We start from the raw sequence: 57499 nt of genomic DNA, 5'->3' as shown, positions 1-57499 counted from the left end.
CCGTCGTCGCGTTGACCGATTGCGACCGCGACGCCGTCATCGCCTTCATCCGCCGGCTCTATCTCGCCGGCGTCACGGATCCCAAGCGCCTGACCTTCAAGGGTCTCCAGGCGCTGTCCCGGGCGTGATTCAGCTCGTTTCGGCCAGTTTCAACCCAGGTTCCGCACCGCCGTTCTCCCCAGCGTGATTGCAACCCAGCGGTGAATATCTTGCCGCTCGGGCCGGGCCGAGGTAAATCACGTTCCCGGCTGGGTCAGTTGGGAGCTGGGGAAATGGTGAAACAGCTTTTTGCGCCGCAACTTGTCATTTTGTATGTGCTGGCGGCCTCCACGATTTACGTTCACTTCCGCGGCAAGCAGCGGCTGCGCTTTGCGCGCCAGCTCGGCGATCACTCGACCTACCTCGCCCCCTACAATGTGCTGATGTACGCCGGCTCTGCCGTTCCGAACAAACCGGTGATCCCGGTCGAGCAGTTTCCCGAGCTGAAACCCCTCAGCGAGAACTGGGAAACGATCCGCGACGAGGCCGTGCGTCTGTTCGACGAAGGTTTCATCCGCGCGGCCGCGAAGAACAACGACTGGGGCTTCTACTCGTTCTTCAAGAGCGGCTGGAAGCGGTTTTACCTGAAATGGTACGACGACTTCCTGCCGTCGGCGAACACGCTGTGCCCGAAGACGGTGGAGCTGCTCAAGTCGATCCCGAGCGTGCATGGGGCGATGTTCGCGATGCTGCCGCCGGGCGGCAAGCTCGGCGCGCACCGCGATCCCTTTGCCGGCTCGCTGCGCTATCACCTCGGCCTGGTCACGCCGAACTCGAACAAGTGCCGCATCCTGGTCGACGGCGTCGAATGCGTCTGGCGCGACGGCGAGGCCTTCATGTTCGACGAGACCTTCATCCACAGCGCCGAGAACGCCACCGACGTCAACCGCATCATCCTGTTCTGCGACGTCGAGCGCCCGATGAAGTATGGCTTCATGACCGCGATCAACCGCTGGGTCAGCCATCACATCGTCAAGGCGTCGGCGACCCAGAACGTCGAGGGCGAGAATGTCGGCTTACTCAACAAGGTGTTCGGCAAGCTCTACGAGATCCATCTCGCCAGCCGCAAGGTCAAGGCGTGGAACCGCAACGTCTACTACACGCTGAAGTACTCGCTGACGGCGCTGATCCTCGGCCTCATTGTGTTTTCGGCGTTGAGGTAGTCGGCGCACAATGGCTTCCTTGCCGCTTGCGGACACCGAGATCGTGCAGTTCTTCCGCCGGTGGCTGGAAACCTTCGCAGGCTATGTCCGCGAGGTCGACTATGCGTCGGCGCGGCCGCTATTCCATTCCGACGTGCTGGCCTTCGGCACGCATAACGATGTCATCCCCGGCCTCGACCAATGGGTCACTTCGCAATGGGATAACGTCTGGCCCAAGACGAGTGACTTCCGTTTCGTGCTCGAGCAAGTTTCGATCCTGGCATCCCCCGACGGCATGATGGCGACGGTCATCGCGCCGTGGACGAGCACGGGCTATCATGCCGATGGCAGCGCGTTTCCGCGCCCTGGTCGCGCGACGATGGTGTTTTCGAGAGAAGGTGATGGCTGGCTGTGCGTGCATTCGCACATGTCACTCAATCGTGGTGTGCCGCAGGCCAGCCACGCCAATCGACCGGTAAAAGCCTGGTAGATGTGATCGGAATCAAAAAGGCCCCGGATATGTCCGGGGCCTTTTGATTTTCGAGATGTCGTGCAGCCTATTCCGGCTGGCCGATGCTGACCTTCAGCGTGCCGACGCCGTCGACGCCGCATTCGAGCTTGTCGCCGGGCTGGAGCTGCGACACTCCGGCGGGCGTGCCGGTCATGATGATGTCGCCGGCGGCGAGCTTCACCTGCTGCGAGAGCTGCCAGATGATCTCGGGCACGTTCCAGATCAGCTCGGTCAGGTCGCCCTTCTGAGCCTCCTTGCCGTTGACCGTGAGCCAGATCTTGCCCTTGGCGGGATGGCCGATCTTGGAGGCCGGCTGGATCGCGGAGCACGGAGCGGAGCCGTCGAACGACTTGCCGATCTCCCAGGGACGCTCCTTCTTGCGCGAGGCGATCTGGAGGTCGCGGCGGGTGAGGTCGATGCCGACGGCATAGCCGTAGACGTGATCCAGCGCCTTGTCGGCGGGGATGTTGAGTCCGCCGCTCTTCATCGCGACGATCAGCTCGACCTCGTGATGCAAATCCTTGGTCAGTGGTGGATAGGGAATGGTGGCGCCATCGGGCACCAGCATATCGGCGTGCTTGGCGAAGAAGAACGGCGGGGCACGCTCGTCATTGCCCATCTCGCGGATGTGCTCGAGATAGTTGCGGCCGACGCACCAGATGCGGCGCACCGGATAACGGCCGCTTTCGCCGACGACGGGAAGCGAAGCCTGGGGTGGAAGCGGGATGACGTAGGAGGCGGCGTTCATGCGGGTCTCGCGGCTCTTGAGGTTGACAGGGAACTCTATGCGGTTGCGCTGATCGGCGCCAGAGCGCCGGCATCGTGATGTTGCAGGCGGAAGAATGAGGCATAGCGCCCGCCGCGGCGGAGCAGCTCGTCGTGCCGGCCCTGCTCGACGATTTCGCCGCCTTCGATCACAAGGATGCTGTCTGCGTGCATGATGGTGTGCAGGCGATGCGCGATCACGATGGTGGTGCGGTTCTGGCAGAGATGCTCGATCGCCTCCTGCACCTGCCGTTCGGATTCGGAATCGAGTGCGGCGGTGGCCTCATCAAGCAGGATGATCGGTGCGTTCTTGAGCAGCGCGCGCGCCACGGCGATGCGCTGGCGCTGTCCGCCTGACAGCTGGGTGCCGTGCTCGCCGACCGGCGTGTCGTAGCCGAGCGGGAAGCCCATGATGAAATCATGCGCGCAGGCTGCCTTGGCGGCGTCGACGATTTCGTTCTCGGTCGCGCCCGGCTTGCCGAACGCGATGTTGTTGCGGATGGTGTCGCGGAACAGATAGACGTCCTGCCCGACATAGGCGGTCTGCGCCCGCAGCGATTTGCGAGAGATCGCACCGATCGACTGGCCGTCGATCGCGATGTCGCCCTGCGTCACCTCGTAGAAGCGCAGCAACAGCGCCAGCACAGTGGACTTGCCGCCGCCGGACGGGCCGACCAGCGCGGTGACCTTGCCGGGCTCCGCTACGAAGCTCATGCGGTTGAGCACGGTCTCGCCCGAGCGATAGGAGAAGCTGACGTCGCGCAGCTCGATCCGCGCGTCGGTGAGCTTCAGCGCCGGCTTGTCGTCGTCGGAGTGCTCGCTCGCCGGGCTGTCGATGATCTCGAGCAGCATGCGGGCGCCGACGAGCTGGCTGTTGAGGTCGATGTTCAGCCGCGCCAGCCGCTTGGCCGGCTCGGTCGCCATCAGGAAGGCGGTCATGAAGGAGAAGAAGGCGCCGGGCGTGGCGTTGAGTGCGACCACGGCATAGCCGCCGTACATCAGGCAGCCGGCGACCGCGAAGCCGCCGAGCATCTCCATCAGCGGGTTGGAGCGGTTGGCGACGCGCGCCATCTTGTTGGCGTTGCGCTCGACGATCGCGATGTTCTCGTCGATGCGCTTCTGCATGGTGTCTTCGAGCGTGAACGCCTTGACGGTGCGGATGCCCTGCAGCGATTCCTGCATCGTCTCCATGATGTCGGCGGTGCCGGTGAACTGGTTGAAAGCGAGACCCTTGATGCGCTTGACCAGCTTGCGCAGCACCAGCATCGCCGGCGGCACCACGACGAGGCCGATGAACGACATCACCGGGTCCTGCCACACCATCACGCCGATCATGGCGAGAAGCATCATGAGGTCGCGGCCGACCGCGTTGACCAGCATGTTGAGGACGTCGGTGATGGATTTCGCGCCGGCCGTCAGCCGCGCCAGAAATTCGGACGAATGCCGTTCGGAGAAGAAACCGACGCTCTCGCGCATCAACTTGGCGAACAATTGCCGCTGGTTGGTGGCGAGGATGGCGTTACTGATCTTGGTCAGGATCACCATGTGGCCGTAGGTCGCCACGCCCTTGATGAAGAGCAGGATCACCGTGATGCCCGAGAACATCGCGATGCCCGGGATGTTCTTGTCGACATAAGCCTGGTTGATGACCTGGCCCAGCACGTAGGTCGCGCCCGCGGTCGATCCGGCGGCAAGCGCCATCAACGCGAAGGCGACGAGGTAGCGCCGCCAATAGACGACCCCCTGTTCCGTGACCAGGCGGCGAACCAGAACCATTGCCGCATAGGGATCGTCGGTGATTTTCTTTGGAAACTGGGCCATCCGCAGTCCATTGACGGCACGGGACAAAGCCTGCCCGCGCGTCAGGGATCGAACGGCCTCTGTGCCCGCTCAAGCGGAGTTTTTCAAGCCCAATTAAGGGCTTGCGCTCAGAGGGAATCTAGGCCGAGGCGGCGTGGCGGAGCTCGCCATGGCGCTCGTGGAACAACTTGTCCTCCCACGCCAAGGCGTGCGCGGCGATGGTCTCGAGGTCGTCGTATTGCGGCTTCCACTCGAGCAGGCCGCGGATGCGGCTGGTGTCGGCGACCATGGTCATGATGTCGCCGGGCCGGCGCGGGGCGTATTGCACGGCGAAGCTGCGGCCCGACACCCGCCGCACGGCGTCGATGGTCTCCAGCACCGAATAGCCGCGGCCGTAGCCGCAATTAAGCGTCGTCGAGGCGCCGCCGTTGCGCAGGTACGCCAGCGCCGAGCGATGCGCCTGCGAGAGGTCCGTGACGTGGATGAAGTCGCGGATGCAACTGCCGTCGGGGGTCGGATAGTCGGTGCCGAACACGTCGATCTTGGCGCGCTGGCCGGTCGCAGCTTCCACCGCGATCTTGAGCAGATGCGTGGCGCCGGCGGTGGCAAGGCCGATGCGGGCCTGCGGGTCGGCGCCGGCGACGTTGAAATAGCGCAGGGTGACGTACTGCATGCCGTAGGCGGCGGCGACGTCGTGCAGCATGATCTCGGTCATCAGCTTCGACGAGCCGTAGGGCGACAGCGGCCGCGTCGGCGCGTGTTCGGGGACCGGCACCTGGTCCGGATTGCCGTAGACGGCGGCGGTCGACGAGAAGATGAAGCGGTTGATGCCGCGCTTGACCGCGACGTTGAGCAGATTGCGCGCGGTCGTGAAATTGTTGCGATAGTAGCCGAGCGGATCGCGCATCGAATCCGGCACGACGACGGAGCCGGCGAAATGGATGATGCTCTCGATGTTGTGCTGCGCGATCACGCCTTCGAGCAGGTTCTCGTCGCCGGCATCGCCAATGAACAGCGGCACGCCCTCGGGCAGATAGGCGGAGAAACCGGTAGAGAGATCGTCGATCACGACGACGTCCTCGCCGGCTTCCGCCAGCGCGAGGACCGTATGACTTCCGATATAGCCGGCGCCGCCGGTGACTAGCACAGTCATGATCTCACCCGTCTTCGATCAACGCGCCAAGTTAACGTTTGCGCGGTGAAGAGGGGTTTCGGCGTGGCTGAACTGGTCACTATGCTTAATGTTGCGTATAGGGGGTTTCCGAAACGGAGCGTGACGTGGCGAATCCCCTGGGCGATCTCGAAGTGATCGTGCCAAATCTGCACAGGCGCTATTCCGGGGTCACCGCGACCAACCGGATGGTGGCGCTGCGGCTGGCGAAACTGTACCGCGCCGCCTGGTTCGGCTCGCACGCGCCGGCCGGGATCGCGCGCCTGAGTGTTGCCGATTTTCTGAAGCTGTGGCGCCGCAAGGCGCCATTGATCTGGCACGCGCGGCGCAACAACGAGATGATCGCGGGCGTCGTGCTGCGTGCGCTCGGCTGGCGGTTGAAGCTCGTGTTCACCTCGGCGGCGCAGCGGCATCACAGCTGGATCACGCGCTGGCTGATCCGGCGCATGGACGCGATCATCGCGACGTCGGACATCTCGGCCTCGTTCCTGAAGGTGAAGGCGACGGTCATCCCACACGGCGTCGACACCGATGTCTATGCGCCCCCGCACGATCGCGCCGCGGCCTTCGCGGAAGCCGCGTTGCCGGGCCGCTACGCCATCGGCTGCTTCGGCCGCGTGCGCGCGCAGAAGGGCACCGATGTGTTCGTCGATGCGATGTGCCGGCTGCTGCCGCGCTATCCCGATTTCACCGCCGTGATCGTTGGTCAGGTCACGGCCGAGCAGACCTCCTTTGCCAATGACCTGAAAAAGCGGATCGAAGCAGCCGGCCTGCAATCGCGCATCGTCATCACCGGCGAGCTGCCGATCGAAGCGGTGCAGCGCTGGTATCAGCGACTGACGATCTACGCCTTCACCTCGCGCAACGAAGGTTTTGGCCTGACGCTGATCGAGGCGATGGCGGCCGGCAGCGCGCTCGTCGCCGCACGCGCCGGCGCGGCCGAGCTGGTGGTCGAGGATGGCGTGAGCGGCGTGCTGATCCCCTCGGGTGATGCGGATGCGCTTGTAGCAGCGCTGGAGCCCCTGATGCGCGATGTCGACGCCGCGACGGCGATGGGCGAGCGGGGCCGGGCCCGGGTGCTCGAAAAATTCAGCCTCGATGCGGAAGCGGCGCGGATCGGCGAGGTCTATCGGCCGCTGCTGTGAGGGTTGGCGCCGCGGACCTACGCAAATTTAGCGAAAACAACCCCATGCACAGTAGATGGTCGTAGTGAAATCAACGGCTTGGATGCCGGCGCGGCGGCTCGAATCTTGGCGCCCGTCGATACGTTTGGAAAACACCGGCGGAAATCGATAGTCTCAAGAGACCAGCATCTCATGTCGCCGCGCGCGATGTCTCCAACACCCGCTGCGCGATCCCCACCACCTCGCTCGCCGCGATATTCCGCATGCAGCGGTGGTCGTTCATCTTGCAGATCGTGCTCTGGCAGGGCTGGCAGGACAGCTTTTCCTTGTCCTGCACCACGGTGGCGGCGAGGCCGTTGAGCGGGGCCCAGAGATAGGGGCTGGTCGGGCCGAAGATGCCCATGGTGGGCGTGCCCAGCGCAGCTGCAATGTGCATCAGGCCGGAATCGTTGGAGATGGCGACACCGGCGGCGGCCATGGCCAGCACGCCGTTGCGCAAATCGTTGCCGGTGAGGTCGCGGACCCCCGGGCTGCCAGCGGTCCCCGGGCCGCCAGCGGTCCCGGAGCCGCCCGCCGCGACGATCTCCTGGGCCAGCCCCTTTTCCGCGGGGCCGCCGACCACCCAGACCTCGAGGCCGCGCTCGACCAGCAGCCGAGCGGCCTCCGGATAGTAGGTCCAGCGCTTTGAGACGCCGACCGAGCCGGGCGCCAGCGCCACCGCGGCGCCGGCGCTGAGGCCGTTGGCCTGCCGCCAACGGACGATGTCCTCGACCGGGACCCGCAATTGCGGCACCGGCCATTCCGGAGGCAGGGGCGCGCCATCAGGCTGGGCGAGGGCGGCATTCTTGTCGATGAAGCGGGGCAGCTTCTTCTCGCCCCAGCGCCAGCGGTTGAGCAGGCCGAACCGGAATTCGCCGACGAAGCCGACCCGTTCAGGGATACCGGCCAGCGCCGGCGCAATGGCCGCCTTCCAGGTCCGCGGCAGCACCAAGGCGGTGCCGTAGTTCCGTTCGCGCAGCAGTTTCCCCAAGGCGAACTGGCGGGCGATGGCGAGGCGGCCGCGGGGCAGGTCCCACACGATCCCCGCGCGCACGCCGGGCATGTAATCGACCAGCGGGGCGCACAGGGATGTGGTGAGCAGATCGACCGGCCGGTTGGGCCAGCGCTCCTTCAGGACGCGGACCACGGTGTGATTCCGCACGAAATCACCGATCCACATGTAGGGAATGATCAGGATCGGGCGTGTGTCGTCCCGATCGGCATCTCCACTAAATTCCGAATCTTTATTCATTTGTTGATAGGGCCGATGCGATCCGATTATGGCGGTTCGGTAGCCGCTCCGGGCCGGCAGGTAAAGCCGGCAGACCGTTCAATCCCAAAACCGCTTACACTTTGGCGGCTCATGCGCTACGGCAGGACCGGGCCGCAAAGATCGGGCAGGGATTTCTGAATGTTGCTGGTGACCGGCGGGGCCGGTTTTATCGGGTCGAATGCCGTGGCCGCGCTCAATGACGCCGGCCGCAGTGACGTCGTGGTCTGCGATTTCCTCGGTAACGAGGGGAAGTGGCGGAACCTCGCCAAGCGCCAGCTTGTGGATATCGTCCCGCCGGCCGAGCTGATGGACTGGCTGAAGGGCCGCAAGCTGGACGCCGTGATCCATCTCGGAGCGATTTCCGCGACCACTGCGACCGACGGCGACCTCGTGTTCGAGACCAATTTCCGCCTGTCGATGCGCCTTCTCGATTGGTGCGCGGCGAGCGCGGTGCCCTTCATCTATGCTTCCTCGGCGGCGACCTATGGCGACGGCGAGGCGGGTTTTGACGACGACGGCTCGCTGCCGGCACTGAAGAAACTGCGGCCGATGAATCTCTACGGCTGGAGCAAGCACATGTTCGATCTCGCGGTCGCCGAACGTGCCGCGCGTGGCGAGAAGCTCCCGCCGCAATGGGCTGGCCTGAAATTCTTCAACGTGTTCGGCCCCAACGAATATCACAAGGGCTCGATGATGAGCGTGCTGGCGCGGCGCTTCGACGACGTCAAGGCAGGCCGCGTCGTGCAATTGTTCAAGTCGCACCGTGAGGGCATCGCCGACGGCGATCAGCGCCGCGATTTCATCTATGTCGACGACGTCGTGCGCGTCGTGATGTGGCTGCTTGCGACACCATCGGTGTCCGGACTCTTCAACGTCGGAACCGGCAAGGCGCGCAGCTTCAGGGATCTGATGTTGGCGGCCTATGCGGCGCTCGGCACCAGGCCAAACATCGAATATATCGACATGCCCGAGCAGATCCGCGGGGCCTACCAGTACTTCACCCAGAGCGAGGTCGATCGCCTCCACCGCGCCGGCTATAACGGCGGCTTCACGACGCTCGAGGATGCGGTGAAGGCCTATGTCGGGGATTACCTCGACCGGCCCGACCGCTTCCGCTGAGGCCATTTCACCATGCCGACGCCCATTCTCGATTTCGACGCCCTCGCGAAGGCCATCTCAGGCCGCACGGTGCTGTGCATCGGCGACATCATGCTGGACGAGTTCGTGTACGGCGAGGTCTCGCGGATCTCGCCGGAAGCGCCGACGCCCGTCATCACAGCCCAGCGCAGCGAGATCCATATCGGCGGCGCCGGCAATGTCGCGCGCAACGTCGCCTCGCTGGGCGCACGCTGTATCTTCGTCGGCCTCGTCGGCGAGGACGATGCCGGTGCACGGCTCAAGGCGGCGCTGGATGAGCTTACCGGCGTCGAGAACGTGCTGGTGCGCGACCCCACGCGGCCCACCACGCGAAAAGTCCGCTTCGTCTCCGAACATTTTTCCACGCATATGCTGCGCGCGGATTGGGAGCAGGCGGCGCCTGCGTCCGATGACATCGAGACGAAGCTGATCGAGGCGATCCTGCCGCAGATCGCGCGCGCCGACATCGTGCTGCTCTCGGACTACGCCAAGGGCGTGCTGACGGCGCGCGTCATCCGCCACACGATCGACGCCGCGCGTAAGCTCGGCAAGCCCGTGATCGTGGATCCCAAGAGCCTGAACTGGGCGATCTATCGCGGCGCCACGCTGCTCACGCCCAACCGCAAGGAATTCTCGGAAGCAACGCGCAGCCGCGCCGACACGCCACAGAGCATCGTCGATGCCAGCGAGGACGTGATGCGGCTCGCCGATTGCGAGGCGATCCTGGTTACGCAAGGCGAGCACGGCATGACGCTGGTGCCGCGCAATGGCGCAGCGGTTCACGTTCCGGCTTTCCCGGTCAAGGTGCGCGACGTCTCCGGCGCCGGTGACACCGTCGCCGCCGCGCTCGCGGTCGCGCTTGCGACAGGCGCGGATTGGGATACGGCGTTGCGCATGGCCAATGCCGCTGCAGCCGTTGCCGTCGGCAAGCAGGGCACCGCAAGCGTGAGTGCGGCCGAGTTGCGCCGAAAGATCCTGCCGCATGCCACGCTGGCGGCCGAAGAGAAGATCGTGCTCGAGCCGGCCGCCCTCGATGCGCAGCTCGCCGAATGGCAAAAGCAAGGGCAGCGCGTCGGCTTCACTAATGGCTGCTTCGACATCCTGCATCCCGGCCACGTCAAGGTGCTGACTGCGGCGCGCGCCGCTTGCGACCGCTTGATCGTCGGGCTCAACAGCGACGCTTCGGTGCGGCGGCTCAAGGGCGCCGAGCGGCCGGTCCAGGACGAGCGCGCGCGTGCCGAGGTGCTCGCCGCGCTGGAGGCTGTCGATCTCGTCGTCATCTTCGAGGAGGACACGCCGATCGACCTGATCACGCGGATCAAGCCCGGGGTGCTGGTGAAGGGGGGCGATTACACCCGGGAGCAGGTGGTCGGCCACGAGGTCGTCGAGCAAGCGGGTGGAACGGTCGTGCTCGTCGACATCCTCCAGGGCTTCAGCACGACGGCGCTGGTCGATCGCGCCCGGGGAGGGGGCAAGTGACGGCACTGGCACGCGAGACGACCGGCGAGATGATGCTTCGCCGCCTGCGCAGCCCGGCGGCCTGGCGCGAGACCGTCGATATATTTGCGATCCTGACCGCGGCCTCGCTGCCCTGGTCGACCTCGCTGGCGGGCATCTTCAACGTGCTGATGCTGCTCTGCATGGTGCCGTTCCTCGACGTCCGCACGTTCCTGCAATCCCTGAAGCGTCCGATCTGTCTTGCTCCGATTGCGCTGGTGCTCCTCGCGCTGGTGGGGACGCTGTGGTCGGACGCGGCCTGGGGCGCGCGCCTCCATGCGGTCAATCCGACCATGAAGCTGCTGGTGCTGCCGGTGCTGCTCTATCATTTCGAGCGTTCGCCGCGCGGCCGCTGGATATTCGTCGCCTTCCTGGTGTCCTGCGCCCTGTTGTCGGTGATGTCCTGGCTGGTCGCCTTCTATCCGAACCTCGCGCTTAAGACCGATCCGGCCGAGCGCGGCATCTTCGTCAAGAATTACATCGACCAGAGCCAGGAATTCGCGCTGTGCGCGGTCGCGCTCGCCTATCCGATCGTGATGCTGCTGCGTGAGAAGCGATACTGGCTCGCCGGGCTGCTGACGGCACTGGCACTGGGATTCTTCGTCAACATGACCTTCGTGGTGGTGTCACGTACCGCGCTCGTCACCATCCCGATCATGTTCGGCGTGTTCGCGCTGCTGCATCTCAAAGGGCGCAGCATCGCACTCATCTCCGCAGGTTTGCTCGCCGTTGCCGTCCTCGCCTGGCAGGCCTCGCCGTATTTGCGCCATACGGCCGAGAGGTTTTCCGACGACTACACGCGCTATGTCGAAAAGGGCGAGCCGACCTCGCTCGGCCTGCGGCTCGAATTCTGGCGGAAGTCGCTCGGCTTCTTCGCGGAGGCGCCGATCAAGGGACACGGCACCGGCTCGACGCGCGGATTGTTCGAACGGGTCGCGACGCCCGGCGGTCTGTACCAGGCCTCCGCCGAGGTGATCGGCAACCCGCATAACCAGACGCTCAACGTTGCCGTGCAATGGGGCTTGATCGGCATCGCCGTTCTCTACGCGATCTGGATCCTGCACCTGCGGTTGTTTCGCGGCGACGGGCTCGCGAACTGGATCGGGCTCCTGGTGGTGGTGCAGAACGTCTTCACCTCGCTGTTCAACTCCCATCTGTTCGACTTCCACGAGGGCTGGATGTACGTCATCGGGGTCGGCGTTGCCGGCGGCATGGTGCTCCGGGCACAACAGCCCCAGGCGAAGATGGGGGAAGCCGGTTCCTGAGCGGCCGCGCGGCTGGCAAGTCCTGTCCAGATGGGCTATCAGCGCGGTCAGGTTGCACCTAACTGGGTTTTCATCGGTCGGCGGATGACGCGTCTTTCGCATCTCACCTTGCGCAATTTCCTGATCGCGCTCCACGACCTGCTGGCGACCGCGGCGGCGCTTTTTGCCGCCTTCTATCTGCGATTCGAGGGTGGCGACGGCTTCTACGACCGGCTGCCGCTGCTGTTCCAGATCCTGCCCTACTTCCTCGCCTTCAGCGTGGTCGTGTTCTTCATCTTCAACCTGACCACGACGAAATGGCGCTTCATCTCGCTGCCTGACGCGCTGAACATCATCCGCGTCGCGACCGTGCTGACGGTCGCCCTGCTCATACTCGACTACATCTTCGTCGCCCCCAACGTCCGCGGCGCCTTCTTCCTCGGCAAGGTGACGATCGTCCTCTATTGGTTCCTCGAGATCTCCTTCCTCAGCGCGTTGCGCATGACCTACCGCTACTTCCGCTACACGCGGGTGCGGCGTCACGCCAGGGGCGAGGAGGCCGCGCCGACGCTGCTGATCGGTCGCGCCGCGGATGCGGAGGTGCTCCTGCGCGGCATCGAGAGCGGCGCGATCAAGCGCATCTGGCCGGTCGGCGTGCTGTCGCCGTCGATCTCGGATCGAGGTCAGTTCATCCGCAACGTGCCGGTGCTCGGCGGCTTCGACGACGTCGAGGACGTCGTCGCCGACTTCGCCAAGCGCAACAAGCCGATCGCGCGCCTCGTCATGACGCCGTCGGCATTCGAGCCGGAAGCGCGTCCGGAATCGATCCTGATGCGGGCGCGCAAGCTGGGTGTGATCGTCAACCGGATGCCCTCGCTCGAGAGTGGCGATGCGCCGCGGCTCACCGCCGTCGCGGTCGAGGACCTCCTGCTGCGGCCGAGCGAGACGATCGACTATGCGCGCCTGGAAGCGCTGATCAACGGCAAGGCGGTGATCGTCACCGGCGGCGGCGGCTCGATCGGGTCGGAGATCTGCGAGCGCGTCGTCGCCTTCGGCGCCGCGCGGCTCCTGATCGTGGAAAACTCCGAGCCCGCGCTCTATGCCATCACGGAGGCGCTTGCCGCGCGAGGCGCCGCCGCCGAGGTCGAGGGGCGAATCGCCGACATCCGCGACCGTGAGCGCATCATGCGCCTGATGGCCGGGTTCAAGCCGGACATCGTGTTCCACGCCGCTGCGCTCAAGCACGTGCCGATCCTCGAGCGTGACTGGAGCGAGGGCGTCAAGACCAACATTTTCGGCTCGATCAACGTCGCGGATGCCGCCGTTGCCGCCGGCGCCGAAGCCATGGTGATGATTTCGACCGACAAGGCGATCGAGCCGGTGTCGATGCTCGGCCTGACCAAGCGCTTCGCGGAGATGTACTGCCAGGCGCTGGATCACGACCTTGCGGCAGATAGCGGCGGCGCCAGGTCTCCGATGCGGCTGATCTCGGTCCGGTTCGGCAACGTGCTGGCCTCGAACGGCTCGGTGGTTCCGAAATTCAAGGCCCAGATCGAGGCCGGCGGCCCGGTGACGGTGACGCATCCCGACATGGTCCGCTACTTCATGACCATCCGCGAAGCCTGCGATCTCGTCATCACCGCGGCCACGCATGCGCTCGGAACGCACCGTCCCGACGTCTCGGTCTACGTGCTCAACATGGGCCAGCCGGTGAAGATCGTCGATCTCGCCGAGCGCATGATCCGCCTTTCCGGACTGCAGCCCGGCTACGACATCGAGATCGTGTTCACCGGCATGCGGCCGGGCGAGCGCCTGCACGAGATCCTGTTCGCCACCGAGGAGCCGACCCGCGAGATCGGCGTCGCCGGCATCATGGCCGCGCAGCCGAACGAGCCGCCGATGCAGACGCTGCGCAAATGGATCGTGGCGCTGGAGCAGGCGATCGCGCGCGACGATCGCGCCACCATCAGGACCATCCTGAAGGATGCGGTGCCCGAATTCGGGTCGACCGCGGCCTGACCATGCAGCCTCGAGGCAAGATCGTCGTCGCGAGCCAGCATTATCCGCCGGATACGAGCACGACGGCGGCGATCATGGCCGAGATCGCCTGCCGTCTCGCCATCGAGCACGAGGTCGTCGTGCTCTCGGGCTGGCCGGGCGCATCGCCGGCCTCGCAGACCGGACCGGGCAAGCCGCGCGTGGTCGCAATCAAGAACCGCATGGCGGGCAAGGCGGCGCTGGTGCGGCGCGGGCTGTCGGAACTGCTGTTCGCGGCGCGCACGTTCGTCGCGTTGATGCGGGAGCTGAGGCGAGGTGACGTCGTGCTCACGGTCACCGCCCCGTTCATGCTGCCTTACGCGGTGGCGGCGGCAGCCAGGTTCAAGGGCGCGCGCTCGGCGCTGATCATGCACGATCTGTTTCCCGACGTGCTGGTGATGGCGGGCCTGCTGAAGCCGGGCTCGCTCGTGACGCGAACGATGCGCGCTGTCAACAGCCTGATGTTCCGCGCGCTCAATGCCGTCATCACCATCGGCCGCGATGCGGAGCGGCCGTTGCTGAGCTATGCCGGAATGACGCGGAACAAGATCCGCTTCATCCCGAACTGGGCGACGCTCGTGCCCGCGCCGCGGCCGGTCAATTCGGACAACCCGTTCCGCAAAGGATTTTCCGCGCGCTTCATCGTCGGCCTGTCGGGCAATCTCGGTTTCACCCATGATCCGGAGATCGTGTTCGAGGCGGCGCGGCTTCTAAAGGACGAGGCCGACATTCACTTCCTGCTGTCCGGCTGGGGCATCGGATTCGAGCGGCTGAAGCAGTTGCAGGCCGAAGCAAACCTCTCCAATGTCTCCTTTGTGGCGCGCGTCGCGGATACCGAGCTCGAGGCGTTCCTGGCGGCGGCCAATCTCTGGATCATTCCGTACCGGAAGGACGTGGCGGGGGTGTCGGTGCCGAGCCGGTTCTACAATCTGCTGGCGGTCGGCCGTCCCGTGCTGCTGGTCTCCGAGCCGGAGGCCGAGGCGGCCCTGACGGTGGTGGAGAACGGGCTTGGCTGGGTCGTGACGCCGGGCCGCCCGGACCAGCTCGCCGCGGCGATCCGCACCGCGTCCCGTTCCGACGACGATGCGATTGCGGCGCGCGCGGTGAAGACGGCGGCGCGATTCGACCGGGCGACGGCGATGAACGCCTATGCCGGCGTGATCGACGAATTGCTGCGCACCCCGCACCTTTCGGAGCAACGATGAACGAGAAGAAGCCGGTCGTGCTGGTGACGGGGGCGAGTGGTTTCGTCGGCCGTCACGTCGCGCCTGCGCTGGCGCGCGAGGGATGGTCGGTCTGCCGCGCGGTCCGCAGCCCGCAAGGTGTCGACGACGAGGTCGTGATCGAGACGATCGGTCCGGAGACCGATTGGCAGGCCGCGCTGGAAGGCGTCGACGTCGTCGTCCATCTCGCCGCGCGCGTGCATCACAAGAACGAGGAGCACGCGGTCCAGCTCTACCGCAACGTCAATATCGCCGGCACGCTGCATCTGGCGCGTTGCGCGGCGACGGCCGGCGTGCGCCAGTTCATCTTCGTAAGTACCGTTCTGGTGCACGGCCGCAGCAATGAGGGCCGCCCGCCGTTCAGCGAGGACGACATCCTGACGCCGCGCGGCCTCTACGGCATGTCCAAGGCTGCGGCCGAGGCGGGCTTGAGGACGCTGGCGCGCGACAACGACATGAATATCTCGGTGATCCGGCCGCCGCTGGTCTATGGCGCGGGCGCCAAGGGCAATTTCGCGCTGCTGACGCGCGCGGTCCATCTCGGGGTGCCGCTGCCCTTTGCCGCGATCCGCAACCAGCGCGCCTTCCTTGCCGTGCAGAACCTGTCGTCGTTCATCCTGCACCGGCTCGGCCATCCCGATCCCGTCAGCAATTTCGAGATCTTCCTCGTCGCCGACAGGGAGCAGGTCTCGACGCCCGAATTCATCACACGGCTGGCCGAAGCGTCCGGCAAGGGGCGGCGGCTGTTCGGCGTGCCGTCGGGCGTGCTCAGCACGCTGCTCAGCGTGATGGGCCGGCAGGATACGCATGACAGCCTGATCGGCTCGCTCGAGCTCAACATCTCCAAGGCGCTCGCGACCGGCTGGCAGCCGGAGGTCTCCCTCGACGAGGGGCTGCGGCTGGCGCTGGCGGCTCAGGACGCCTGAGGGCGCGCGAACCGCCGCAGCACGAAGGCGACTGCGGCCGCGCCTGCGAACAGGGAGACGATCGTGACCGGCATCGAGCCGGCGCGAACACTGACGACGGCAAGCAAGGCCAACACGAGATTGAGCGCGAACACCTCGGCGGTCACCTGCTTGACCGTGAAGCCGTTGTCGGTGGCGCGCTGATAGAAGTGCGTGCGGTGCGCCCACCAGAATGGTTCGCGCCGCGCGATGCGCCGAAACAGCGTGATGGTGGAATCCGCAAGATAATAAGCCGGCAGCAGCAGCGCCGCGGCGGGCTGTCCGTGCCAGGCGAGTTCCAGCAGGCACCAGCCGAGCAAAAGGCCGATCGGCAGGCTGCCGACATCGCCCAGGAACACTTTTGCGACCGGCTTGTTGAACGGCACAAAGCCGAGCATGGCCCCGCACAGCGCGGTGGCGAGCAGCGCCGCTGACGGCGAGAGGTCGCCGAAGAGCCCGAGCAGCAACAGCGCGGCTGTGACCGGCACCACTTCCGCCACCGTCATCAGGTCGAGCCCGTCCATGAAATTGACGAGGTTCACGAACCAGACACCGGCGAGCACGATGAGGCCGCGCTCCAGTGCCAGCGGCACCGCCGGCACGATGCGCGCATCGTCAGGCGCGGTGAAGACGACAGCGCTGACGCAGGCGGCCTGCAGCACGAGCCGCACCAGCACCGGCAGCGAGACGATGTCGTCGGCGAACCCGACCAGCGCAATGACGACGGTGGCAATGACCAGCGCCGGCGGAATCGCGACGTTAATCCAGGCCGCCAACACCAATGCAACGACGAGCGTCGCCGCGATCACGGCGATGCCCGCGCCTTGCGGGGTGGGGATACGATGCGAGGAACGCGCATTCGGGCGTGCCAGTGCGTAGCGCTGCAGCAGGGGGCGGCTGATCCAGGTGATGAGCGCCGAGATCAGTGCGGCGATCGTAACGGCTAGCAGCGAGGCTACGATCGTCGGCACGGTCACTCCGGCACTCCGATCGGCGCCGACCCCTGCGCGGCTTTCTCCGCGCTGAGGATCCAGACCAGGCCGCCGAACGCGCCGACGATGAAGGACACGGCGCCGAACAGCAGCGATACGTTGACGCCCTCGTTGGCGGCAAGTCCGGCGAAGCCGAACGCCAGGCCCATCGTGGCTTCACGCACGCCCCAGCCGGCGATCGAGATCGGCATCATCGTGATCAGCATCACGGGCGGCACCAGCAGGAAGACGTCGCTGAAGCGGACCGGGGCCGCGATCGACTGTACGACGCACCAGGCGATGACGACGGCGAGCACGTGAACGAGCACCGACAGGATTGCGATGATCGGTCCGCGGCTGCGGCTGAAGATCACGCGGTTTGCGATCACGGCACAGGCGTGAATGTGATGCGTGGCCCACCAAGTCTTCAGCCAGCGCCATTTCAGCGCGCCGAAAACCAGGAAGCCCAGGCCGCCGGCGAGCGCCAGGAGATCGATGAGCAGCAGCGCCGAGCGCCCGTGCGGATCGGTGATGAGGGTGTAGCTCCAGGGCAGGCTCGCGACGATGAGAATCGCAAGCGCGATCAAGCCGATCGCGCGGTCGACGAAGATCGAGTAGGTCGCCGCACGCCAGCCGGCGCCGGCGCGCGCGACCAGCCACAGCCGGACCGCGTCGCCGCCGATCGCCGACGGCAGGGTCTGGTTGAAGAAAGAGCCGATCACGTTGTAGCGCATGGCGCGGCCGAGCTCGAGCGGCGCGCCGCAGACGGCGCTGATCTCGCGCCAGCGCAGCACGCCGACGAAGATCTGCAGGAAAGTGATGGCGATCGCGGCTCCGATCCAGAACAGGCTGGTCACGGTGAAGCGCGAAAACAATTCGGACAGATCGACCTTGCGCAGCGCCAGATAGAGCAGCGCCACGGAAATCAGGATTTTGGCCGTCGACAGCAGGATTCGGCGCATCTCGCCCGCATGAACTGGGTTTGCGAAGATTTGAGGCAACCCGACGCGAGCGCCGAATTCGGCCGCTTTGGTATGGTTTTGGCGCCGATCTTGCAATAGCCGTCGTGAGAGGTCCTCGTGAGCCCTCGTGGGGGGCGTTATGGAGCGCTCGAGACGCGGGCCCTATTGCGACCCCCTCGAACGGACGGCTAAACAGGATCGGGCGAGGGGATCTCCGGGGAACAGGATGACGGATCAGGCGATTTTGGTCACCGGGGCCGCCGGCTTCATCGGCTTTCACGTCGCCCGGCAGCTCCTGGGCGAAGGCCGATCCGTCGTCGGGCTCGACAATCTCAACGCCTATTACGATCCGGCGCTGAAGCGGGCGCGCCTGGCGCTGTTGCAGGGCGACCCTCGTTTCTCCTTCGTCGAGGCCGATCTTGCCGACCGCGAGACGATGGCGGCGTTGTTTGCGCGGCATCGTTTCACCGAGGTCGTGCATCTGGCGGCGCAGGCCGGCGTGCGCTACTCGATCGAGCAGCCGCACGCCTATGTCGATTCCAACCTGGTAGGCTTTCTCAACGTGCTCGAGGGCTGCCGCAACAGCGGCTGTCGTCATCTCGTCTACGCCTCGTCATCCTCCGTTTACGGCGCCAACACAAAAATGCCATTTGCGGTTGCGGACCGCACCGATCATCCCGTGAGCTTCTACGCCGCGACCAAGAAGGCGAACGAGGTGATGGCGCAGTCCTACAGCCATCTCTATCGCCTGCCGGTCACGGGCCTGCGCTTCTTTACCATTTACGGGCCATGGGGACGGCCCGACATGGCCATGTTTCTGTTCGTAAACGCCATCATGGCGGGCAAGCCGATCCGGCTGTTTAACCATGGGCGAATGCGCCGCGACTTCACCTATGTCGATGATGTCACGCGTGTAGTATCCAAGCTGATCGATCTTGTGCCTGCGGACGATCCGGCTGCCGCAAATGCGCCGTTTAAGCTCTACAATGTCGGCAATCACCATCCGGAGGAACTGATGCACGTCGTCGGTCTTCTGGAGCGGGAGCTGGGCCGGACGGCGATCAAAGAATTGCTGCCGATGCAGCCGGGAGATGTGCTGGAAACGTTCGCGGATGTCGAGGACCTGATGCGCGACACCGGCTTTGCACCGTCAACGCCGATCGAGCATGGGATCCACAATTTTGTCACCTGGTATCGGGACTACTTCAAGGTTTGAGATGACGATGGACAAACGCATTATCCCCCTGATCATGTGCGGCGGCGCCGGCACGCGGCTATGGCCGGCTTCGCGCGAGGTGCGGCCAAAACAGTTCCTGCCGCTGTTCGGCACGCGCTCGACGTTCCAGGACACGCTGCTGCGCGTCTCCGATCCCTCCCTGTTCGACCGGCCCATCGTCATCACCAACGCGTCCTATCGCTTCATGGTGCTGGAGCAGCTCGCCGAGATCGGCATCGAGGCCGACGTGATCCTGGAGCCGATGCGGCGCGATTCCGGACCGGCGATCGCGGCCGGTGCGGTGTTCGCGCAGAACCGCGCCAGCGACGCCATCGTGCTTGCGCTCGCCGCCGATCACGTCGTGCAGGACAATGCCGCCTTTGTCGCCGCGTGCCGCGAAGGCCTCGTTGCTGCGAATGCGGGGCGCATCGTCACCTTCGGCGTCAAGCCGGAGCGGCCGGCGACCGAATACGGCTATATCAACCCGGGTGAGGTGATCTCCGGCGAGGTGCACGCGGTCGCGCGCTTCGTCGAGAAGCCGGACGCGGTGAAGGCGGCCGACTACGTCAATTCGGGCTATCTCTGGAACAGCGGCAACTTCATGTTCCCGGCGAGCGTGCTGCTCGACGAATATCGCAAGGTCGATGCAGCGAGCGTCGAGACTATCACCAGCGCGGTCAACAATGCCGGTCGCGATCTCGGCTTCCTCACGCTGGAGCCCGAGGCATTCGGCGCCGCGAAGGCGATCTCGATCGACTATGCGGTGATGGAGAAGACCTCGCGCGCAGCGGTCGTACCGGTGTCGTGCGGCTGGTCCGACGTCGGCTCCTGGCACGCGGTGTGGGAATTGTCGGACAAGGACGCGCAGGGCAACGCGTCGCACGGTAGCGCCGTGTTCGAGGATTCCCGCAATTGTAACGTCACCACCGATTCCGCGCTGGTCGCGCTCGAAGGCGTCGATGATCTCGTCGTGGTCGCGACCGCGGATGCGGTGTTGGTCTCGCGCCAGAAAGATGCCAACGGCCTGAAGCGTCTCGTGACGAAGCTGAAGGCGGTCGCGCCGAAGGTCACCGAGGAGCATCTGAAGGTGCACCGCCCCTGGGGCAGCTACCAGTCGGTCGACAATGGCGAGCGCCACCAGGTCAAGCGCATCGTGGTGAAGCCGGGCGGGCGGCTGTCGCTGCAGAAGCACCATCATCGCGCCGAGCACTGGATCGTCGTCCGCGGCACGGCTCGCGTCACCGTCAACGAGACGGTGAAGGCCGTGCACGAGAACGAATCGATCTACATCCCGATGGGCGCCGTCCATCGGATGGAGAACCCCGGTAAAATCATGCTGGAACTCATCGAGGTCCAGACTGGAAGTTATCTCGGGGAAGACGACATCATCCGGATTGAAGACGACTATCAAAGGTCGTAACCAGCAAACTCCGAATCACGCGACCCGGGCCGAACAGGCGATATTTTTCGGCTTAAGGCCCGGGGAACGTGTAACTTTTTGAATCAAATCGTGTCCGGGCCGCCAAGGCGGCATTCGCCACAAATGTGGCGCCCGTGCTAGAAGCGCGCCGGGGATTTGCGTTGAATCGGGGTTTGCTCAGATGAGTTCCAAAGGGTCTGCACCGGCAAAGGCCGGCTTGCGCGTCGGCGTCATTGGCGCTGGCGTGATGGGGAGCAACCACGCGCGCGTGCTTGCGGGTCTCCCCGGCGTCAGCCTCGTCGGCGTCGTCGATCCTTCGCCGGCACATCGCACGCGTGCGACGGAACTGGCCAATTGCGCAAGCTTCGAGACGCTCGACCAGCTGCTCGCCGAAGGCGTCGACGCCGTCACCATCGCAGCTCCGACCCATCTCCATCACGAAGTCGCGCTCGCCTGCATCGCCAAGAACATCCATGTTCTGGTCGAGAAGCCGATCGCGTCCACCGTGGAGGAGGGCCGCGAGATCGTCGCTGCCGCGCACGAGGCCGGCGTCACGCTGATGGTCGGCCATGTCGAGCGCTTCAATCCGGCGGTCGTCGCCGTCAAGCAGGCGATCGCGGGTGAGGACATTCTCTCCATCGCGATCACGCGTGTCGGCCCGTTCCCGCCGCGCATGTCCAATGTCGGCGTCGTCATCGACCTCGCCGTGCACGACATCGATCTGATCCGCTGGTTCACCGAATCCGACATCGTCGAGGTGCAGCCGCAATTGTCGAGCGCGGTCGCCGAGCGCGAGGACATCGCGCTGTTGCAGTTCCGCACCGCCAACGGCGTGCTCGCGCACATCAACACCAACTGGCTGACGCCGTTCAAGGCGCGCAGCGTCACGGTCGCGACCCGCGGCAAATACGTGATGGGCGATCTCTTGACGCGCCAGGTCACCGAATGCTTCGGCTTCAAGCCTGACGGCAGCTATTCGATGCGGCATCTGCCGGTCGGCCATGACGAGCCGCTCCGCGCCGAGCTGATCGCGTTCCTCAAGGCGGTGCGCAACGGCGAAACGCCGGCAGTCACGGGCGACGAAGGCGTTGCCAGCCTCGAGATCGCGACGCAGTGCCTGGAGACGCCGTCACGGCCCGCGGCCAAATCGCCCGCCCTCAAGGGCCCGCGCCGCGTCGCCGGCTGATCCCTTTCCATGTCGACCGTTCAAAACCAGCAAGGCGCCAAGAACCAGACTATGAACCAGCATCTGCGTTCCGAACCCATTCCCTTCATCGACGTCGCCTCGCAGCGCCGCCGGCTCGGCGCTTCGCTGGATGCCGCGGTCAAGCGCGTGATGGACCATTGCCAGTTCGTCAATGGTCCTGAAGTCGCCGAGCTCGAGAAGCAGCTCGCGGCCTATAGCGGTGCCAAGCACGTGATCGGCTGCGCCAGCGGCACCGATGCGATCCTGATGGTGATGATGGCGAAGAACGTCGGGCCCGGCGATGCCGTGCTGTGTCCGTCCTTCACCTTCATCGCGACGGCCTCGCCGGTGGCGCGGACCGGCGCGACGCCGGTTTACGTGGACGTCGACGAGACCACCTTCAACATGAGTCCGGAGTCGCTCAAGCGCGGCATCGCAACGGCGCGCAAGGCCGGCCTCAAGCCGGTCGCGGTCATTCCGGTCGACCTGTTCGGCCAGCCCGCCGATCACGATGCGATCGCGGAGATCGCCAGGGCCGAGGGCCTGTTCGTGCTCGATGACGCTGCGCAGGGCTTTGGCGCGAGCTACAAGGGCCGCAAGCTCGGTACCTTCGGGCTCGCCACCGCGACCAGCTTCTTCCCGGCCAAGCCGCTTGGCTGCTTCGGCGACGGCGGCGCGATCTTCACCGATGACGACGAACTCGCGGCGACACTGCGCAGCATCCGCGTGCACGGGCAGGGCGTCGACAAATACGACAACGTCCGCCTCGGCCTCACCGGCCGGCTCGACACCATGCAGGCCGCGATCCTGCTCGAGAAGCTGAAAATCTTCGACGACGAGATCGCCGCCCGCAACAAGGTTGCGGAACGCTATGCCCGCGGCCTGTCCAATGTCGTCGCCGTGCCGCGCCTGGCGCCCGGCAATACCTCGGTCTGGGCGCAATACACCATCCGTCTGCCTGAGGGCACCGACCGCGACGGCTTCGCTGCCGCGCTGAAGGCCCAGGGCGTGCCGACCGCGATCTATTACGGCAAGTCGATGCATCAGCAGACCGCCTACAAGCAATATCCGGTCGCCGAGGGCGGCCTGCCGGGTTGCGAGAGCCTGTCGCAGGACGTCATCAGCCTGCCGATGCACGCCTATCTGACCGAAGCCGATCAGGAGCGAATCATCGCCGCCGTGCAAGGTGCGCTGGCGGGGTGATTTCATCGTTCTTGCTGCGCTAGTCGTCATGCCCGGGCTTGTCCCGGGCATCCACGTTCTTTGAGTGTGCGGCCAGGCGTGGATGGCCGGGACAAGCCCGGCCACGACGCTGTGGAGACTGCCGGCGCTCCTGGCGCGCACTTCCGCCGCCGCTTTCACCTAGACCTAATCGCGCCATGCTCTAAAACAGACGCATGCTCGGACGCATCTTCACGGTCGGTGGTTACACGCTGCTCTCGCGGCTGACGGGGTTTGCCCGCGACATCATGCTCGCGGCGATCCTCGGCGCCGGCCCCGTGGCCGACGCCTTCTTCGTGGCGCTGCGGCTGCCCAATCATTTCCGCGCGATCTTCGCCGAGGGCGCCTTCAACGCCGCCTGGGTGCCGGCCTATGCCCACGTCCATGGCGAAAAGGGGGAGGCGGCGGCACATCTGTTCGCCGACCGCATCTTCACGCTGCTGCTGGCCTCGCAGGTGGTGTTGCTGATCGTTGCCTGGCTGTTCATGCCGCAGGCCATGAGCATTCTGGCCCCCGGCTTCGGTGACGAACCCGAGCAGCGCAAGCTCGCGATCGAACTGACCCGGATCACCTTTCCCTATCTGCTCCTGATCACGCTGGTGACGCTCTATGGCGGCATGCTCAACGTGATGCAGCGCTTTGCCAGCGCCGCGGCTGCGTCGATCTTCCTCAACGTCGCGATGATGATGACGCTGGCGGTTGCCGTCTGGTTTCCGACCGCGGGCCACGCCGCCGCCTGGGGCGTGCTGATCTCGGGCTTCCTGCAATATTTCCTGTTGGCCGGCGATCTCGCCCGCCATGGCGGCTTGCCGCGCTTTGCGCCGCTGAAGCTCGACGAAGACGTCCGCGGTTTCTTCAAGGCACTCGGCCCCGCGACGCTGGGTTCGATGGGCACGCAGGTCGCGCTGTTCGCCGACACCATCATTGCGACCTTCCTTCCCGCTGGCGCGCTCTCGGCGCTGTATTATGCCGACCGCCTCAACCAGCTCCCGATCGGCGTCATCGGCATCGCGATCGGCACGGTGTTGCTGCCGGAGATGTCGAAACGGATCACGGCGAACGACCATGACGGCGCGATGAAGGCGCAGCGCCGCGCCTTCGATTTCACGCTGCTGTTCTCGATCCCGTTCGTCGCGGCTTTTCTCACCGTGCCCGACGAGATCATGCGCGCGCTGTTCGCCCGCGGCGCGTTCTCCAAGGCCGATGCCGCCGCCGCCGGCGGCACGCTCGCGGCCTATGCGATCGGCCTGATCCCCTTCGTGCTGATCCGCAGCGCGGTCGCGACTTTCTATGCCCGCAAGGATACGGCAACGCCGGTGCGGGCGTCGCTGACCGGCATCGCCGTCAACGTCGCGCTGAAGATCGCCCTGATGGGATCGCTCGCCCAGATCGGCCTCGCGCTCGCAACCGCCGTCGGCGTCTGGACCAATCTGCTGCTGGTGCTGTTCTTCGCGGTGCGCCGCGACTTTCTCGTGCTGGACCGCGCCTGGCTGATGTCGCTCGCCAAATTCCTGCTGACCGGGATCATTCTGGCGGTGACGTTCTGGCTGATCGCGCGCTTCAGTGGCTCTTGGCTGGGTGCGATGCACTTCCGGGACGAAGTGATGTTGGGGCTGCTGGCGCTTGGCGGCACCATCGTCTACGCGCTCGCGATCCTCGTGTTGTTTGGGCGAAAGTGGCTTGTCTCGCTGGTGCGTGGCTAACCGAGCGGGGGCGTTCGCCTCAAGGCTGCACCCGACATTCGCACATCTCTTGATTTTGCGCGATCGCCGTGTTACCGAGGCGGCATGATTAAATGCTCGCGCAAACTCAACCGCAACCACATGACCCGCTTCGGCTGGGCCGTGGGAGGAGTCGTGCGCTAGGATTTCGACGACATCTTTTCCACCAGGCCCCGCCGGCATCGGACGGGGCCTTTTGTTTGGCCACGCTCCCTGCCGGCTCAACAGCAGGAGCGTCCGATGCCACCCCAACAGACCGACATCACAGCTGCGATGGAGCGTGATGCCGCGAGACTTCGCGTCGACCTTTCCATCGTCCTGAGCCTGCTTAGGCGATACTGGCGTGCGTTTCAGGAGTGGCGCCCGCGCTCGCGGGTGACCTTGCAGGGTCTCAGCGACAGGGAGCTGATGGATATCGGCCTGACGCGCGGCGAGATCGACTGCATCGCGCCTGAACGTGCCATCGATAGGCTGCGAGATCGCACGCGGTATCTTTTGAACCGCGGTGGAATGTAGACGATCAACCACGCGCGATGGAGATGCGCTTTGACGCAAGCGGCGTCGGCGAGGCCGCTTGTCTCAGGCTTCTCTTTGGCCCAGCCTGCTACTCGAGAAACGTCTCGGACTTCTCGTCTTGATTGGTGCTGTCGTTCTTCAATTCGCGTTCGGCTTCGTGCCAGAACTCGTCCTCGCGGCCCTCGGGGTGTCCGGCGGCCTCCCACAATTCATGTGCGCGAATACTGATCTGCTCTTGGGTCGGGCTCGGCATGGGTCCACTCGTTGATTGAAAGGGTAACGCGGCCGCACGGGCATTACGCCGTATGGCCGCGCTGGCGACTGTCCCGCTCCGGATTCTGTCTCCGCAACACAAAGCTTGGCCTGGAGGATTGTTCCTGCGCGGCGGTCTCGGGAAGGAGCCACGCCCAAGGGGCATGTCCGGCACCGACAAACCCGTTTGCGTTGCCAGTTTTTCCACGGCAATATGCCCACAAAACAACCATGAGAACGGGACAATCAAATGGCGGCTCCCATCAAGTTCGGCGTTGGCCAAAGCGTGCTGCGCAAGGAGGATGACGCGCTCATCCGCGGCAAGGGCCGCTATACCGACGATTATGCGCCGCAGGCTGCGCTCCGCTGCCTGATGCTGCGCTCGCCGCACGCGCATGCCAAATATACCATCGATGTGAGCCGCGCCCGCGGGCTTCCCGGGGTCGCGCTGATCCTGACCGCCGACGACGTCAAGGACCTCGGCAATCTGCCCTGCCTGTTCAACCTCGAGACCGATCCCTTCACCGGCCCGCCATACCCGATCCTGGCCAAGGACGAGGTGCGCCATGTCGGCGATGCCGTCGCCTTCGTCGTCGCCGAGACCATCGACCAGGCCCGTGACGCGATCGAGGCAATCGAGGTCAAATGGAGCCCGCTGCCGGCCGTGACCGGCCTCGTCAACGCCGTGAAGAAGGGCGCAGCCTTGGTCTGGCCGGACAAACCCGGCAATGTGCTGTTTGATGTCTCGATCGGCGACAAGAAAGCGACCGAGGCCGCGTTCGCCAAGGCGCATACCGTCGCCGAAATCGCCATCGTCAATCCGCGCGTGGTCGCAAGCTTCATGGAGACCCGCGCCGCGGTCTGCGAATACGATGCCAAAAACGATCACCTGACGCTGACGATCGGCAGCCAGGGCAGCCATCGGCTGCGCGACATCCTGTGCCAGAACGTGCTCAAGATCCCGACCGAGAAGATGCGGGTGATCTGCCCCGATGTCGGCGGCGGGTTCGGCACGAAGTTGTTTCCCTATCGGGAATACGCCTTGGTGGCGGTCGCTGCGAAGCAACTGAAGAAAACGGTGAAATGGGCCGCCGACCGCACCGAGCATTTCATGGGCGACGCGCAGGGCCGCGACAACGTCACCACCGCGAAGATGGCGCTCGCCGAGGACGGCAAATTCCTCGCGATGGATTGCGACCTGATGGGCGACATGGGCGCGTATCTGTCGACCTTCGGGCCCTACATTCCCCATGGCGGCGCCGGCATGCTGCCGGGCCTCTACGACATCCAGGCGTTCCACTGCCGGGTCCGCACCGTCTTCACCAACAGTGTGCCGGTCGACGCCTATCGCGGCGCAGGCCGTCCTGAAGCGGCCTACGTCATCGAGCGCCTCGTCGACGCCTGCGCGCGCAAGCTCGATATGACGCCGGATGCCGTCCGCCGTAAGAACTTCATTCCGCCGAAGGCGCTGCCGTACAAGACGGCTACTGGCAAGGTCTACGATTCCGGCGATTTCGCCGCGCATCTGAAGCGCGCGATGGAGATCGCCGAGTGGAAGGAATTTGCTAAGCGCGCCAAGGCGGCCAAGAAGCACGGCCTGATCCGCGGCATTGGCCTCGCAAGCTATGTCGAGGTGTGCGGCACCATGGGTGAGGAGACCGCCAATGTGCGGATGGACCCCAATGGTGACATCACCGTCCTGATCGGCACGCAGTCGAGCGGGCAGGGCCATCAGACCGCCTATGCACAGATCGTCGCCGAGCAGTTCGGCGTGGCGCCGGAGCGCGTCCACGTCCACCAGGGCGACACCGACGAGATCAAGACCGGCCTCGGCACCGGCGGCTCGGCCTCGATTCCCTCAGGCGGCGTCAGCGTCGAGCGCGCCACGCGCGAGCTCGGCCAGAAGCTGAAGGAGATCGCGGCGCAGGCGCTGGAAGCCGGCGCAGGCGACCTCGAGATCTCGGAAGGCGTGGTGCGGATCGCCGGCACCGACCGTTCGATCTCGTTCGCCGATCTCGCCAAGCGGCCGGGCGCGGATCCGTCGAAGCTCAATGCCAGCGCGACCTTTGCCAGCGCTGACGGCACCTATCCGAACGGCACCCATGTCGCGGAGGTCGAGATCGATCCGGCCACCGGCATCATCAAGATCGTCAACTACGTGATCGTCGACGATTTCGGCAAGACGCTCAATCCGCTGCTTCTCGCCGGCCAGGTGCATGGCGGTGCCATGCAGGGCATCGGCCAGGCCCTGATGGAGCAGGTGGTCTACGGGCCCAATGACGGCCAGCTGATCACCGCGACCTTCATGGACTACGCGTTGCCGCGGGCGGCGGACGGGCCGGCCTTCGTGTTCGAGACCGCCAACGTCCCCTGCAAGACCAATCCGATGGGCGTGAAGGGGGCAGGCGAGGCCGGCGCGATCGGCTCCTGTCCGGCCATCGTCAACGCCATCGTTGACGCGCTCTGGCGCGAGTACAAGATCGACCACATCGACATGCCGGCAACGCCTGAGCGGGTGTGGATCGCCATCAACGAGCACCACCGCCGTCACAGCCTGTAATATCAAGCCAATTTGGAATGGAGGCAAACGCCGGACACGTTTGCCCAAACCATTACCGGAGTGCGACGATTTATCGTCGCGCTCGGAATGGAATGAAATCTGTCAAACGGTGTTGGCCCATGAGGGGTCGGCACGATCCTGCATCAGGAAAGGGATTTTGCGAATGAAGCGAGTATTGGTTGTTGGGGGCGCACTGCTGCTCGGGATGGGCGCCGTTTGGGCACAACAAGACTCCGTCAAGGAGGTTCAGGCCCTCATGAAGGGCAACGGCAAGAACGCCGGCGCGGTGTCGGCGATGATCAAGGGCGAGAAGCCTTACGACCAGGCCACGGTGGACAGCGCGCTGGCGCAGTTCGAGGACACCGCCAAGAAGCTGCCGAACCTGTTTCCGGCCAGCGCCAAGGGCGTGAAGCTCGACGGCGACTACAGCGCCTCGCCGAAGGTCTGGGAGGACAAGGCCGGCTTCGACGCCAAGGTCGCAAGCTTCGCCAAGGTCGTCAGCGAGTCCAAGGGCAAGATCAAGGACCTGGATTCGCTCAAGGCGAATTTCCCCGCCGTCGGCAAGGAGTGCGGCGGCTGCCACGAGACCTATCGCGTCAAGAACGGCTGAGGCGGGATTCGTAGCCCGGATGAGCGCAGCGATATCCGGGGAGTCCAGCCGATAGTCTGTCCCGGATGTCGCTGCGCTCATCCGGGCTACTGGAATCAAAAGGGGCGGTTGCGAAAGCAGCCGCCCTTTTTCTATCCGCAAGGTCTGACGGATCGCTGTCGGAACGGTTATCTTTGCACCAACGGCCGTGACGTTGATGCGAGTCGGCGCATCTCATTCCCGACTGCGCCATGACATCAGGAGTTCCAGCGCGCGGCGAGGATCCCAATCAACAGCGAGACAGGCCATGGTCAAACCGTTCCCGTCGAAAACGCATATCGGCAATCACATGCTGCATCCGGAAACGCTGATGCTGACCTATGGCTATGATCCGCAGCTGTCGGAAGGCGCCATCAAGCCGCCGGTGTTCCTGACGTCCACCTTCGTGTTCAAGACGGCTGATGACGGCCAGGACTTCTTCGATTTCGTCGCCGGCCGGCGCGAGCCGCCGGAAGGTATGGGCGCGGGGCTGGTCTATTCGCGCTTCAATCACCCCAACAGCGAGATCGTCGAGGACAGGCTCGCGATCTACGAGCGTACCGAGAGCTGCGGGCTGTTCTCATCCGGCATGGCGGCGATCGCGACCACGATCCTGGCTTTTGTCCGCCCCGGCGACGTCATCCTGCATTCACAGCCGCTCTATGGCGGGACGGAAACGCTGCTGACCAACACCCTGGCGCGTCTGTCGATCGGCGCCGTCGGCTTCGCTGACGGGATTGACGAAGCGGCCGTCAAGCAGGCGGCGGACGAGGCCATGGCCAAGGGCCGTGTTTCGATGATCCTGATCGAAACCCCGGCCAACCCGACCAACGGCCTGGTCGATGTCGCCATGATCCGCCGCATCGCCGATTCCATCGGAAAGGCGCAAGGCGACACGCCGATCATCGCCTGCGACAATACGCTACTCGGGCCGGTGTTTCAGCGGCCGATCGAGCACGGCGCGGACCTGTCGCTGTATTCGCTGACGAAATATGTCGGAGGCCACTCCGACCTGATCGCGGGTGCAGCGCTCGGCTCGAAGGCGATCATGAAAGGCATCAAGGCGCTGCGCGGCGCCATCGGCACCCAGCTCGATCCGCATTCCTGCTGGATGATCAGCCGCTCGCTCGAGACACTGAGCCTGCGCATGGAGAAGGCCAACAGCAATGCGCGCCTCGTTGCGGACTTCCTGCGCGATCATCCCAAGGTCGCCAAGGTCCATTATCTCGGTCATCACGAGGGGGCATCACCCGCGGGCCGTGTGTTCGCGCGGCAATGCCAGGGGGCGGGATCGACCTTCTCGTTCGACATCGTCGGCGGCAAGGACGCTGCGGTCAAATTCCTCAATGCGCTGCAGATCATCAAGCTGGCGGTAAGCCTCGGTGGCACCGAGTCGCTCGCGAGCCTGCCCGCGACCATGACGCATTCCGGCGTTCCCGCCGACATCCGCCGAAAAATCGGCGTGCTCGATTCCACGATCCGGCTGTCGATCGGCATCGAGAACCCCTCCGATCTGATCGCCGATCTCGCGCAGGCGCTGAACGCGGCTTAGGCGCGATCGAATCGAAAAGGCCGGACGCCCCCTCCTGCGCCGGGCCTTACACGCAAGGAAGCAGCGTTGCGGCTTACTTCGTCACCTGACCGCGGATCTCGCCGCCCGGATTGGCCGCGGTGTGGATGTTGATGTAGTACTTGCCTCCGAGCAGGTCCGCGGCCTGCGCATCGGTGAGGGTCGCCTCGCCCTTGACCGGGCTTGCGGCCGCATTCGGGATCGCAACGGCCACGCCGGCGTTCTTGCCAACCTCGGCAGGCCCGTGGAAATGCGCGGCGGTGGCGGGTCCGGAGAGCCCGGAATAGGTGACGGTCCAGGACAGCTTCTTGCTGGCGGCATCATAGTTCAGATCGGCGGTTCCGGTGCCGCTGCTGGTCGTTGCCGGCACTTCGGACTTGCCGTCGAGCGTTGCTTTCAGCTTTTCGGCGCTGGCCGGGCTCACAAAAGCAACGGCACCGAGCGCTACGGCGGCAATGACGGTCTTGTTCATGGCATTCTCCCTGTTGAACCCGTTCGGGCTGCCAAACTTCCAACAGCCGGCATTTCAGTTTATTCCCGTTTTCGGCCAGGGCGGGCTAAATTCTTCGTGGCTGGAGCCGCGACGACATCGGTCTTAGGTTAGCCGCGACGAGTGAATGGATCGGCATGTTGCAACGAACAATTCTCGCAGGGCTGCTCGCCGCGGCCATTGCTGCCGGCGTCTATTGGTGGCTCAGCGCGCCGGTGGTGGCAGCCGTGGGCAAAGCGCCGGCCCATGTGGCAAACCTTGCCAACGGTGAGGCGATGTTCAACGCCGGGGGCTGCGCGTCCTGCCATGCCACGCCCAACCAGCCCGATCGTGTCAGGCTCGGCGGCGGCGTCGCGATCAAGTCGCCGTTCGGAACGTTCTACGCGCCGAACATCTCCCCCGATCCGAACGACGGCATCGGCGAATGGACCGACGCCGACTTCGTCAACGCGGTGATGCGCGGGGTTTCGCCGGGCGGGCAGCATTATTTTCCCGCGTTTCCCTATACATCGTACCAGCATGCCAGGCGCGAGGACGTGCTCGATCTCTTCGCTTATCTGAAGACGCTTCCGCCCGTGACCGGCAAGGTACGTGACCACGACGTCGGCTTTCCCTTCAACATCCGCCGCAACATCGGCATCTGGAAATTGCTGTTTATGGACGACAAGCCTTTTGTCGCCGACGGCACCAGGTCGCCGCAATTCAATCGTGGCGCCTATCTCGTCAACAGTTTTGGCCATTGCGCCGAATGCCACAGCCCGCGCAATGCACTCGGCGGCATCATCTCGAGCCAGCGCTTTGCCGGCGGGCCGAATCCGGAAGGCGAGGGCTGGGTGCCCAACATCACGCAGAAGCGCCTCGGCGAGTGGAGCGCGAAGGATATCGCCTATTTCCTCAAGACCGGCGAATTGCCCGACGGCGACAGCGTCGGCGGCGCGATGACGCGTGTGATCAAGAACACCTCGCAATTGTCCGACGCGGATCTTGCGGCGATGGCGGACTACCTCAAATCGCTGCCGCCGGTGGACGGTCCGCCGCGGCCAAAGCGCAAGGACGCCGGCTAGCTGCGGGCTAGCTGGCGCCGAACGCCTTGAAGGTGATGATGGTGAGGGTGTCCTGGATGCCCGGCAGCACCTGCACCTTCTCGTTGACGAAATGGCCGATGTCGGTGTCCTTGTCGACGTAGAACTTCACGAGAAGGTCGTATTGGCCGGCCGTGGAGTAGATTTCGGACGCGATCTCGGCTTCGGCAAGCGCGTTGGCGACCGTATAGGACTGGCCGAGCTTGCATTTGATCTGGACGAAAAAAGGAACCATCGCGGGCACTCCGAAAGCGTATTCTTCCGGCTAATAGGCCAAAACCGGCCGGAATTAGCAAGCGAACTTGCTTGTCACCCGGCGCGCGCGGTAGGACGGACCATGGTCCCGAAAACGCTGAAAATCTGCCCATGACGACCCCGGTCGCACTCACCATCGCCGGCTCCGATTCGAGCGGCGGGGCCGGCATCCAGGCCGACCTGAAGACCTTTGCCGCGCTGGGCGTCTATGGCGCCTCCGCCATCACGGCGTTGACGGCGCAGAACACGCGCGGCGTCACCGGCATTCAGGCGGTGCCGGCCGAATTCGTCACCGCGCAGATCGATGCGGTGTTCTCCGATCTCGACGTCGGCGCGGTGAAAATCGGCATGGTCGCCCAGGTCGCCAGCATCGATGCGATCGCGGCCGCGCTGTCGCGCTGGAAGCCGAAGCATGTCGTGCTCGATCCCGTGATGGTGGCGACCTCCGGCGACCGCTTGCTCGCATCCGAGGCCGTCGATGCCCTGCGCACAAGGCTGATACCGATGGCCTCAGTGATCACGCCGAATCTGCCGGAGGCCGCAGCTTTGCTCGACGAGGAGATCGCGGTGAGCGAGGCCGAGATCGAAAGCCAGGGGCATCGCCTGCTGGCGCTCGGCTGCCGCGCGGTCCTGATCAAGGGTGGCCACGGCGAGGGCGGAGAGAGCACCGACTATCTCGTCACGTCCGAAGGCACGATCGCGCTCGCGGCGCCGCGTGTTGCCACGCGCAACACCCACGGCACCGGTTGCTCGCTGTCCTCGGCGGTCGCGGCGGGGCTGGCCAAGGGCGAGGGTCTGGAGCCTGCCGTACGCAACGCGAAGGCCTGGATCAGCGCGGCCATCGCAGCCGCCGACCGCTTCAGCGTCGGCCACGGCCACGGCCCGATCCATCATTTCCACAAGTTTTACTGACGCGGATTTTACTGACGCGGAGCTTCCGCGGAAGCAATTTCGCCAGCTGTCATCCTTCGAGACGCCCGCCGTTGGCGGGCCCTCAGGATGAGGACGGAATGTGCGGCCGCAGTTTCACAGAAACCGGTGCTGCTTAGCTTCATCCTGAGGAGACCGCGAAGCGGTCGTCTCGAAGGACGCGGCGTGCGCTCAGCTGTGCAAAGCGACATTCGTGAAAAGGTGCGCCCTGGAGCCCCCCTGCGGCGCCATGTCGCCTGATTGTCGCATGCGACTGATATTCGCGGGGAGGGCGAGGCAAGGTTTGATTCGTATCTGAAGGTGCCTCAAGGGTTCAATCTGTCATCCCCCTGTCACGGGACATTTGTTACAGGCTGGCGCATGGGAAGTTACGATGTGAGTGACGAGAGCCCGGAGCGGCGCTTTCGCACGTTGTTCATCTCCGACGTTCATCTCGGAGCCCGCGGTTCTCAAGCCGATCTTCTGCTCGACTTCCTGCGCTACCATGATGCCGACACGATCTATCTGGTCGGCGACATCGTCGATGGCTGGGCGCTGAAATCGAGCTGGAACTGGCCGCAATCCCACAACGACCTGGTGCAGAAGCTGCTGCGCAAGGCGCGCAAGGGCGCCAAGATCGTCTACATCCCCGGCAATCACGACGAGTTCCTGCGCAACTATTACGGCACGCATTTCGGCGGCATCGACGTGGTCGAGAACACCGTCCACACCGGCGTGGACGGCAAGCGCTATCTCGTCATCCACGGCGACATCTTCGATCTCGTAGTGCAGAACGCGCGCTGGCTCGCCCATCTCGGCGACAAGGCCTACGACTTCGCGATCCAGATGAATCGCTTCGTCAACTTTTTCCGCCGCCTGTTCAAGGTGCCCTATTGGTCGCTGTCGCAATGGGCCAAGCAGAAGGTCAAGAACGCCGTCAATTACATCGGCGCGTTCGAGCAGGCGCTCGCCGCAGAGGCGCGACGCTACGACGCCGACGGCGTGATCTGCGGCCACATCCACTACGCCGTGATCCGCGACGAGGGCGGCATCCGCTACATGAATTGCGGCGACTGGGTCGAGAGCTGCACGGCGCTGGTCGAGCACGACGACGGTCATTTCGAGATTATCACCTGGGCGGATCATTTGCAGAAGCCGGCAGCCGTCCCGCAGGTCGCAGCCAGAGCTGCATGACGGAGACCGCCTGATGCGCATCCTGGTCGCGACCGACGCCTGGCACCCGCAAGTGAACGGTGTGGTTCGGACGCTGACCAAGCTTGCCGACGCCGGCAAAAGCCTCGGCGTCGAATTCGAGTTCCTGACGCCGCAATCGTTCCGAACCTTTGCGATGCCGAGCTATCGCGACGTGCGCCTAGCGATGCCCCGCCCGGCGCGAATTGCGAAGCTGATCGCGGAGGCGCAACCGGACAGCATCCATATCGCGACCGAAGGGCCGATCGGCCTGATGGTCCGCCGCTATTGCCGCCAGCGCAAGCTGCCGTTCACGACCAGCTTCCACACCCGCTTTCCCGAATATGTCCGCGCCCGCGTGCCGGTGCCGGGCTCGCTGATCTGGCACGCGCTGCGCCGCTTCCATGCGCCCAGCCGCGCCGTGATGGCGGCGACGCCTGCGCTCGCCAGCGAGCTGACCGAGCGCGGTTTCGACAATGTCGTGCTGTGGCCGCGCGGCGTCGACACCCATCTATTCCACCCCCGCGCCATCGACCTCTGCCTGCCGGCGCCGGTGTTCCTGTCGGTCGGCCGCGTCGCCGTGGAAAAGAATCTCGAGGCCTTCCTCGATCTGGATCTGCCCGGGACCAAGGTGATCGTCGGCGACGGCCCCGCGCGCGCCTCGCTCGAAGAGGCCTATCCCGACGCGATCTTCCTCGGCGAGAAGCACGGTGAGGAATTGGCCGACATCTATGCGGCGGCCGACGTGTTCGTGTTTCCCAGCAAGACCGACACGTTCGGCCTGGTGCTGCTCGAAGCGCTCGCGAGCGGCCTGCCGGTCGCGGCCTTTCCGGTGAAGGGCCCCCGCGACGTGATCGGCGATGCGCCGGTCGGCGCGCTGGATCACGACCTCCGCACCGCCTGCTTTGCGGCGCTCGACGTCCCCCGGCAGGACTGCGTCGAATTCGCCGCCAGTTACACCTGGGAGGCCTCGGCCCGGGTTTTCGTGGACAGCATTCTGGCGGTTGGCGCGGTGCTGCCGGGCCGGAATGGGACGGAACAGCCACGCTTCGTCGCCTGATCTCGCGGAGGTGTCTTGCCCGGGCCTCACCGGCCGCGATAAGGTCTGACATGACCGAACAGCTCCTCCCGATCGGCCCCGCCGACATCGACGCCGCAGCGCGCGTGATCGCGCCCTACGCCATCCGCACCCCGCTGTTGTCCTTTCCTGTGCTCAATGAGCGCGTCGGTGCAAAAGTGTTCCTGAAGCCGGAGATGCTCCAGCGCACCGGCTCCTTCAAGTTCCGCGGCGCCTTCAACAAGGTGTTCTCGATCCCGCAGGACAAGCGCGCCGGCGGCGTCGTCGCGTTCTCCTCCGGCAACCACGCCCAGGGCGTGGCGGCAGCGGCAAAGATCCTCGACATGCAGGCAACCATCGTGATGCCTGCGGATGCGCCGTTGTCGAAGCGCGAGCGCACCAAATCCTACGGCGCCGAGGTCGTACTCTATGATCGCGACAAGGACGATCGCGAGGCGATCTCGCGTGGCATCGCCGAGAAGCGCGGCGCGACGCTGGTGAGGCCCTACGACGATCCCTTCGTGATCGCAGGCCAGGGCACCGCCGGCCGCGAGATCGCGGAGGACATGGCAACGCTCGGCCTCAGTCCTGACATCGTGGTGGCTCCGGCCTCGGGCGGCGGCCTGATTGCGGGCGTGGCGACGGCGGTGAAGGCGCGCTTTCCGCTGGCCGAGATCGTGGTGGCCGAACCCGAGGCGTTCGACGATCACGGCATTTCGCTATCCGCCGGCCATCGCGAGCCGCACGGCCCCGCGGGCCGCACCATCTGCGATGCGCTGATGGCTCTGATCCCCGGCGAGATGACCTTTGCGATCAACAGCAAGCTGCTCGCGCGCGGCGTCACGGCGTCGGACAAGGAAGTCGGCGCCGCCGTCGCGTTCGCCTATCGCGAGCTGAAGCTCGTGGTGGAGCCGGGCGGCGCGGTGGGGCTTGCCGCGCTGCTTGCGGGCCGCCTCGATGTCGCCGGGAAGAACGTCGTGATCGTGCTCTCCGGCGGCAATGTCGACGCGGATCTGTTCTCTGAGCTGGTGGCCTGAGAGCGGTTTCCCCGTGGCGCATCCTTCGAGACGCCCGCTTTGGCGGGCTCCTCAGGATGAGGGCGGAGTGCGCGGCGACAGTTTCAACGGGCACCGATGCTGATTAGCCTCATCCTGAGGAGACCGCGCAGCGGTCGTCTCGAAGGACGAGGCGTGCGCTCCAGCGGTTCCAATGGTGAAGGCTGGCTGCGATCGAGCTGATCGTATCTATCCTCGATATGAAGAAGGGGCAGAGCGTTTCCGCTCTGCCCCTTTGTCGTTGTGTGGCCGACCGCGATCAGTGCATGAAGCCGCGATGGTTGTTGCCACCGCCCATGGAGGGCGCCTGGTTCATCGACTGACGGAAGTTGTTGCCGCCATTGTTGACGTTGCGGTTCGTGGTGTTGAACTGCGGGCGGTTGTTGTTCTGCACCTGCACCTTGTTCACCGGGTTGTTGTTGATCTTCGCGCCGTTGTTGACACGGATCGGGTTGTTCTGCGTCTGAACGTTGATCGGCTTCGTCCCGACCTTCGTGCCGCCCTTGCCGATATTAACCGGCATGCTCACGATCTTGCCCGGCTTGCCGTTGGCGTTGCCGCCGTCCGTCTTGTTGTTAGTCGCCGGCAGCGTCACGATCTTGCCGATGCCGCCATTGTTGGTGGTCGTGTTGGTCGGCGCAGGCAGCGTGACGATCTTGCCCGGGATCTGCGACGGCGTGCCGTTCTGCTGGTTCGGCTGGTTGTTGTTGCCAGAGGGCAGGTTGACGATTTTGCCGCCAGTGCCGAGCTTGCCGATGACGTTGCCATCGACCGGCTTCTGCACGATCGGCAGATTGCCGCCCATCTGCGAACCACCGTTACCCTGCTGCAGCGGCATGTACTTCGGTTGGCCGAGATTGCCGATCTTGAAGGTCGGAGCAATGTTCTGCGGGGCCAGGAACTTGGTCGCCTGCATCAGGGGGATCTGCTTCGGCTGCACCTGGAGCTTCAGCGCCGTCTGCGCATAGGGGCTGTTGCCGTAGCTGTCATAGAAGCTCTTGTAGCCGAGCGGCGAGTTCACGAGCACCGCCTTGTGCCAGGCCTGCGAGAGCACGATGTTGTTGAGCAGCCAGCGAACGTGGTCGCACAGCGGGTCGTGCGGATACATCCGGATGAACTCCTGATAATATTCCGGCCGGCCTTCGGACACGACGTAGTCATAGGCCTGACGCGTCGAGCGGCTCGGCAGGTTGGAGGCCATCTGCACCACAGGCGTATTCACCGGCGCGCGGTTGGCAGCGACAGCAGTGTCGCCGAAGAAGGTGAAGTCCGAGGTGAGCGAGGAGCTCTCCCACGGGATCTGCGCGCCGCTGGTGGACTGGTTTACCTGCAGGCGGATGCGCTTGAACAGCTGCTCGATCGGCACGTTGGGCTCGCGCGCGACGTTCAGGAAGGCTTGCGTGTAAGGGCTGTGGCCGCCGGTGCCGTCGAGCGCTTCAGCGCCCGGCGCGGTCGAGTAACCGACGATCGAGCCGTTCGGCGCATCGACGATGGCGAGGCCGCGGCCGGCGTCATTGACTTCAGGGAACGGGTTGTTGCGGCACGCATCGAGAACGACGATGCGCATGCGGCTCGGGATCGTCTCCAGCGTCGACATCACGTCGACCAGGCGCACCGAATTGTTGACGAGCTCGGTCTGGCTCGACACCTTGGCGTCGACGGGAACGAGATAGTTCTCGCCGGCGAGCTGCACGCCGTGACCGGCATAATAGACCATCGCCACCGTATTCGGACCGCGCGCGGAGACTTTTGCGGAGAAGTCCTGCACCACGCGCAGCATGTCGTTCTGGGTCAGGTCGGTTGCGGCAACCACCTCGAAACCGGCGGAGTTCAGGAACTTCGCCATCGACTCGGCATCATTGTCGGGATTGGCGAGCTGCGGTGCGTTCTGGTAGTTCGAATTGCCGATCACCAGCGCCACCCGCTGCTCCGGGCCTTGCAACGCGGTGGGGGCCGGCTGGACCGGGGCGACTTGCGCGGAAACAGGGCCGCAGGCGAAGCCGAACAGGCTTCCCACGAGGCCGGCTGTCATCAGCAAAGGCTTTAGGCGGAACATGGCGTGCTCCTTTGGCACTGATCTCGGATACGAGATTGGTTGCCGAGGAGCTTCGCCGCGTTCGAGCTCGAAGTCCGTGATCCCTCTCACCCTGGTGTCTTGCGTGATCTGAATCACGCCCGGAACCTGCTATGGTTAGCGATCGATAAGGGGAACTGCCGTCACATGCTGAAATTGATCGATCCGATCCTGACGCCCGACCTGCTCTGGCTGTTGGCCTCCATGGGTCACGGCGATGATCTCGTGGTCGTCGACGCCAACCACCCGGCCACGCACATCGCCCGCTCGACGTCGTCGCAGCGCCTGATCCAGCTGCCGGGCCTGACGATGGAGACGGCAGTCCGCGCCATCATGTCGGTCTACCCGCTCGACGATTTCGATCCGGACCCGGTGCGCGTGATGGCGCCGGTCGACGATCCCGACCGCGTGCCCGACGTGCAGCGCGCGGTGCTCGCCGAGATCGAACGCGCCAGCGGCAGCCCGGTCAGTCCCGGCAAGCTCGCGCGGGCGGATTTCTATCGCGCGGCGGCGGCGGGCTTTGGCGTGGTCCAGGTCGGCGACAGCCGAGGCTATGGCTGCTTCCTGATCAGGAAGGGCGTGATCAGCTAGCCGGATTGGCGCATCAGCTCCGAGGGCCAGCCAACCCGGACGAGAAGGCCGTCGGGGCCGTTGATGCCGACTTCATACATGCCCCATTCGCGGTGACGCAGCACGCCGCCGGGACGGATGACGAGGTCATCCACGCGCGCCGCAATGGCCTCGACCTCGGGCGTGCGAATGAAAATGCCAAAGGGATTGTGCTCCGGCACGCGCCATGGGCCATCGCCGGCCTGCGTGAGATGCACCTCGCATCCCCAGCCCCTCACGATGACGTAGCCGTCATCACCGCCGGTACGCGCGAAGCCGAGCCGTGCCCAGAATGGGATCGCAGCGGAAAGATCGTTGCAGGGAACGATGGCGAAGGCGCCGACACGTGGCGTTTCAGGCATTCGTTGACTCCGGAACATGCGGGCGGTTCGCGTAGCGCTCACGCTGCGTCTTGCGAGCATAGCGAGAGCGGCTGCTCGGCAGAAGCGGCGAAACGTGCTGCACTCGAATTTGAATGGCGCGGCGGGAACTGACTGTCTATGGTCTCTCCATGTCGCGCTTCATGTGTCTATTCGTTGCTGTCATCCTGTCGCTGCTGCCGGCCGTCGCATCCGCTGACCCCGCTCAAAAGCGTCACAAGCCGGTCTGGAAGGGCTACGGCTTCCTGCCGGGCTATCGTCAGCCGCTGAGCAACAGCATTCCGCTCTACAAGCAGAAGGACGCGATGCGGCGCCTGGCGCGCAACGATCGCCGCCATTGGTACATCGATCCGGTTCCGCAATATTACCGCTGGGACGGCGAGTGGCACTATTTCGGCCGCCCCGGCTTCAACGGCGGCCGCTACAACGGCGGCAGCTTCGGTCCGTGCTGGACACGGACGCCGATCGGAGCGGTGTGGAATTGCGGGTGATAGGGCGCTGACCGCGCCACACGTCGCTGCGCTCGCAATGACGATTGAGTGTGCGCCTCTTCCCCGCTCTCGTGCCCCCCTTACGAGAAGAACGCGATCTTCTCGGCCTGGGTCATGCGGCGGATCGGGGCGAGGGGATCGTTGGCCGGCGCGCGGGGCTTTTGCAGGATACCGCTGGCCAGGATGGTGGCGCCGAGCGAGGTCTCGGGCAGGGAAGCAGACAAGGGCGAGGGCATCGGCAGCGTCGCGGTCGGGCCTGCGCCGAACGATGCTGCGGCCGCCATGGCCGGGGCCGGCTGCTCCATCACTTCGGCCGCGGCTTCCGCGATGGCGTTGGTGAGGCGCGCCAGCGATTCCATCGCGATCGGCGCTTCCTCGACCGGCTCCTCCATCACCGATGCGGCGGCCGGCTCTGGTGCGATCGGTTCCGGCATCTCGGCTGCAATGGGTGCTGCGGCCTCCACAACCATCGGCTCCGGAACGGCTGCTTCCATTTCGACCGGCTCGGTGATCTCGTCGAACTCGGGGTCGGGCGCGGCCATCTCCAGCGCGATGGCCTCGAGTATGGCTTCGTCCTCGGCTTCCGCGGTGGCATCGAGCGCAAATTCGTCGGTCGCTTGCGCAAGCGCGGCGGGTTCGGCGATCTCCGTTTCGAGCGCGACAGTCTCGGAAGCGATGTGGCTCTCGGCAACGACCTCCGACGCGATGGCCGCGTTCATTGCCTGCTCGACAATTGCGAACGTCTGGGCGCTGCCAACCGTCTCGCTGGCTGCTTCGGCCTCGGCAGCCTCCGCGATGTCCTGCGACGGCTCCGTAAAAGCCACGGGTGCTTCGCTCGCCGTCGCCACGGACACGGTTTCGGCAGGCGGAGCTTCGGCGGCTGTTGACGGCGCCTCCTGCACCGGAGCCGGGGCGGGAGACGCCGCCTGCGGCGTTGCGCCGCCGTCGGTCTGCTCCACCCGATCCCTCAAGAGATCGAATGCGGCCTTGAGCTCGACGCGGGGGTCGATGATCGAAATCTGTCCGCAGGCGGCCTCGATCGAGGCGAGCTGCGAATCAATGAGGTCGCAGATCCGCCCGTCGGCGCCGATCTCGCGCCAGCGCCAGGAGATCTCCTTGATGATGCGCACGCCGCGCGGGATCGCGGCGAGGCTCGCCTCGATCGCGGTGGGATCGAAGGCGGCGATGGCGCTCGTCTCGGCCTGGTGGATCGCGCGGCGGATCTCGACCAGGGCTTCGGGCAGACGATCTTCGACGACGGGTTGTCGCTGCGCCGCAAGGGTTTCTTCGATTTTCGCGACCGCGTCGAGCACCATGCTCGTGTCGGCGTTGCGGTTGCGCCTGGCGTATTCGCCGAGGAACCAGCGGCCGCGCGCCGTCTCCATGAAGGCTTCGCGGATCGCGTCGTAATCCTGCTCGTTCGGCTCGGCCGCGCGGGCAGACATGGGCGAAAGGGCGAATGCTTCGTTGGCCATTGCAATCTCGTCGCGCAAATCACCGCGCGTTACAGTAACGATCATCACGATATCGACCGAATCGCAATTGGTTTGATGGCACCCGAATCACAAATCCCCACGCCAGCATCGGCGAAACGGCGATTCGCCGTGAGCCTCGCCCTGTTCTACTCGGCCGTCTTCGCGGTCTCGGGCACGCATCTGCCGTTCTTCCCGGTGTGGCTGAAGGCGATCGGCGTCGACGCGGCATGGATCGGCCTCATCAACGCGCTGCCGGCGATCACGCGCTTCACCACGCTGCCGCAAGTGACCGCCTTTGCCGAAAGGCGCCATGCGATTCGCGCCGGCATGATGGTGTCGGCGCTGGCGACCGCGATCGGCTTTACCGCGGTCGGCTTGCAGCAGCAGCCGCTGGCGCTGTTCCTGATCTACGCGGTGACCTGCATGATGTGGACGCCGACGATGCCGCTGACCGACGCCTATGCGCTGCGCGGCGTCGCCCGCTACGGGCTCGATTACGGACCCTTGCGGCTGTGGGGCTCGGCGGCCTTCGCCGCCGGCTCGCTCGCCTGCGGCTATCTCGTCGACCACATCGCCGCGCGCGATCTGATCTGGGTCATCGTCGCATGGGCCGTCGTTGCGGTCGCAGCCGGCCTGCTGCTTCGGCCGCTGGACGATGTCAGGCGCAAGACGACGGAGAGGCAGGCCGGCGAGGCGCTGCTGCGCGATGCCGGCTTCTGGGCCGTCATCGTCTCGGCGGCGCTGATTCAGGGCAGCCACGTCGCCTATTACACCTTCTCGGCCATCAACTGGCAGCTCCATGGGATCGGTGGGTTGACGATCGCGGGCCTGTGGACGCTGGGCGTGATCGCCGAGATCGTGGTGTTCGCGCTGTCGCCGCGCTTCTCGCTGCATCCGTCCACCATGATCGCGATCGGGGGGCTCAGCGCCGTGCTGCGCTGGATCGTCACCGCCAATGAGCCACCGCTCGCGCTGCTCGCGATCGTGCAGCTCGGCCACGGCCTCAGCTTCGGCATGACCGTCGTCGGCACCATGAATCTCCTGGTGCAGCGCGTGCCCTCGCATCAGATCGCGCGGGGGCAGGGCTACCTCGCCGCGTGCAGCGGACTGCTCAGCGCTGCGACCTCGATCGCGTCAGGCGCGATCTACGCCCGCGTCGGCGATGACGTGTATTACGTGATGGCTGCGATGGCCGCGGCCGGCGCGCTTCTGATCTGGTCGGCGCGGCACCGGCTCATGCCTCAGCCCCAGAGCGAAGCGTCCGGCGGATAGACCAGGCTGTCGTCATAACGCAGGGCGTGATCGCGGTCGCGCGCCAGCAGCAAGGGGCCGTCGAGATCGACGAAGCGCGCCTGCGGCGTCACCAGCATCGCAGGCGCCATCGACAGCGAGGTCGCGACCATGCAACCGATCATGATCTCGAAGCCGAGCGCCTGCGCGGCGTCCGCCATGGCCAGCGCCTCGGTGAGGCCGCCGGTCTTGTCGAGCTTGATGTTCACGGCATCGTAGCGCGCGCGCAGCGGCGCCAGCGAGTTGCGGTCGTGCACGCTCTCGTCGGCGCAGACCGCGAGCGGCCGCCTGATCCGCGCCAGCGCCTCGTCCTGACCTGCAGGCAGCGGCTGCTCGACCAGCGTGACGCCGACGGCGGCGCAGGCGGCGAGATTTTGCGCCAGATTGGCCTCGGTCCAGGCCTCGTTGGCATCCACGATCAGCTCGGATTCGGACGCGGCCTTGCGCACTGCCATGATCCGCTCCGGATCGCCGTCGCCGCCGAGCTTGATCTTGAGAAGGGGGCGGTGCGCCGCCCTGGCGGTCGCGGCGGCCATCGCCTCGGGGGTCCCTAACGAGATCGTGTACGCCGTGGTGCGCTCGCCCGGTACCGGCCGGTCCAGCAGGTTCCAGGCCCGCAGGCCCGTCGCCTTGGCCTCCAGATCGATCAGGGCGCAATCGAGGGCATTGCGGGCCGCCCCGGGCGGCATGGCGGCCTGGAGGGCTTGCCGCGTCAGGCCGTCCGCCACGGCCTGCTGCATGGCCTGGATGGCGGCAAGCGTCGCCTCGGGCGTCTCGCCATAGCGGGGGTAGGGCACGCATTCGCCGCGGCCGGTAAGCCCGTCCCGGCTGACCTCGGCCACGACGGTCACGGCCTCGGTTTTGGCCCCCCGGCTGATGGTGAAGCTGCCTGCGATCGGGAAGCGCTCGATTCGCGCGGCCAGGGAAGCAAATTTCATGGAAGTCATTTTGAACTCTGGCGAAATCTGAACCTGCTAGTTACCTCTAGCAACTAACATTAACCACTTGGGGATACCTTCTCTGGGTAAGGGCGCGTGCGCAACACTCTGATTTTCTCCGCCCCATACGGGAGCGGGACATCTTGAATAGCGATCCGAAGCTGGAACGGATTGCCAAGGGCAATGCGCTGGCACTCTGCGCCACCGGAACCTGGACCGCGAGCTTCGCACCGGTGCTGGAGCGGATGGTGGCCGACGCCGAGAAGCTCGCCGGTGGCCCGCAAAGCATCTTCATCGACGTCTCGGAGGTCGCCAAGCTCGACACCTTCGGCGCCTGGCTGATCGAGCGGCTGCGCCGCAGCCTGACGCAAGGCGCCGTCGAGGCGCAGATCGCGGGTCTCTCGGCCAATTATTCCAGCCTTGTCGACGAGGTGCGGCGGGTCAGGGCGACGGCCGTGGTCGACAGCGGCACGGTGACCATCACCGGCATGCTGGAGCAGATCGGCCGGGCCGTGGCCGGCGTGGGCGGGACGGTCGCGGGCCTCGTCGACATGCTCGGCGCCGTGCTCGCGGCAGGGTTTCGCGTCCTGATCCATCCGCGCTCGTTCCGCCTGACCTCGACCGTGCACCACATGGAGCAGGTTTGCTGGCGCGCGGTGCCGATCGTCGTGCTGATCACCTTCCTGATCGGCTGCATCATCGCGCAACAAGGCATCTTCCATTTTCGAAGATTCGGCGCCGATATCTTCGTGGTCGACATGCTGGGCGTGCTGGTGCTGCGCGAGATCGGCGTGCTGCTGGTCGCGATCATGGTCGCGGGACGCTCGGGGAGTGCCTACACCGCCGAGCTCGGCTCGATGAAGATGCGGGAAGAAATCGACGCGCTGCGCACCATGGGCTTCGATCCCATCGAGGTGCTGGTGCTGCCGCGCATGATGGCGCTGGTGCTGGCGCTGCCGATCCTGGCCTTCCTCGGCGCGATGGCCGCGCTCTATGGCGGCGGGCTCGTGGCCTGGCTCTATGGCGGCGTCGAGCCCGAGGCCTTCCTGCTGCGCTTGCGCGACGCCATCTCGATCGACCATTTCATCGTCGGCATCGTCAAGGCCCCCGTGATGGCCGCGGTGATCGGCATCGTCGCCTGCGTCGAGGGCCTCGCCGTGCAGGGCAGCGCGGAATCGCTGGGCCAGCACACCACGGCCTCGGTGGTGAAGGGTATTTTCTTCGTCATCGTGATGGACGGCGTGTTCGCGATCTTCTTCGCCTCGATCGGGATGTGACGATGGCTCCCGAAATCCCAAATCCCATCATCCGCGTCCGCGATATCACCGTGCAGTTCGGCAGCACACGCGTGCTCGACGGCCTCAACCTCGACGTCAAGCGCGGCGAGATTTTGGGCTTCGTCGGCCCATCCGGCGCGGGCAAGTCGGTGCTGACGCGCACCATCATCGGCCTCGTGCCGAAGCTCGCAGGCTCCATCGAGGTGTTCGGCGTCGACCTCGATTCCTCCAACACGTCGCAGCGCCGCAACGTGGAGCGGCGCTGGGGCGTCTTGTTCCAGCAGGGCGCGCTGTTCTCCTCGCTGACCGTGCGGCAGAACATCCAGTTTCCGATGCGCGAATATCTGCGGGTCTCGCAGCGGCTGATGGACGAGATCACCATGGCCAAGCTCGCCATGGTCGGCCTCAAGCCCGAGGTCGCCGAGCGATTTCCCTCGGAGCTCTCCGGCGGCATGATCAAGCGCGTGGCGCTGGCGCGCGCGCTGTCGCTGGATCCGGACCTCGTCTTCCTGGACGAGCCGACTTCGGGCCTCGATCCGATCGGCGCCGGCGATTTCGACGAGTTGGTCAGGACGCTCCAGCGCACTTTGGGGCTGACCGTTTTCATGGTAACCCACGACCTCGACAGCCTTTACACAGCATGTGACCGCATCGCCGTTTTAGGAAACGGTAAGATCATAGCGGCAGGGTCGATCGCCGACATGCAGGCCTCGCAGCATCCCTGGTTGAGGCAGTATTTCCATGGCAAGCGCGCCCGCGCGGTCATGGGGTGAGGAGCTGAGTAGCTGGGATGAGTAGCCGGAGCACCTGATGGAAACGCGGGCGAACTACGTCTTGATCGGATCGTTCACGCTGGCGGTGCTTGCCGCGGCGATCGGCTTCGTGCTCTGGTTCCAGTCGCTGCACACCACCAAGCAGCGCAGTCCGCTGCGCGTCGTGTTCGAAGGTCCGGCGGCGGGCCTGCGCAACGGCGGCAGCGTCAATTTCAACGGTATCCGGGTGGGCGAGGTGGTCTCGGTGAAGCTGGACAACCCGCGGCGGGTTGTCGCACTCGCCATGATCGAGAATAACGCCCCGATCCGCAAGGACACCCTGGTCGGCCTCGAATTCCAGGGCCTCACCGGCGTTGCCGCGATCTCGCTCAAGGGCGGCGACGAGGCCGCGCCGCCGCCGCCGCTCGACCAGGACGGCATCCCGACGCTGACCGCCGATCCCAACAAGCTGCAGGACGTCACCGAGGCGATCCGCGGCACGCTGCAGAACATCAACAAGATCGTCGCCGACAATCAGGAGTCGGTGAAGAACTCGCTGAAGAATCTGGAGACCTTCACGAACTCTCTGGCGCGCAACTCCGAGAAGATCGACGTCATCATGGGCAAGGTCGACGGCGTCATGCTCAAGGCCGACAATCTCATGCTGGGCCTGAATACGCTTGCCGGCGGCAAGGACGGCGGCGAGCTGTTCCAGGCGGTGAAGTCGATCCGCGAGCTCGCCGACGATTTTGACAAGCGCTCCGGCGCCTTGATGACCGACGGCCGGCGCACCCTCGGCGACATCAGCCGCGCCGTGAACAATTTCGACCGCAACCCGACCCGCGTGCTGTTCGGCGCCAGCAACAGCGCGCCCGCCGCCGCGCCGCCGCCACCGCCTGAGCCGCCGAGGCCGGCAACGGCGCCCAAGCGGCAGTAAGCGGCGTCCCTTCTCCCCTTGTGGAGAACGTGGCGCGCGTAGCGCGCCGGATGAGGGGTCTCTTTCCGCGCGTGCATCGTTCGCAGTTGAACATTAGGATACAACCTCATCCGGCGCTTCGCGCGACCTTCATCGTTTTATTCGTTGGTAACTTCGAGCGCCGATAAATTGGCTGGCCGAATGCGGTGATTCGTCGTCTACGGGAGAAATTTCCGCAGAGCTCGAAGGAGGAGCGCTGAATCAGCCGTTGAGAGAAGCAACAAGAGCCTGCGCCTCCGGTTGTTTTTTCTGCTGCGTGTCGGCCGCAAGGACCTTCTCAGCCTCCGTTAAGTCAGCAAGGAACCGGAAACCGTCAATGACGCGCCGGATCATCCCATCAAGATCGGGCTTCTGATCTTTTCGCAGAAGGTTAGTCAGATCGGCGATATCGTAATCGCCGCCGCCTTTTACGCGTTCGGCGAAGCGCCCGTAATCAAGGCCTGGACCGCCGCTGTTCCAGAGCTTCAGAACCGCGAGCGGCCGCACGAGGTCGCGGTTCGGATTGCGTCCTGTGATTTCTGAAAGATCGTGCAGGTCGCGAATTTTCGAACGCTGGCTCGCGGCGCGAATCTTTTCGGAGATCGCCTCCTCCAATGCGAGCGATGGAATGTCAGCCGGCTTGAATTCGAGAAGCTTGAAATATTCCTGGTCAAGTTGCGCGACAGGCAGAACAGGAAGAATAGGCTTCTCACGCAAGCTGACTTGCAGCTTGATGTTGACACCTTGCTCGTTGTCCTCGTGAGAGCAGATGGGATTTGCGGCACAGCCGTCGTCGGTGAGGTACCAGTCCTTGTCCTTTAGCTCGAAACTAAGTCCCCTATAAGGTTCCGACAAAGCATCGAGCATCATAGTCATGAGGTCGTCCCGGGAGATGTCGGTTCGAACCGTGAAATCCAGGTCGGTTGAAAGCCGGCCTCTTGGGCCAAAAACCATCTTGCGCAGCATCGTCCCGCCCTTGAAGGCGACGTGCTCCGTAATTCCCTTCTCGACGAAAAGCTGCAACAGGTAGGTCAAGATGATGTCGATCTCGACCTTGCTGATATCGCGCGCCCCCGATCGGAGCGCTACTCTGCGCATGTCGTTCAATCTCAGCATCAGTTGAATTCCTTTTGCTGAATTCGAGGAACTTCAGAAAGCAGATCATCTCTCTTTGCGTTTACGTACAATCCCCAAGCGGCAACGTAGCCTATATCCCCTCGCGCCTTTCCGTCCGGCCGAACGTTGAACGGTAGCTCTTCGGAACGGCAGTCCTCAAGGTCGATCGAAACTCATCTGCGAGCGGCCTTCCGACGAGGTCGGAGAGGAAGCCGAGACGCTGGAAAACCGCTTTGGATTTCATCGAGAGGACCGTGTCGCGCAGCTTCTCCAAATCAAGCTTTGCCAGCGCACTATGGGCGATGCGCGCAAGCTCCGACGGACCGCCGCAAAGTTCTGGATGATCCAGACAGTCCACGAATGTTTTCTCGGGCGTCGAAATCAGGACGATCCGGTCGTAAACCTTATACGGCCCGTAACCGAAGAACTTCCTGGGAGTGACTTTGATGAAGCGAACGTCGCTCCCCTCGATAGTACGGACAGGTACTTGCCGCTGCACCGCGACAAACACAGTCATCGGCTTTTGGGTAGTGAAGCCGTGATAGGATGCGGCCGACCACCAGCCGATGTAGGAAGGCTCTACAGCCGCAGCCGCAAGGGCGAGGATATTATTTTCGCCGAGGTTTTCAGGACCATGTTCGGGCGGCAGCAGCATGTAGCGTCCGCCAACTATTCTGGAGAGCCAGCCTTTCCTGATGAGATTGCGAATGACTTTTCGGGCCGAGTTCTCAGATCCCAGCAGCTCGAGCACATCCGACGCGCGCACGACCGTTCGTCCCTGCTCGCGGAAGGATAGGACGACTTTAGATTCGGCGGGGCCGAGGGTTCGAAGATTGTTTTCTATCATATTAAGGACCTTATGGGGCTAACTTAATATATATAATAATCTATACGTGGAACTTCTGCCAGCGGACTAGAGTGTTATCTATATAAAAAAGGCCCTCTAGGGCCAAAAAACAATAGGGAAAAATCCGAGCAAAATCGCCTATGTTCTGCTAATGTTCCGGAATGGCCAACAATCCCGCCCAAACCAATCAGTCTCAGCTGACGGAAAAACTGTCGCCGTCCGGATTCATGAGAAACCTACGGCCTGAATATTACTCCGACACCGAAGACCGCGTTTCGTATGTATTGGACCGGCCCACCCTAGAATATCATCTCGACACCATCACACAGCGCAATCAGACGCACGATTTCGAAATTTTTTGCCGGAAGCTCTGCGAGCGCACGATTTGCCCGAACCTTCGCCCACAGACAGGGCCTGAAGGTGGAGGCGACAGCAAGGCAGACGCCGAAACATACCCTGTCACCGATGAAATCGCCTCGCTTACTTACGTAGGGCAGCCCCGTAACGGCAGCGAGAGATGGGCATTCGCGTTCAGCGCAAAAGAGAAATGGACCGACAAAGTCCGCAGCGATGTCGAAGGTCTCGTAAAGACCGGCCGTCCCTATGACCGGATCATTTTCGTTACCAGCAGATTTGCCAGAGCCAAGGACCGCGCCCGTCTTGAAGACGAGCTTTCATCCCAGCACGGCATACCGGTGACTATCCATGATCGCTCCTGGATCGTCGTGGAGATCGTTGAGAAAGACCGCAAGGACCTCGCCTTCAACTATCTCGGCATCGGTGAGCAGAAAAGCGATCCGCTGCGCCTCGGCCCCACCGATTATTCACGCACGCAACAACTGACAGACATCGAGAAGTCGATTGACGACCCGAGCGCCTTCGTGGGCATGGAACGCCAGCGCGTTACGGAAGCGCTTATCACCGCCAAACTCTCCCGAAATCTTGAACGCCCCCGCACGGAAACGGACGGCCGCTTTCTCCGCGCCATACGGTTGGCGGAAGCCGACGGTTCGTACCGCCAGAAGCTTGAGGCCAAATACGAATATATCTGGACCGCGTTCTGGTGGTTCGACGACATCAAGTTCGTCAATGAATCCTACGCGGCATTCGAAAAACTCGCGCTTGAGGCTGATCACGCCAGAAATCTCGAGTTTCTTTGCAACCTCAATCAGCTTCTGGTCAACGCCGTCATTCACAATCTTCTGACTCGCGCCGAATGCGATTTCGACGATCGTACCGCCCGCCTCACCCGCGCGCTTGAACCCATGGCAGCGAACAAGGACCGGCCGAACAACCGCCTCGAAGCGATTACGTCGCTGCTCATCTTGCGGCTCAATCAAGCCCACATGGATAAGCAGCCCGAGCGCCTGCCGGATACCTGGCGCGATTTCGCCGCCGCTCTGGATGAAGCGAAAGGGTTGAGTGAATTCGACATCGACCGTCTCGCCAAGATGATCGAACTCGGCGGCAACATCGCCGGGAACGATCCGGCTTATAACGCCTTGATCGAGAAACTGGCCGATTTCGTTTCAGCTCGCACGGGTGAAGCGGAAGGCGCACTCATTCTCCTCAAGCGGGCGCAGAAGCTGGATTTCTCGGATCATTTCGAAATGATCCGGCTTCTTGGCAAAGCCGCAGCCGGTCTATCGAAAAAAGAATACTCTCAAAGCCTCATAGAAGCCGCCCAGCTTTTGATGCTGGCCTACAGGAGCGCAGGATTGTTATGGGCGGCCCGGGCAACTTGCGCCTTCACCGCCGCGACAATCGCTATCGAAGGGGAAGAAGATAGTCTGATTCCGGCCCCCATTGTGCCGGTATTCAAGATTTGGGCATGGATCGCGCTTGAGATGCGGCACTTGCCCGATGCACTGCACGCTATCCAACTATTAAACGGCGCATTGGAGGTATTGCCTCTCACCGACGATTCAAAATCGAGGGTGCGGGAAGACCTTGCCAAGTTCGACATGGCGCTAGGCAGCGTGTTCCTGAGCTTGAACGACGATGATCTTCGCAGGCTTGAACGCATCCCGGATATCCTGGAAGGGTTGGGTCTCTTCACCGCAAGATCCGCACTCCTCTACACGCTGGGGCACAGCGACGTTCTGCGCGCGGACGGAAGCCTGCCGGCCAGCGAGAGCGATGAAGACGTCGATCGGATGTTTTCGATACTTGCCAGTCAACCGGTGGCGGAACAGACGCGCGGCCCCCTGATTTTAAACGCCGAGGCAACGCAGAGATTTTCTACGTCGCTTCTTGGCATGACTGTTGAGATTGAGTTACAGGGCAGCGATCAGTCCATTATTGTCGCGGAGACGATCCTGGGATCGTTGGAGGCATTTTTTTCGACAACGGTTGAGCAACCTGTCATGCCCCATACGGAGCGCCTCCAAATATCATTGGTGGAACGCGCCGATATATCGGAGCCCACATTTGACATCGATCAGATGGAAATGAAGGCAACGCTCACTTGGCCCTCCGGATTGTCCCCGGCCAATTTTGATCGTCACGCAGATATCCAAAAATTTCTCGCCCTGGTCTCAGGTCAAGTGCTGGTCGCTACGTGCGCCCTTCGCGATCCAAAAGAGCTTCTCGACAGACTGTTCATGGATGAAGCAGTCCACAGCCGCATGAGCCTTATCGCCGCCGCGACAAACAGCTATCATCGCGTGAACTCAAGCAACCTGACCAGACTGTCAGAGTGGGATGACGCCGTTCAGGCGTCCTATGTCCTGCGTCTTCCTCGCCCAAAATTGAACCGCATCGATCTGACGCCCAGCGCTCCAACCGAGGCGGAGGAAGGTGAGGAGAGCGACCGCCCGGAAGAAGCTAAAAGCCATACACAGATGAGCATCCGGTCCGTCATTGATGTTCACGCTTGGGACAAGGCCCAATGGAAGGGCGCTGCTTATGCCGACCTAGGGCCGAATTGTCCGCCAGCCATGGCCTTCCTCTTCAAGAACGAGGAAGGCGGCAAGAAAATTTTCGAACGCTGGCGCGAGCGCTTCGGCGAAAGAGATACAGAAGAAGAAATCCATCTCGCAATCGTGCGGCAGCTCCCTGGAAAAAATCCGCATCACTACGTTGCTATCGTGACATCGAAGCAGCCGGACCTGAGCAAGATTCCCCGCAGCCAAGGCCTATCTGTAACAACACGGTCCTTGACCATGGAGCCGAACGACAGCGTAAACATTGACCGCTTTCTGGCGGGGTATCACCGCCATGGAGCATTTCTGCTCATCCCCGCTATCCTTCGCCCGGACAAACCGCCCGAGCTTCTGCTTCAACTCGCCATCATAAAGCGTAGCCTGACCGTGAAAATGGCCGCGCACGTCCAAGACGGCGACATCGAGTCCATAGCCCTTCGACGACCAGCGAATGCGTAGCTCTGTTTCAACGGAGCTCCTCACGAAGATGGAATAGGAAGCAGAATGGATTGCTTCGTCGCAAGAGCTCATTGCAATAGCGGCGCTTGTAGAGCCGCCGCAATTCCCGAGTGCGCAGTGAAAGGCTGACGCAATCACGATCCAAAACAAAACGGAGCCCGTGAGGGCTCCGTCTTTCATTCGCTATTCGCCACTCGTCATTCGCGAGGTGGGTCTCACCCCAGCCGTCCCGCCGCATGCGCCAGCAGGGTGTACACGAGACCCGTTTCCGAGGTCAGGTGGCTGCGCAGCTCCTGCGGGCCGCGGCCGTCGCGGGCGACTTCGTCGAGCAGGCGTTCGAACTCGGCGACGTAGCGGTCGACCGTGCCCTTGAAGTTGCGGTCGGCGCGGTACTTGCGGGCGACCTCGTCGAAGGCCTTCTGGCCGGCGGGCGTGTAGAGGCGCTTGGTGAAGGCCTTGTTCTCGCCGCGCTGGTAGCGGTCCCACATCTCGGCGGCGAGGTTGCGGTCCATCAGCCGGCCGATGTCGAGCGACAGCGATTCCAGCGGATTGCCGCCACCTTGCGGCGCCTGCGGTTGCGGCGCGGGTGCAGCGCGGCCACGCGGAGCCTCACGGCCGGTCGGGGCGCCCTGATTGGCGTCGGTCCGGTTGAGGAGGTCCGACAGCCAGCCGTCACGGCCCTGGTCGTTGCCGGCGGGCGCGACCGGCGGTGCTTCGGTGCGGCGCGCGGCCGGCATGCCGAGGTCCGGCGGCGGCAGCGTGGAAGCGCTGCCGGTGTCGCGCATGCGGGTCTCGGCGCTGCGTCCGCCCGCGCTTGCCATGACCGGCTCCTCCTGGCGCTGGACGGCGACGGACGCGCGGCCCGTCGTGGTGACGTCGAGGCCGCGGCCGTGCTGGGCCACGATGCGGTTGAGCTCGGCGAGGGCCTCGATCTGGTCGACGATCACCTTGCGCATCTGCGCCGTGCTCTCGGCGGCCTCCTGCGGCATCTCGAGCACGCCGCGGCGCAGCTCGTTGCGGGTGGCTTCGAGCTCGTTGTGCATCTCGAAGGCCATCTGCTTCATGCTGGAGACGAGGTTGGTGAACTTCTCGGTCGACTGCTTGAACATCGCATCCGCTTCGTCGGTGGTGGAGCGGTAGATGTCGTGCATGGCCTCGATGGTCTGGCGGTGCTCCTCTTCGGAGGCCACGCGCACCGCCTCGAACTGGCGGGTGATCGCGGCCGAGCCTGCGCCGGCGGTCTCGGCGACGACGCGCGCGATGTCGCGGGCGCGCTCTTCGGCCGCGGCCAGCGATTCATCGAGCAGGCCGGTGAAGCGCGACAGCCGCTGGTCGAGATCGGCCGTGCGCAGGTCGATCGTGGTGACGAGCGATTCCAGCGCCTGCTTGCGCTCGGCGAGCGAGGCGGTGGTGTTCTTGTTGCTCTGCTCGACGACCTGCGCGGCTTCGACCAGCGCCTTGCCGTGCGCGTCGAACTGGGTCGACAGCTCGCCGAGATCCTGCAGCGCTTTCGTGGTCTTGCTGTTGAAGACGTTGAGCTGCTCTTCCAGGTTCTGCGTCGCCTCGCCGTTGCGCGAGGTGACGTCGTTCATCGCCGAGACGAAGTCAGCGACACGCGTCACCAGTGCCCGCTCGAGCGAGTTGAGGTTGTCGTGCGCACCGGTCAGCACCTCCTGAAGCAGGATGTTGCCTTCGCGCAGACGCTCGAACAGCGCCACCGTGTCGGTACGCAGGATCTTGCTGGTCTCCTGCATCTCGGTGACGGCCGCGATCGAGACCTGGCGCGACTGGTCGATCGCCGAACGCGAGGCCTGCTCCAGGTCCTTGAGCGACTTGCCGACCGCCGTCGTGGCGATCTCGCTCGCCGCGTTGATGGTGCGCGCGACTTCCGAGCCGTTGCCCATCATGGTCTGCGAGAACGCCTGGCCGCGCGTCTCGATCGACTTCAGCGCGTCCGAGGTGACGCGGTCGATGTCGAGCGTGAGCTGGCTGGTCTTGGAGCCGATCGCGTCGACCAGGGAGCCGCGCTTGGCGTCGATCATGTTCGACAGGCGCTCGGCCTGCTGCTGCACGTAGGTGACGATCTCGTCGGTCTTGCCGGTCATGGCCTGGCCGAAGCTCGAGCTGGCGGCGAGCACCGAACGCTCGACGTCGGACGAGCTCGTCTTGACCCGCGAGCTGGCCTCGTTGGAGGCGGTGATCAGCGCGTTCTGGGCGTTGAGCGCGCTGGTCTGGATGTCGTTGGTCGCGTTCGCGGTGGCTGCGCTCAGCGTGCGCTCGATCTCGGTCGAGATCGTGCGGATCTGGCTCGCGGCGTCCGCCGAGGTCGAGGTCAGCGAGATCTGGGCTTCGCGCGCGCTGCCGAGGATGGTCGAGGCGGTGTCGGCGCCGACCGCGGTCAGCGTGCGCTCGATGTCCGTGGTCAGCGACTTGATCTGGCTGGCCGCGTCGGTCGACGCGGAGATCAGCGTGCCCTGCGCCTCGCGCACGCCGCTGGTGAGCGCCTCGATGGTGGCGCCGCCGGCGGTTGCCAGCGCGCGCTGCATCTCGGCCGCGAGCGAACGAACCTGGCTGGTCTGTTCGGCCGAAACCGTGAGCAGGGTGCTCTGGGCGTCGCGAGCGCTGGTGGTGATCGTCTCGGCGGTCGACTGGCCGACCTGCGAGAGCGAACGATGCACTTCGGCCGCGAGCGACTTGACCTGGTTGGCCGCCTCGGAAGACGCCGTGACCAGCATGTTCTGGGCCTCGCGCGCGCCGGCGGTGATGGTCTCGGCGGTCGAGGTGCCGGCCATCGAGAGCGAGCGCTGCACGTCGGCGGTGAGCGACTTGACCTGGGCCGCCGCATCCGAGGAGCCGGCAACCAGGGTGTTCTGAGCCTCGCGCGCGCCGCTGGTGAGGATCTCGGCGGTGGAGGTGCCGGCCATCGTGAGCGAGCGCTGCACATCGGAGGAGAGCGCCTTGATCTGGTTGGCGGTCTCGCTCGAGGCCGCGATCAATGCACTCTGCGCATCGCGGGCGCCGGCGGTGATCGATTCCGCCGTGGTGGTGCCGGCCAGCGACAGCGAGCGCTGCACGTCGGCAGTAAGCGTCTTGACGTGGTTGGCCGCATCCGACGACGCCGTGACGAGGGTGGTCTGCACCTCGCGCGCGCCGGCCAGGATCGAGGCGGCCGTCGCCGAACCGGCCGCGGACAGCGTACGCTCGACGTCGGCGGCGAGCCCCTTGATCTGGTTCGAGGCCTCGCCCGAAGCCGTGACCAGGGTCGACTGCGCTTCGCGTGCACTGGTCAGGATCGAGTTTGCCGCACCGGTGCCGACCGCGGTCAGCGCCCGCTCGACTTCGGCCGAGGTCATGTTGAGCTGGGCGTTGACGTCGGAGGAGACCGTCATCAGCGACTGCTGGGCGGTGCGTGCGCCTGTCTGGATCGTCTCGCTGGTATTGACGACGAGGTTGGTGAGCGAGCGCTCGGCGTCCTCGACATGCGAGCGGATCGCGGTCGAGATCATCTCGGCGCGGGACATCATGTCCTCGCTGGCCTGGCGGCCGCTGCTTTCGATGCGGCCTGCGACGGCCTCGACACGTGAGCCAAGCAGGTCCTCGAACTGCGCCACGCGCACGTCGATGTCGCTGGCGACGGAGCCGACCTTGGTCTCGATGGCCTGATGGATCTCCTGGAAGCGCGCCGTGACCGTGTCGGTCAGATGCGTGCTGCGGCCGTCGATCACCTCGGTGACGCCGGTGATGCGGCGGTCGACCGCCTCGATCGCCTGCGCGGTGCCGTCCGTGAGGGCCGATGTCAACAGGGTCAGACGCGTGTCGATCGACTGCACCGCCTGCGAGGCGCCGTTCGTCACCGCGGTGGAGAGGTAGGTGAGGCGGGAGTCGATGGACTCGAGCGCCTGGGTCGCGCCGCCGGTGAGCGTCGTCGTGAGGTGGGTCAGTCGCGTGTCGATCGAGTGGATGGTCTGGGATGCACCATCGGTGAGCGACGTCGTGAGGTGGGTGAGGCGGGAGTCGATCGACTGGATCGCCTGGGTGGCGCCGTCAGTCAGTGTCGTCGCCAGGGTGTCGAGGCGGTTGTCGATCGTGTCGGTGACCGACTTCGCGCGGGTGTCGAACGACTGTTCCAGCGCGGCGACGCGGCCGACGAGCTGTTCGTCGAAGGTCTTGATGTGGCCATCGATCGTGCCGTCGAGGCTGGCGATCTTGCCGTTCAGCGAGGTGTCGAAATTGCTGACACGTTCGCCGATCGTGGTCTCGAACTGCACCAGGCGCTGGTCGAGAATGGCGGTGATCTCGCCGCCGTTGGCGGTGAAGCGGGTGTCGAAATTGTCGACATAGGTCTTCAGCGAGTCGTGGATGTCCTGCGTGCGCTGGCCCATGCGCTCGACGATCTCGCCGCCGAAGGTCTTCACGGTGCGGTCGAACTCGGAGATGTGGCGCGTAATCAGCGCGCCCAGCGTACCGCTGTCACGCGCGAACTTCTCGACCAGCTCGGTGCCCTGGTTCCGCACCAGCTCGTCGAACGCGCTCATCTGCAGCGACAGCGAATCGTGCGCGGTCTCGGTTTGGCTGACGACCTTCGCGACGAGGGTGTTGACGGTGGCGTCGAGCGCCTCGCTCGCCTTGTCGCCGCTCGTCAGGATCTGGCCGGCGAGGCGGTTGCCGGCGTCGTCGATCTTGGCGGAGAGGTCGTTGGAGCGCAGCTCGAGCTCGAGCAGCAGCGAGTCCGAGGAGTTCTTCAGGCTGTCGTGCACCTGCTCGGTGCGCTCGGAGATGCCGTCGACGATCGCGGCGGAGCGCTGCTCGAACTCGCCGGTGATGCGGTCGATGCGCTCGTTGAGCATCTCGTGGACGCGGTCGGCGAGGTCGACGAACTCGTCGTGGACGTGGCCGGTCTTGAAGTTGAGGCTGGTGGTCAGCCGCTCGCTGGCGTCGAGCACGGCGCGCGTGGTCTCGTTGCTGGCTTCCTCGAGACGGTCGAGCAGGTCGCCGCCGCGCTCGCCGAGCGCCAGGATCATGTTGTCGCCGGCATTGCTCAGCGCGCCGGTGATGTGGGCGCCGCGCTCTTCCAGCGCGCCGGTGATTGACTTGGCGACCTCGTCGACGCGCGAGGCGATCGCATCCGAGATCAGCGCGATGTCGTGGCGCAAATCGATCTGCACGCCGGAGATGGCGCTGCGAACCTGCTCGGCCTGGCCGACCAGATTGTCGCGCTGATGCGCGATGTCCTGCAGCAGGGCGCGGATGCGCACCTCGTTGTCGGAATAGGCGCGTTCGAGTGCGGCGACCTCGTTGGCGACCAGCGTCTCGAGTTCGCCGGCGCGCGCGATGGCGCGCTCGATGCCGTCGCCCATCGCCGCGACCTCGCGGCGGATGGCCTGGCCGACGGTGACCATGGAATCGGAGGCGGAGCCTTCGGGCTCGGAGAAGCGGATCGCGACCTGGGCCATCGCCTGCGCGACCGAGCTCATCTGCTGGCCGCGCCAGACGAGGCTCGCCAGGAAGTAGAACAGCATGATGGGCGCGAAGAACATGGTGACGAGGCCGGCGATGGCCAGCACGCCGCCGCTCTGGCCCATGGCGGCCTGGATCGAGGGCAGGAAGCCGACGGTCAGCGCGGCGCAAGCTGCGAGCCAGATGACGGTGAAGATCGTCGCGCCGGTGTAGATGCTGCGGGCAGGGCGACCCGTCTGCAACGCCT

At 64.6% G+C, this 57499-nt stretch carries 47 protein-coding genes (2 of these 47 cut by a window edge); 31 read left to right on the top strand and 16 right to left on the bottom strand.

All coding sequences use genetic code 11. The features are described from left to right. The 3 genes from CIT39_RS23850 to CIT39_RS23840 all read left to right on the top strand — a co-directional run. Positions 1–128, top strand: the 3' portion of a protein-coding gene (locus tag CIT39_RS23850) for a hypothetical protein (protein ID WP_014493894.1). The gene continues 28 nt to the left of window position 1, outside the view; the window shows 128 of its 156 coding nt (coding positions 29–156); the start codon falls outside the window, past its left edge; it ends in the stop codon at positions 126–128. 144 nt (positions 129–272) lie between these two features. Next, positions 273–1202 (top strand): aspartyl/asparaginyl beta-hydroxylase domain-containing protein, encoded by a 930-nt coding sequence (locus tag CIT39_RS23845; protein WP_094972424.1) that lies wholly within the window; start codon positions 273–275, stop codon positions 1200–1202. Between the two features lie 10 nt (positions 1203–1212). Then, a complete protein-coding gene (locus CIT39_RS23840; RefSeq protein ID WP_094972423.1) occupies positions 1213–1671 on the top strand; it encodes a YybH family protein in 459 nt (152 codons plus the stop codon). 67 nt (positions 1672–1738) lie between these two features. On the opposite strand, the gene CIT39_RS23835 is transcribed toward CIT39_RS23840, so the two are convergent. The 3 genes from CIT39_RS23835 to galE form a co-directional block, all read right to left on the bottom strand. Further along, positions 1739–2440: a fumarylacetoacetate hydrolase family protein gene (locus tag CIT39_RS23835; RefSeq protein WP_028137558.1), complete on the bottom strand. Its 702-nt coding sequence runs from the start codon at positions 2438–2440 to the stop codon at positions 1739–1741. 35 nt (positions 2441–2475) lie between these two features. Then, complete coding sequence (locus CIT39_RS23830; RefSeq protein WP_094972422.1) at positions 2476–4278, bottom strand: ABC transporter ATP-binding protein; 1803 nt, start codon at positions 4276–4278, stop codon at positions 2476–2478. A gap of 118 nt (positions 4279–4396) precedes the next feature. Continuing rightward, a complete protein-coding gene (gene galE / locus CIT39_RS23825; RefSeq protein ID WP_094972421.1) occupies positions 4397–5410 on the bottom strand; it encodes a UDP-glucose 4-epimerase GalE in 1014 nt (337 codons plus the stop codon). Positions 5411–5535: 125 nt separating this feature from the next. Between galE and CIT39_RS23820 the strand changes: the two genes are divergently transcribed. Continuing rightward, complete coding sequence (locus CIT39_RS23820) at positions 5536–6573, top strand: glycosyltransferase family 4 protein (protein ID WP_094972420.1); 1038 nt, start codon at positions 5536–5538, stop codon at positions 6571–6573. 169 nt (positions 6574–6742) lie between these two features. On the opposite strand, the gene waaF is transcribed toward CIT39_RS23820, so the two are convergent. After that, positions 6743–7843, bottom strand: a complete 1101-nt coding sequence (gene waaF / locus CIT39_RS23815; RefSeq protein ID WP_094972419.1) for a lipopolysaccharide heptosyltransferase II — start codon at positions 7841–7843, stop codon at positions 6743–6745. A 159-nt stretch (positions 7844–8002) separates the two neighbouring features. On the opposite strand from waaF, the gene rfaD reads away from it, so the two are divergent. The 6 genes from rfaD to CIT39_RS23785 all read left to right on the top strand — a co-directional run bounded on the left by rfaD (position 8003) and on the right by CIT39_RS23785 (position 15928). Continuing rightward, positions 8003–8983, top strand: a complete 981-nt coding sequence (rfaD, locus tag CIT39_RS23810; protein WP_094972418.1) for an ADP-glyceromanno-heptose 6-epimerase — start codon at positions 8003–8005, stop codon at positions 8981–8983. Positions 8984–8995: 12 nt separating this feature from the next. Further along, entirely contained in the window at positions 8996–10480 is a 1485-nt protein-coding gene (gene rfaE1 / locus CIT39_RS23805; protein WP_094972417.1) for a D-glycero-beta-D-manno-heptose-7-phosphate kinase, read from the top strand. After that, complete coding sequence (locus CIT39_RS23800; protein WP_094972416.1) at positions 10477–11763, top strand: O-antigen ligase family protein; 1287 nt, start codon at positions 10477–10479, stop codon at positions 11761–11763. Before rfaE1 ends, CIT39_RS23800 begins: the two co-directional genes overlap by 4 nt. 84 nt (positions 11764–11847) lie before the next feature. Continuing rightward, positions 11848–13761, top strand: a complete 1914-nt coding sequence (locus CIT39_RS23795) for an SDR family NAD(P)-dependent oxidoreductase (protein WP_162308645.1) — start codon at positions 11848–11850, stop codon at positions 13759–13761. Positions 13762–13763: 2 nt separating this feature from the next. After that, complete coding sequence (locus CIT39_RS23790) at positions 13764–14984, top strand: glycosyltransferase family 4 protein (protein WP_162308644.1); 1221 nt, start codon at positions 13764–13766, stop codon at positions 14982–14984. Further along, positions 14981–15928, top strand: a complete 948-nt coding sequence (locus tag CIT39_RS23785; RefSeq protein WP_094972413.1) for an NAD-dependent epimerase/dehydratase family protein — start codon at positions 14981–14983, stop codon at positions 15926–15928. The genes CIT39_RS23790 and CIT39_RS23785 overlap by 4 nt, the downstream gene beginning before the upstream one ends. On the opposite strand, the gene CIT39_RS23780 is transcribed toward CIT39_RS23785, so the two are convergent. After that, positions 15916–16917 carry an MraY family glycosyltransferase gene (locus CIT39_RS23780; protein WP_244607441.1) on the bottom strand — a complete coding sequence of 334 codons (1002 nt, stop codon included), beginning with the start codon at positions 16915–16917 and terminating at the stop codon, positions 15916–15918. The genes CIT39_RS23785 and CIT39_RS23780 overlap by 13 nt on opposite strands. Positions 16918–16919: 2 nt before the next feature. Beyond that, positions 16920–17879, bottom strand: coding sequence for a lysylphosphatidylglycerol synthase transmembrane domain-containing protein (locus CIT39_RS23775; protein WP_094972411.1), 960 nt, complete (start codon positions 17877–17879; stop codon positions 16920–16922). 226 nt (positions 17880–18105) lie between these two features. On the opposite strand from CIT39_RS23775, the gene CIT39_RS23770 reads away from it, so the two are divergent. The 6 genes from CIT39_RS23770 (at position 18106) to CIT39_RS23745 (ending at position 25159) form a co-directional block, all read left to right on the top strand. Next, positions 18106–19095: an NAD-dependent epimerase gene (locus CIT39_RS23770; RefSeq protein ID WP_094972410.1), complete on the top strand. Its 990-nt coding sequence runs from the start codon at positions 18106–18108 to the stop codon at positions 19093–19095. A gap of 7 nt (positions 19096–19102) precedes the next feature. Beyond that, on the top strand, positions 19103–20515 hold the full coding sequence (locus tag CIT39_RS23765; RefSeq protein ID WP_162308643.1) for a mannose-1-phosphate guanylyltransferase/mannose-6-phosphate isomerase: 1413 nt from the start codon (positions 19103–19105) through the stop codon (positions 20513–20515). A gap of 181 nt (positions 20516–20696) precedes the next feature. Further along, a complete protein-coding gene (locus CIT39_RS23760) occupies positions 20697–21701 on the top strand; it encodes a Gfo/Idh/MocA family protein (protein ID WP_094972408.1) in 1005 nt (334 codons plus the stop codon). Positions 21702–21752: 51 nt separating this feature from the next. Then, positions 21753–22904: a DegT/DnrJ/EryC1/StrS family aminotransferase gene (locus CIT39_RS23755; protein ID WP_162308917.1), complete on the top strand. Its 1152-nt coding sequence runs from the start codon at positions 21753–21755 to the stop codon at positions 22902–22904. Between the two features lie 194 nt (positions 22905–23098). Then, positions 23099–24625 carry a murein biosynthesis integral membrane protein MurJ gene (murJ, locus tag CIT39_RS23750; RefSeq protein ID WP_094972406.1) on the top strand — a complete coding sequence of 509 codons (1527 nt, stop codon included), beginning with the start codon at positions 23099–23101 and terminating at the stop codon, positions 24623–24625. Positions 24626–24883: 258 nt separating this feature from the next. Next, positions 24884–25159, top strand: coding sequence for a YjiS-like domain-containing protein (locus CIT39_RS23745; RefSeq protein WP_094972405.1), 276 nt, complete (start codon positions 24884–24886; stop codon positions 25157–25159). Positions 25160–25247: 88 nt separating this feature from the next. Here CIT39_RS23745 and CIT39_RS23740 read toward each other — a convergent pair whose 3' ends face one another. Next, complete coding sequence (locus CIT39_RS23740) at positions 25248–25412, bottom strand: DUF2934 domain-containing protein (RefSeq protein WP_094972404.1); 165 nt, start codon at positions 25410–25412, stop codon at positions 25248–25250. A gap of 249 nt (positions 25413–25661) precedes the next feature. Here CIT39_RS23740 and CIT39_RS23735 point away from each other — a divergent pair, with 249 nt between their 5' ends. From CIT39_RS23735 to CIT39_RS23725, 3 genes are all read left to right on the top strand, one after another. Then, positions 25662–27971, top strand: coding sequence for a xanthine dehydrogenase family protein molybdopterin-binding subunit (locus CIT39_RS23735; RefSeq protein WP_094972403.1), 2310 nt, complete (start codon positions 25662–25664; stop codon positions 27969–27971). 163 nt (positions 27972–28134) lie between these two features. Next, entirely contained in the window at positions 28135–28581 is a 447-nt protein-coding gene (locus tag CIT39_RS23730; protein WP_094972402.1) for a c-type cytochrome, read from the top strand. Positions 28582–28867: 286 nt separating this feature from the next. Beyond that, complete coding sequence (locus tag CIT39_RS23725; RefSeq protein ID WP_094972401.1) at positions 28868–30151, top strand: cystathionine gamma-synthase family protein; 1284 nt, start codon at positions 28868–28870, stop codon at positions 30149–30151. Between the two features lie 73 nt (positions 30152–30224). Here the strand turns inward: CIT39_RS23725 and CIT39_RS23720 are convergent, their stop codons facing one another. Continuing rightward, complete coding sequence (locus tag CIT39_RS23720; protein WP_094972400.1) at positions 30225–30641, bottom strand: CHRD domain-containing protein; 417 nt, start codon at positions 30639–30641, stop codon at positions 30225–30227. 155 nt (positions 30642–30796) lie between these two features. Between CIT39_RS23720 and CIT39_RS23715 the strand changes: the two genes are divergently transcribed. Then, complete coding sequence (locus CIT39_RS23715; protein WP_094972399.1) at positions 30797–31723, top strand: cytochrome c; 927 nt, start codon at positions 30797–30799, stop codon at positions 31721–31723. A gap of 7 nt (positions 31724–31730) precedes the next feature. Here the strand turns inward: CIT39_RS23715 and CIT39_RS23710 are convergent, their stop codons facing one another. Further along, positions 31731–31976 carry an Lrp/AsnC ligand binding domain-containing protein gene (locus CIT39_RS23710; protein WP_018317369.1) on the bottom strand — a complete coding sequence of 82 codons (246 nt, stop codon included), beginning with the start codon at positions 31974–31976 and terminating at the stop codon, positions 31731–31733. A gap of 131 nt (positions 31977–32107) precedes the next feature. Between CIT39_RS23710 and thiD the strand changes: the two genes are divergently transcribed. The 4 genes from thiD to CIT39_RS23690 all read left to right on the top strand — a co-directional run bounded on the left by thiD (position 32108) and on the right by CIT39_RS23690 (position 36190). Next, on the top strand, positions 32108–32908 hold the full coding sequence (thiD, locus tag CIT39_RS23705; protein WP_094972398.1) for a bifunctional hydroxymethylpyrimidine kinase/phosphomethylpyrimidine kinase: 801 nt from the start codon (positions 32108–32110) through the stop codon (positions 32906–32908). A gap of 378 nt (positions 32909–33286) precedes the next feature. Further along, on the top strand, positions 33287–34099 hold the full coding sequence (locus CIT39_RS23700; RefSeq protein WP_094972397.1) for a UDP-2,3-diacylglucosamine diphosphatase: 813 nt from the start codon (positions 33287–33289) through the stop codon (positions 34097–34099). Positions 34100–34112: 13 nt separating this feature from the next. After that, the gene (locus CIT39_RS23695) at positions 34113–35156 is read left to right on the top strand and encodes a glycosyltransferase family 4 protein (protein ID WP_094972396.1); all 1044 of its coding nucleotides are present in this window, start codon (positions 34113–34115) and stop codon (positions 35154–35156) included. A gap of 50 nt (positions 35157–35206) precedes the next feature. Continuing rightward, positions 35207–36190, top strand: a complete 984-nt coding sequence (locus CIT39_RS23690; protein WP_094972395.1) for a threonine/serine dehydratase family protein — start codon at positions 35207–35209, stop codon at positions 36188–36190. 277 nt (positions 36191–36467) lie between these two features. Here CIT39_RS23690 and CIT39_RS23685 read toward each other — a convergent pair whose 3' ends face one another. Further along, the gene (locus CIT39_RS23685) at positions 36468–38264 is read right to left on the bottom strand and encodes a caspase family protein (protein ID WP_162308642.1); all 1797 of its coding nucleotides are present in this window, start codon (positions 38262–38264) and stop codon (positions 36468–36470) included. Between the two features lie 165 nt (positions 38265–38429). Here CIT39_RS23685 and CIT39_RS23680 point away from each other — a divergent pair, with 165 nt between their 5' ends. Beyond that, positions 38430–38873 carry an RbsD/FucU family protein gene (locus CIT39_RS23680; protein WP_094972393.1) on the top strand — a complete coding sequence of 148 codons (444 nt, stop codon included), beginning with the start codon at positions 38430–38432 and terminating at the stop codon, positions 38871–38873. Here the strand turns inward: CIT39_RS23680 and CIT39_RS23675 are convergent. Beyond that, positions 38870–39253, bottom strand: coding sequence for a VOC family protein (locus tag CIT39_RS23675; protein ID WP_094972392.1), 384 nt, complete (start codon positions 39251–39253; stop codon positions 38870–38872). The genes CIT39_RS23680 and CIT39_RS23675 overlap by 4 nt on opposite strands. A 149-nt stretch (positions 39254–39402) precedes the next feature. Here CIT39_RS23675 and CIT39_RS23670 point away from each other — a divergent pair, with 149 nt between their 5' ends. Then, positions 39403–39762, top strand: a complete 360-nt coding sequence (locus CIT39_RS23670; protein ID WP_162308916.1) for a hypothetical protein — start codon at positions 39403–39405, stop codon at positions 39760–39762. Between the two features lie 80 nt (positions 39763–39842). On the opposite strand, the gene CIT39_RS23665 is transcribed toward CIT39_RS23670, so the two are convergent. After that, entirely contained in the window at positions 39843–41237 is a 1395-nt protein-coding gene (locus CIT39_RS23665) for a hypothetical protein (RefSeq protein WP_162308641.1), read from the bottom strand. Positions 41238–41312: 75 nt separating this feature from the next. Here CIT39_RS23665 and CIT39_RS23660 point away from each other — a divergent pair, with 75 nt between their 5' ends. Next, on the top strand, positions 41313–42509 hold the full coding sequence (locus tag CIT39_RS23660; protein WP_094972389.1) for an MFS transporter: 1197 nt from the start codon (positions 41313–41315) through the stop codon (positions 42507–42509). Here CIT39_RS23660 and dgcA read toward each other — a convergent pair. Further along, positions 42479–43474 (bottom strand): N-acetyl-D-Glu racemase DgcA, encoded by a 996-nt coding sequence (gene dgcA / locus CIT39_RS23655; protein WP_094972388.1) that lies wholly within the window; start codon positions 43472–43474, stop codon positions 42479–42481. The genes CIT39_RS23660 and dgcA overlap by 31 nt on opposite strands. 134 nt (positions 43475–43608) lie before the next feature. Here dgcA and CIT39_RS23650 point away from each other — a divergent pair, with 134 nt between their 5' ends. Genes CIT39_RS23650 through CIT39_RS23640 form a run of 3 tightly spaced genes read left to right on the top strand, consistent with a single transcriptional unit; the run spans position 43609 to position 46431 of the window. Then, positions 43609–44742, top strand: a complete 1134-nt coding sequence (locus tag CIT39_RS23650; RefSeq protein ID WP_094972387.1) for an MlaE family ABC transporter permease — start codon at positions 43609–43611, stop codon at positions 44740–44742. 2 nt (positions 44743–44744) lie between these two features. Further along, positions 44745–45515 (top strand): ABC transporter ATP-binding protein, encoded by a 771-nt coding sequence (locus tag CIT39_RS23645; RefSeq protein WP_162308640.1) that lies wholly within the window; start codon positions 44745–44747, stop codon positions 45513–45515. A gap of 37 nt (positions 45516–45552) precedes the next feature. Next, positions 45553–46431, top strand: a complete 879-nt coding sequence (locus CIT39_RS23640) for an MlaD family protein (protein ID WP_094972385.1) — start codon at positions 45553–45555, stop codon at positions 46429–46431. 240 nt (positions 46432–46671) lie between these two features. Here CIT39_RS23640 and CIT39_RS23635 read toward each other — a convergent pair whose 3' ends face one another. Both CIT39_RS23635 and CIT39_RS23630 read right to left on the bottom strand, forming a co-directional pair. Further along, positions 46672–47565 carry a nucleotidyl transferase AbiEii/AbiGii toxin family protein gene (locus CIT39_RS23635; protein WP_094972384.1) on the bottom strand — a complete coding sequence of 298 codons (894 nt, stop codon included), beginning with the start codon at positions 47563–47565 and terminating at the stop codon, positions 46672–46674. Between the two features lie 91 nt (positions 47566–47656). Further along, positions 47657–48412 carry a type IV toxin-antitoxin system AbiEi family antitoxin domain-containing protein gene (locus CIT39_RS23630; protein WP_202975541.1) on the bottom strand — a complete coding sequence of 252 codons (756 nt, stop codon included), beginning with the start codon at positions 48410–48412 and terminating at the stop codon, positions 47657–47659. Positions 48413–48573: 161 nt separating this feature from the next. On the opposite strand from CIT39_RS23630, the gene CIT39_RS23625 reads away from it, so the two are divergent. Further along, the gene (locus CIT39_RS23625; protein WP_202975540.1) at positions 48574–51795 is read left to right on the top strand and encodes a hypothetical protein; all 3222 of its coding nucleotides are present in this window, start codon (positions 48574–48576) and stop codon (positions 51793–51795) included. A 215-nt stretch (positions 51796–52010) separates the two neighbouring features. Here the strand turns inward: CIT39_RS23625 and CIT39_RS23620 are convergent, their stop codons facing one another. Next, on the bottom strand, positions 52011–57499 hold the 3' portion of the coding sequence (locus tag CIT39_RS23620) for an apolipoprotein A-IV repeat region-like domain-containing protein (RefSeq protein ID WP_094972383.1). The gene runs 286 nt beyond the window's last position; 5489 of the gene's 5775 nt are visible here — the last part of the coding sequence; the start codon falls outside the window, past its right edge; the stop codon is at positions 52011–52013.

Origin of the sequence: Bradyrhizobium symbiodeficiens, from assembly GCF_002266465.3 — a bacterium.
GTDB lineage: Bacteria > Pseudomonadota > Alphaproteobacteria > Rhizobiales > Xanthobacteraceae > Bradyrhizobium > Bradyrhizobium symbiodeficiens.
Note: the sequence above shows the minus strand (reverse complement) of the source record. Positions and strands in the feature narration are given on the sequence as shown.

Bases quoted from the DNA above. Each gene is read 5' to 3' on its own strand.
- CIT39_RS23630 (WP_202975541.1), bottom strand. From the start codon at position 48,412: ATGATAGAAAACAATCTTCGAACCCTCGGCCCCGCCGAATCTAAAGTC.
- CIT39_RS23645 (WP_162308640.1), top strand. From the start codon at position 44,745: ATGGCTCCCGAAATCCCAAATCCCATCATCCGCGTCCGCGATATCACC.
- CIT39_RS23830 (WP_094972422.1), bottom strand. From the start codon at position 4,278: ATGGCCCAGTTTCCAAAGAAAATCACCGACGATCCCTATGCGGCAATG.
- CIT39_RS23665 (WP_162308641.1), bottom strand. From the start codon at position 41,237: ATGGCCAACGAAGCATTCGCCCTTTCGCCCATGTCTGCCCGCGCGGCC.
- CIT39_RS23795 (WP_162308645.1), top strand. From the start codon at position 11,848: ATGACGCGTCTTTCGCATCTCACCTTGCGCAATTTCCTGATCGCGCTC.
- CIT39_RS23675 (WP_094972392.1), bottom strand. From the start codon at position 39,253: ATGCCTGAAACGCCACGTGTCGGCGCCTTCGCCATCGTTCCCTGCAAC.
- CIT39_RS23790 (WP_162308644.1), top strand. From the start codon at position 13,764: ATGCAGCCTCGAGGCAAGATCGTCGTCGCGAGCCAGCATTATCCGCCG.
- CIT39_RS23775 (WP_094972411.1), bottom strand. From the start codon at position 17,879: ATGCGCCGAATCCTGCTGTCGACGGCCAAAATCCTGATTTCCGTGGCG.
- CIT39_RS23730 (WP_094972402.1), top strand. From the start codon at position 28,135: ATGAAGCGAGTATTGGTTGTTGGGGGCGCACTGCTGCTCGGGATGGGC.
- CIT39_RS23640 (WP_094972385.1), top strand. From the start codon at position 45,553: ATGGAAACGCGGGCGAACTACGTCTTGATCGGATCGTTCACGCTGGCG.
- CIT39_RS23700 (WP_094972397.1), top strand. From the start codon at position 33,287: ATGGGAAGTTACGATGTGAGTGACGAGAGCCCGGAGCGGCGCTTTCGC.
- CIT39_RS23760 (WP_094972408.1), top strand. From the start codon at position 20,697: ATGAGTTCCAAAGGGTCTGCACCGGCAAAGGCCGGCTTGCGCGTCGGC.
- CIT39_RS23755 (WP_162308917.1), top strand. From the start codon at position 21,753: ATGAACCAGCATCTGCGTTCCGAACCCATTCCCTTCATCGACGTCGCC.
- CIT39_RS23835 (WP_028137558.1), bottom strand. From the start codon at position 2,440: ATGAACGCCGCCTCCTACGTCATCCCGCTTCCACCCCAGGCTTCGCTT.
- murJ (WP_094972406.1), top strand. From the start codon at position 23,099: ATGCTCGGACGCATCTTCACGGTCGGTGGTTACACGCTGCTCTCGCGG.
- CIT39_RS23625 (WP_202975540.1), top strand. From the start codon at position 48,574: ATGGCCAACAATCCCGCCCAAACCAATCAGTCTCAGCTGACGGAAAAA.
- CIT39_RS23725 (WP_094972401.1), top strand. From the start codon at position 28,868: ATGGTCAAACCGTTCCCGTCGAAAACGCATATCGGCAATCACATGCTG.
- galE (WP_094972421.1), bottom strand. From the start codon at position 5,410: ATGACTGTGCTAGTCACCGGCGGCGCCGGCTATATCGGAAGTCATACG.
- CIT39_RS23685 (WP_162308642.1), bottom strand. From the start codon at position 38,264: ATGTTCCGCCTAAAGCCTTTGCTGATGACAGCCGGCCTCGTGGGAAGC.
- waaF (WP_094972419.1), bottom strand. From the start codon at position 7,843: ATGAATAAAGATTCGGAATTTAGTGGAGATGCCGATCGGGACGACACA.
- thiD (WP_094972398.1), top strand. From the start codon at position 32,108: ATGACGACCCCGGTCGCACTCACCATCGCCGGCTCCGATTCGAGCGGC.
- dgcA (WP_094972388.1), bottom strand. From the start codon at position 43,474: ATGACTTCCATGAAATTTGCTTCCCTGGCCGCGCGAATCGAGCGCTTC.
- CIT39_RS23690 (WP_094972395.1), top strand. From the start codon at position 35,207: ATGACCGAACAGCTCCTCCCGATCGGCCCCGCCGACATCGACGCCGCA.
- CIT39_RS23695 (WP_094972396.1), top strand. From the start codon at position 34,113: ATGCGCATCCTGGTCGCGACCGACGCCTGGCACCCGCAAGTGAACGGT.
- CIT39_RS23735 (WP_094972403.1), top strand. From the start codon at position 25,662: ATGGCGGCTCCCATCAAGTTCGGCGTTGGCCAAAGCGTGCTGCGCAAG.
- CIT39_RS23670 (WP_162308916.1), top strand. From the start codon at position 39,403: ATGTCGCGCTTCATGTGTCTATTCGTTGCTGTCATCCTGTCGCTGCTG.
- rfaD (WP_094972418.1), top strand. From the start codon at position 8,003: ATGTTGCTGGTGACCGGCGGGGCCGGTTTTATCGGGTCGAATGCCGTG.
- CIT39_RS23840 (WP_094972423.1), top strand. From the start codon at position 1,213: ATGGCTTCCTTGCCGCTTGCGGACACCGAGATCGTGCAGTTCTTCCGC.
- CIT39_RS23715 (WP_094972399.1), top strand. From the start codon at position 30,797: ATGTTGCAACGAACAATTCTCGCAGGGCTGCTCGCCGCGGCCATTGCT.
- CIT39_RS23765 (WP_162308643.1), top strand. From the start codon at position 19,103: ATGGACAAACGCATTATCCCCCTGATCATGTGCGGCGGCGCCGGCACG.
- CIT39_RS23770 (WP_094972410.1), top strand. From the start codon at position 18,106: ATGACGGATCAGGCGATTTTGGTCACCGGGGCCGCCGGCTTCATCGGC.
- CIT39_RS23745 (WP_094972405.1), top strand. From the start codon at position 24,884: ATGCCACCCCAACAGACCGACATCACAGCTGCGATGGAGCGTGATGCC.
- CIT39_RS23740 (WP_094972404.1), bottom strand. From the start codon at position 25,412: ATGCCGAGCCCGACCCAAGAGCAGATCAGTATTCGCGCACATGAATTG.
- CIT39_RS23845 (WP_094972424.1), top strand. From the start codon at position 273: ATGGTGAAACAGCTTTTTGCGCCGCAACTTGTCATTTTGTATGTGCTG.
- CIT39_RS23710 (WP_018317369.1), bottom strand. From the start codon at position 31,976: ATGGTTCCTTTTTTCGTCCAGATCAAATGCAAGCTCGGCCAGTCCTAT.
- CIT39_RS23720 (WP_094972400.1), bottom strand. From the start codon at position 30,641: ATGAACAAGACCGTCATTGCCGCCGTAGCGCTCGGTGCCGTTGCTTTT.
- CIT39_RS23680 (WP_094972393.1), top strand. From the start codon at position 38,430: ATGCTGAAATTGATCGATCCGATCCTGACGCCCGACCTGCTCTGGCTG.
- CIT39_RS23660 (WP_094972389.1), top strand. From the start codon at position 41,313: ATGGCACCCGAATCACAAATCCCCACGCCAGCATCGGCGAAACGGCGA.
- rfaE1 (WP_094972417.1), top strand. From the start codon at position 8,996: ATGCCGACGCCCATTCTCGATTTCGACGCCCTCGCGAAGGCCATCTCA.
- CIT39_RS23635 (WP_094972384.1), bottom strand. From the start codon at position 47,565: ATGCTGAGATTGAACGACATGCGCAGAGTAGCGCTCCGATCGGGGGCG.
- CIT39_RS23785 (WP_094972413.1), top strand. From the start codon at position 14,981: ATGAACGAGAAGAAGCCGGTCGTGCTGGTGACGGGGGCGAGTGGTTTC.